Genomic DNA, 57671 nt, shown 5'->3' with positions numbered 1-57671 from the left:
GCCGATGCTGATGCGCTGTTTCTGACCGCCAGAAAGCTCTCTCGGATGGCGCGCCGCAAAGGACTCGTCCAGTCCGACATTTTCAAGCATTTCTTTCACTAGCTGCCTGCGCTCTGCGCGGTCTCTGATGCCGCGCAGGCGCAACGGTTCTTCCAGAATCCATCCGATCGTCCGCGCCGGGTTAAGCGATCCCGCCGGATCTTGAAATACCATCTGCGGACGGACACCGTCACGCACCTTCACCTCACCCGTATAATTGTCGTGAAGTCCCAGGATCGTCTTGCTGAGCGTCGATTTGCCGCAGCCGCTCTCGCCCACGATCCCCACAATCTCTCCCTCTCTTGCCGACAGGTTCAGATCGTGAATTACGTGTTTTTTTCCTTTTTTGCGGAACAGACCGCCACGCACATCGTAAAATACGTTCAAATCCGTCAGGCGCAGGATCTCCCCGCCGGAGCTTTCCCCTTTTTCTCCCTCCGGAATCGACGCCACCAGATGGCGCGTATATTCATGCTTCGGATGCAGAAGGACGTCTTCCGTCTGCCCTTCTTCCACGATCTCGCCCTTATAAACCACGATCACACGGCTGCAGAGCGCACGCACAACATTCAGATCATGGGAAATAAAGAGAATCGACGTTCCCTTGGTCCGGTGGATATTCCGCAGAAGCTCCAGGATCTGTGCCTGAACGACACAGTCTAACGCTGTCGTCGGCTCATCCGCAATCAGAAGACTCGGAGAATTGATCATCGCCTGCGCGATCATCACACGCTGGCGCATGCCGCCAGAAAGTTCATGCGGGTATTTACCGCACAGCCCCTCCGGGTCCGGCAGACCGACTTCTGAGAGTGCCTGCACGACCCGTTCATGGATCTCAGCATTTCCGAGTTTCGTATGGATCCGCAGGCTTTCCCCGACCTGCCGTTCGATTTTCAATACCGGATTTAAGGAGGTCATCGGCTCCTGAAAGACCATCGCCATTTTGCTGCCGCATAGCTGTCTCCGCTTTTCCGGTTTCATGGTCACCAGATCTTCTCCCTGAAAACAGAGCGATCCGGAGGCAATCTCGGCGTCCTTCGGAAGCAGCCCCATCAGTGCCAGCGCACTCATGGATTTTCCTGACCCTGACTCGCCGACTACTCCGACGATCTCTCCTTTTCCGATCGAAAAGCTGATGCCCTTGACTGCCTCAAAGGTCGAATTTCCTTCTGGAAAACGGATCGACAGATTTTTTATCTCAACCAATGGTTCCATCTTTTCGCCTCCTTACTGCTGCATCGAGCGCAGTCCCTCGCTCACCATGCTGAATCCCAGAATAATCAGGATGATCGTCACGCCCGGTCCGATCGCGTACCACGGCGCATTGAACAGGTACGACTGCGCTTCGTAAAGCATTCTCCCGAGACTCGGCTCCGGCGGCTGGATTCCCAGTCCCAGATAACTCATACTCGCCTCAGCCAGCACCGCATTGTTAAATCCGATCGCCGCCGCCGTCAAAAGGCTGACCGCCGCATTCGGCAGAATATGGGCGAAAATAATCCGGATATGCCCTGCGCCAAGGATCCGCGCACTCTTGACAAAATCCAGTTCCCGGCACCGTATCACCTCACTACGGACGATCCGGGCAAAACTCGGGATAAAAAGGATTCCCAGCGCCAGAATGATGTTGTAGCTTCCCGGCTTCGTCAGGCTGATGAAGATAAGCGCCAGAAGAATGCTCGGAAACGATAAAAGGATATCATTGAAACGCATGATCAGGTTATCGAAAAAGCCGCCGAAATAGCCGGTCAGCGCACCGACGATCGTGCCAAACACACACCCGATCAGAACCGTGCAGACTGCCACAAAAAAAGTGCTGCCGCTTCCCGCCATCACACGGCTCAAAATATCGCGCCCGAAGTTATCCGTTCCCAGCGGGTGTGCTGCACACGGCGCCAGATTGACTGCCATGGAGTCCATCGTCGTTGTCCCATACGGCGTCCAGAACTGTCCGATCAGGGCAACTGCCAGAAAGAACAGCGTGATCGCGCCCCCTATCATCAGATTATAATTCTTTCGTTTCATTCGTCTTCCCTCTATTCTTCCGCCGTCCGGACTCTCGGATCCAAAACCTGATAAATCATATCAACCGCAAAATTGATAAGTACGACCACCGATGTGATGTACAGCACGATCGCCTGCACAACCGGATAATCGCGGTTGGAGATCGAGCTGATCAGAAGTCTTCCGATTCCCGGCACGCTGAACACCTGCTCCGCCACGATGCTGCCGGCAAGGATCTCCGCGATTACCATCGCAAAGAACGTCACAACCGGAATCATCGCATTTTTCAGCACATGCCCGTACAATACCGCCGTTTCCGTATTGCCGCGGCTGTAGGCAGTCCGCACGTATTCCCGGTTCATCTCGGTCAGAATCGAGCTTCGCAGGAATTTCACCACCATCGCAATCTTCGGCAGCGCCACCGCGAGCGCCGGAAATAAAAGGTACTGTGCAGACTTTCCAAAATTTTCCGACGGTTCGATAAATTTACCCGGCTGGAACATATGAAGAATCAGTCCAAACACGTAGGTCAGGATCATGCCGAGAAAAAATGACGGCACCGCCATCAGAATCTGCGTCAGGCAGTTCGTCAGCGTATCGACCCATTTTCCGGCAAACCGGGCACTCAGGATTCCGAGTGGAACTGAAATCACCGTGATGATGAGCAGGGAAATGACTGCCAGAAGCACCGTGACCGGAAGCCGCTGTGCCAGAAGGGAGCGGACTGAGGTTCCCTCATACCGGTAGGACTCCCCGAAATCCCCCTGCATCGCATTGGTCACCCATCTTCCATACCGCTCCAGAAGTGGATCATTTAATCCCATCTCATCCCGCGCCCGCTCTAACTGCTCTTCCGTCGCGTCCTTTCCCAGCCTGGAAAGTGCCGCATCGCCCGGAATCACAGAAAAAGCGGTAAACGTCAGGAAGGATATGACCAACAATGTGATAATGAGAGTTATCAGTTTTTTTATAAAGAATTTCATAATTCCCTCCTGCGTTTACCGCTTCTTATTCTGTTGTTATTTCCTGGTTACTGTTCACGGGCAGGCACTTTTGGAACCGAAAGTGCCGTAAGAAAACGTGGTAGCAACAGGAATTTGCTGGATTGTAACTGTATATTTTACTGCTCTACCTGATATAACAGGGACATATCCTCTGCTGCCGTCGGGTAGAAGGTGTAGCCGCCAAACTTCTTGCTGACTGCTACGAGGTTCGCCGGATCTTCGATGTAAACGGCTGCCGCATCCTCTGCCAGGATCATCTGCGCCTTCTTGTAGTTTTCTACTTTTACATCGTCATCAACGGTTGTGTATGCTGTATTAAATACATCGTCGTACTCAGTGTTGGAGTAATGCATGAAGTTCTTCGCATCGTCTGTCACATATTTCTTGAGCCAGTCGCTTGGTGCCAGCGTTCCGTCAAAACCGATGACGGTCGCCTGGAAATTGCCTCCCTTGTATACATCCTGCAGCCAAGTGCTCCACTCAACCTGATTTAAGGTCACGTTGACGCCGACCTGGGACAGCTCGTCTGCGATGATCTGCGCGCTGTCTACGTGCTGGCTGTATGAGCTCGGAACAGTAATTTCCAGATCAAAGCCATCTGCGTATCCGGCATCTGCCAGAAGCTCTTTTGCCTTCTCCGGATCATAGCTGTATACAGTCTCTGCTTCCGGCTCATAGTATTTCGACATTGCCGGGATCATATGGGAGCCGATGATGTGGCTCTTTCCGCCGAAAATAAAGTTGTTGATCGCATCGCGGTCTACCGCATAGCAGAGTGCCTGACGCACCTCTGTCTTGGAAAGCGGCTCGTAAGCGCTGTTTAAGTACATCGCATGGACGAGGTTCATGCTTCCCTGTACGATGTTGTAATCTTCATCGCCCAACGTCTCCGCTTGTGCGGCGGTTAAATATTTCAGAATGTCGATGGTGCCAGCCTGCAGCTCTACAAATGCGGTGTCCACATCGGCAATAAATTTAAATTCCACGCTGTCCAGGCTCGGAACGCCCTCCTGCCAGTAGCCGTCATATTTTTCCAGCTCCAGGTTCTGACCCGGTGTGTAGGAAACATATTTGAATGGACCGGTACCGATCGGATTGCCTGCCGGGTCCTCGTTGGACTTCGGAATGATGGCAATCGTCATCATCGGAAGAAACTCTGAATAACTTTCTTTCAGGTTTACAACCAGTGTCTTGTCATCCTGCACCTCTACACTATCTACAAGCGAAGAAAAAGCGGAGGATTCACCCTGAATCTCCGCATAACGATCGATGGAATATTTGACATCTTCGATGGTAACCGGTGTGCCGTCATGGAATGTGACGCCATCTCTCAATGTGAAAGTATAAGTCTTTGCATCATCGGAAATGGTATAATCGCTGGCAACAGCCGGAATAAATCCGCCATCGGAAGTAGGCTTTACAAGCCCTTCGTACAAATTGAAAACCACGTCTCTAGTTCCTGCGTCCGTATCTACATGGGGGTCAAGACTAGCCAGGTCCTGCGTCATGCCATACACAACGCTGCCGCCTGGTACTGGTGTTCCTTCTGAAAGAGTATTACTGGTCTCTGCTTCGCTGGACTCGCCAGCTGCTTCTGAGGTGCCTTCTGCTGTCTTGCTGCCTCCGCATGCACAGAGTGAAGCAGATAACAAAAGTGCCATTACGCCTGAAAGAAGCTGTTTCTTTTTCATATCTTTGTCCTCTCGAATTCGTAATAATCTCTCATTATTAAATTGTCCTAGCCATTATAGCAGATTTTCATAGAAAATCAACTTTTCCAGCATAATTTAGGACTTTCTCACTATCTTTTAGAATGTTTTTTGTTAAAATTCACGAATTGATCCGGCTCGAAGCTGTCAAAAATAAAAACATCAAACTGTTTCCGGTGCCGGTTTAATTCGCCCTGGTTTTTGATCGTCCACGCCGCCATCTTACATTTGTAGAAATAGCGCAGCATTTCCACCGGAAGCGTGTTGCTGAACTGGCAGTTGTACGCAATGAAATCCGGTCTGCAAAATCCGTTCAGCATACAGTATGTAAGCATCTCCCGCACAATGACCGGCGTTTTCAAGCCCTCGCCGCGGTGATTGGTCGCAAGCTGCCCGCGCAAAACATTCGGACGATGGTGCTTAAACCAGCCGAGTGCCAGCGGACTGAACGATTCGATGCAGTACTCACCCGGATAACGATCTAAAAGCGCCGCGCATTTCTCACACAGCTCCCGGTGGACAATCTCTGCTTTCAGTTCGATGATAAGCGGGGTACGCCCATCCGCCAGCTCAAGCACTTCCTCAAAGGCCGGTATCGTCTGGGATGAACCAAACAAACGATAGCTTTGCAGCTCTTCAAAGGTACAGTCGCGTATCTTCCGGTCAACGCCCGCCGCCCGCTTCAGATCCCAGTCGTGAAATACGACCGGAACCCCGTCTTTCGTCAGCTGTACATCCAGCTCAATCCCATATCCCATCTGGATCGCGTGTTCAAACGCCGGGAGCGAATTTTCCGGACATTCACTCCGGTTGTCATGAAATCCCCGGTGAGCGATGTATTGCCGCTCAAATGCCTGCATTCTCGCCTTCCGCCCCGTCTCCGGCAGCATACTGCAGTAAAACAGAGATAAGAGCGATAACGTCACCATCCCTGGAATTACGATTGTCATATGTAAATAGCCTCTTTTCTTTCGTCACACAACGGCTCTGCGCCGTCATACTAATCTTCTATCTCCCAATGCACCTGACTTCCGCCATTTCCTTTTTTTACCACCAGCTTGTGTCCCATCTCCTCTTTCAGCTCCGTCACATGGGAAATGATGCCGATCAGGCGTTTTCCTCCGGACAGCTCCTGCAGCACCTGAACCGCCCGCGTCCGTGATTCCTCATCCAGAGAACCAAACCCCTCATCAATGAACATAGCATCCACCTTCACGCTGCCTGCCGCATTCTGGATGACATCCGCCATGCCGAGCGCCATCGCAAGCGCCGCCAGAAAGGATTCTCCACCAGACAATGTTTTGACGTCCCGGACCCGGTCGGTCACAAAGCTGTAGACATCCAGGTCAAGTCCCACTTCTCCCTGTTTTCCCAGATCGGCCAGACCGCGGCATTGAAGTTCAAAGGTTCCTTTCGTCATCCGGCGCAGGCGGCGGTTGGCTGCCTGTATCATCTGGCGGAAATACTGGCGCTGTACATACGTCTGGAAATCGATCCGCGCCGCGCCGCTCAGTTTTCCGTCCGCCGTCTGGTAAAGCTCGCTGATCTGCTGTTTTTCCCGGTCAAGCTGCTCCCGTTCCTGCAGATACCCCCGAAGTGCCGCATATGCATCCTCGTTGCGCGTCCGCACCGACATATGTTCCCGGTGAAGCCGCGACCAGCGCGTTTTTTCCTCTTCCCAGTGCCGGATCGCCTGCTGGATTTTTTCTTCCGGTTCTGTTTCTGAATCTGCTTCAAAACGTTCCTGGAGCGAAGATAAGCTTCCCTCCAGCTCCCGGCATTTTTCCCGGCACTCCTGTGCTTTCTTATCAGCCGCTGTCACCGCCTCTGCAAGTGTTTCCAGCTCCCGGCTGCGCTTCTCAAGCTCCACCTGGAGTGTCCGGCTGTCTTTCCACTCCAGCCGCTTCGAGAGTTCCTCCAGCTCATTACGTCTCGTCTGGCTCTCGATCGCCACCTGCTGCACCTCACTTCTTTTAAGCTCCAGCGCAGCTTCCAGCTTCTTCTGTTCGGCTCCGTTCGCCTCCCGTTTCTGCCGGATCGTTTCTTCCATGGCAATCCGGTCTGTATAAGTGGTTTCCGCCTGCCTGCATCGCCGGATTTCCTGTGCCATCTGCCGTAGCTCCTTCTCCAGAGCATCCACATCCGACTGGGCTGCCGGGCTGTCCTGATTTTGGCCGTACAGTTTTCCCTGGATCTCTATCCGCCGTCTGCTCTCATGTTCCAGCGAGATCTGCGCCTCCTGGCACGCCTCAGCGGCTGTCCTCTGCTTCTGATCGGCATCATCCCGCCCGGCACGCAGCGCTTCCACCTGTTCCTCCCGGATCGGCTCTGTCTCCAGACGGCAGGGAGCCGGGTGTTCCAGCGAGCCACAGACCGGGCACGGTTTTCCTTCCTGCAGCTCTGCCGCCAGAAGTCCCGCCTGCATCGCCAGAAAGCGGCAGGACGCGTCCTGATACAACTGATCTGACTGCTGGTACGCCCGCGCGGCTGCCTGAAATTTTTCCTGGCGTTTTTCCAGTGACTTTCTCCATGTCCGCTCCGCTTCACAGCATTTCCCTAACTCCTGCAAAACCGACTGGCGCCGTTCCATCTGCTCCCGCCGTCCCCGGCATTCTGCCAGGGCAGCGCGCGCCTCTACCGCCTCCCGCTCCTGGTTTCGAAGTATTTCTTCCTGTGTACGGCACGTTTCCAGCTGATTCTGCATTTTTTTCAGGTTTTGGGTCAGAGCCGTCCGTTGATGTTCCAAGGTTTCATATGCCTGCCGTTTTTTCTCCTGTTCCGCATAGAGCGGAAGCGCATCCTGCATCCGCCGGATCTGAACCTCCAGCTCCGGTTTCCGGCTCTCATAGGCTGCGGCAGCTTCCCGGCGCTTCTCCGCCATCTCCCGTCCCAGTGCTTCCAAACGGCTCTTTTCTTCCAGAACCCGTTTTTCCTTTTTCACAAGTTCCAGATGGTGCTGTCCGGAGGCAAGCTTCTGGATTGCATTCTCCTCCAGTCTCCCCGCCTCTTCCTCGAGCCTCCGGCTTTCCTCCGACAACTGATGTAGAAATGTAAGCAGTTCCGCTCCATTTGTCCGGTACCGCTCTTTCAAAGACTGCCATCTTTCTTCCCACTCCGAAGCTGCCGCCTCCTCCGTCCGTGGAACCGTCACCTGTCGGATGACCTCCTCGCACCGGGTCTTGTTATCCTCCAGCTTTCCATACAGCGTCCGATCTGCCTCCCGCAGCTTCTGCTGGATTCTACCGTAAATCCCGGTATGGAAAATACGCGAAAATATCTCTTTTCTTTCTTTGGAGGATGCATGGAGCAAACGGATGTATTCGCCCTGTGCGATCATCGCGATCTGCGAAAACTGATCGCGGTCTACGCCCACGATCGTCCGGATCTTCTCATCGATCTCACGGATCCGACCGGACACCTCACTTCCATCCGGCAAAAGCAGAGACGCTTTCGGCGCCACACTCGTCGCCGTGTACGCGCCGTCCTTATTTTTCCGCTTGCTGAGGCGCGTGTATGCCGGGCTGCGGCGGATCGTATAATCCTGCCCCTTGTCCTCAAACGTCAGTTCCACCCAGGTCTCCGCGTTCTCCGGTGCATACTGGCTGCGAAGCATTGCTCCCTCTCTCCCGGCGCCGCTCGCCGCCCCGTAGAGCGCAAACGAGAGTGCGTCAAAGATCGTCGTTTTGCCTGCCCCCGTATCGCCCGTGATCAGGAACAATCCCGTCCCCGCCCGTTCGAAATCAATCTGCGTCACGCCCCCATAAGAGCCAAACGCCGACATTGTAAGCAGCTTCGGTTTCATACGCGTTCCTCCTCCTCTGCCTCTTCCACCATGCGCGCCAGAATCGTCTCCTGTTCCTCCGTCATCGGGCAGTGGCGCACCGCCTCATAAAAAGAGGCAAATGCCTGAAACGGCGTCACCGCCCCTGTTTCCTCCGGTTCTTCCTCCAGTCGTTTCCGCGTCCTCTCATTGTCCACCCGGATCTCCAAAATATGCGCAAATAACTCCTCCAGGCGTTCCCGGAAATCGTACATTTCTTTTTCGTCCGTCAGGACCACGCTCACATACGCGTCCGCGCGTCCGCTTCCATCCGGCATCTTTTCCATCGTATCTGAAAGCAGCTTGAGTTCTTCCAGTGTCCCCCGCACGCGCTTTACATCGGGATGGCAGAGAATCGGCAGACGGCGGATCTGCGGCTCACTTCCTTTTTCTCCCAGTTCCACCACCGTGATTGCCTTCTGATGGTGCTCTTCACTGATCGAATATTTGTACGGCGTCCCACAATAGCGAAACCGCTCCTGCCCTACCTTCTGTGCCCCGTGGATATGCCCTAACGCCGCATATTCAAACGGTTCCAGCACCGACGCATCGATCGCATCCAATCCTCCGGAGGTCAGCACCGCCGTCTCCGAATCGCAGGTTTCCGGATTCTGACCGTTCCAGACAAAAAACTGGTGCGCCAGAACCACATTGCGCTCCTGCTTCCGGATCGTCTCCCGCGCCAGGAGTTTCTGGAATGCATCGGTATAACCATTGGTGTCAAACAAATGGCGCACATGACCCGGACGGATAAACGGTACCAGATAAAAATGAACCGGTCCCCACTCATCTGTAAGTGTGACCTGCTTTAAATACTCCGTCCGATCTGCCGGCGGCAGCGCCGCGATATGGATCCGGTGGCGTGCCAGAAACGATGCGCCATACGCCAGCCGCTCCGGTGAATCGTGATTTCCCGCAATGATCAGGATCTCCGTCCCCGGACAGCGCCCGGATAGCTCGGTCAGAAACCAGTCAAAAAGCGTATACGCTTCCCCCGCCGGGACCGATTTATCATAAATATCCCCGCATATCAGAATCGCATCCGGCTTCTCTTCCTCCGCATATTTAAGTATCTGCAAAAACGCATTCTTCTGGCTCTCGCGCAGGCTATAGCCATTTAACATTTTCCCGATATGCAGATCAGAAAGATGAAATAGTTTCACGCAGGCACACCTCCTTTTTCTTTGATCCACTGTTTTTTTGATTTCCAATTTTTTCCGCTTAAACATATAGGCATTTTCCGGACATATATGGCAAAAAGCGCCGACACATCGAACCACTTCCCGTGCCAGCGCCTTTTTTGGTTACTGTGAACAGTTACCTTTTTCTGTTTTGTTCTTCACTCTTAATCCAGCTGGATCAATGCCATAAAGACCAGATCTTCATCTCCGGTATTGGCAATGCCATGACCACAGCCATCCGGCGTGAAGGTCTTATCACCGACGGTAACCGGACGTTTCGTTCCATTGTCATCGTACTCGCCCTGTCCCTTGATGATATAATACGTCTCACTCTCGCCGTGGTGCTCATGATAGCCCAGGGAACATCCCGGTGCGATCGTTACCTCGGCAAACATCTTACATTTTGCATTTAACTCATTGTCATCCAGAATGTATTTTACAACTACCTGTCCTTTGCCGCCGTTCGCATTTTCCTTAACAACTGTCTTCATGCTGCTTCCTCCTCATCCTGTGCCATTCTTTCAGATTCGTTCGACACTATTTTTCTATGGAGTATTATAAGCGATTTTTTTCTCAACTTCAAGATCTCTACTTAAGCGCAATCCGCATTTGTTGCAGTTCAGAAAATTCCTACTTGCTAAGCGCAATCCGCATTTCTAACTCGCTGTACGGAATTGTTACCTCCGGGAATCCTTCCGCATACGATGCAATCTCATACGGCGCATAATAGAAAACCACGCCCGTCTCGCTCAGATAAAACGGCGATTCGTAGCTGATGCCGTCTGCCACCGTATGTTCCAGATCCTCCGGTGATTCAAAGGCAAAATTTGTCTTTTCCGCCAGCTCCCGGAATGCCGCACCAACCTTCGCCTGCAGCTCCTCCACCGGATTCTCAACCACATCGCTCAAAGACAGGCGTGCCCCCGTTTCCCGGTCAAAGACAAAATACTGGCGGAACGGCGTTCCGTGTGCGCCGCCCGTATATTCGTATCCATCCGCACGGACGCAGACATAATGATCATCCAGATACGTAATCGCGTCATCTCCGTCGATCGTAAGCGCCATCGAATAGATCGGCTGCGCCGCATCCGCCTCCTGCGGAAGTACCTCTTCCTCCGATCCGTCCGTTTCCGCTGTATCTATGCTCATCTCCGTATCAAGATTCATGGAATCCGTCCGCGCCGCCGACAGAACCGACGCCTGCAGCTCCTGCATCGTCTGGTTCATCGCCTCGACCGCATCGCCCTCTCCGTCAAATACCAGCCGTTCTGCGTACACACTTCCCAGCTCCCGGCTTCCATCCGCACTCTTTAACGTCTCCGACTGCGCCTCGACATGCCCCAGCTCCCGGATCGGAGACTGGAACAGAACCGGCTCTAACAACGTCACTTCCCCGCCTGCCGCATCATCCAGCGTTTTTTCGCCCAGATAAACGCCGTAATCCTTAAACTGCTGGCAGTATGCCTGATTTCCCGTCACATAAAAATTACCATACATAGAAAAATCATTCGTCATGCCCGGCTCTTCCTCGACCGTAAAAAGCGCATTCTGCGCCTCGGCGGCATTTGCCGCTGCATCTGCCTTAGCATCCGCCGCAATCCGCTTAAACGAATACTTTCCCGTGCTGATCTGGGACGCCTGATTTTCCATCAGGTACAAATATCCGTCCTGATACTGCACCAGGCTGATATTTTCCGCCGTCTCATATAAAAGCGTCCGTTTCTCCGGGTCAGAGACCTCATAGCGGTAACACTGCGTATTTCCATTGCCATCCCGAAGCAGGGCAAAAAATGCGTCCTTCGCAAACAGCACCGACGATGTATTCGTAATATCCGAAATCTCCCTCGGATGGCTGCCGTCCACATCCGCAATCACCAGGCAGGTTTCATTCTGCACCGGCATATACCCAAACTGTTCCGTATAATATGGAAGAATCCCATTAAACAGCTCGCTGCAGCCTGCCGGAATCTCCCCGTAGATCGTGTCTGACGGTGACAACTCTCCCGCTGTTTTGCCATTCTCATCGAGCGTATAAATGACATTCATGTTATAACCCTTGACATACAGGCGGTTCTTTGACGCATAGAGCACCGACGGCTGATCCGTCAGATCCGCTAAATGCTCTTCCACACCGCTCTCCAAATCCAGCCGGTACAGCCCATAAAGCTCCGTGCCCTGTGTGCTGCCACTCTCCGCCTGTATCCGGTCAAAATACAGCCCGCCTCCGTAGACCCAGAAGGTGCTGTTTTCATCTCCTGTGTCAAACTGGCAGAGCGTCTTCATCTCGCCTGTCTCCTTCGAAAGGGAACGGATCTCCGTGCGGTATTTGAGGTACAGCATGCCATTCTCCTCCAGCACCCGATCCGCCGCTCCGAGCGCCGTGCTGACCGCGCCCTCCGTTTCCTCTGCCGCCTGTGTCTGCGCTGTTGTCTCAGCCGCCGGTGATTTTTGGCACGCTGACAGGGCTGCCGAAGCAGCAATCAAAAACATCGAGGCCGCCAGCACTGCCCTATACCCTGTCTTTTTCTGAACCTTTTTTCTCTGGTTCTGCTCTGTTCTTCCCTGATTCTGTTTCATTTCTTCCCGTTTCCACTCTTTCTGAGCCATCCGTCCAAACTCCCCACACTTTTTCTATTTTTCATCGGACCTGCGTCCGCTTTTTCTTCTGAATACAGGCGGAAATGGTGAATCCATCCCCGCCTGTCATACAGTGTACCCTGTTTTTTTTGCAATGTCAAAAGGTGTTCCAATATATTAAGTTATATTAATGAAACTGTAAGATTACAGTGCGCGGGTCTTTGACACCTGCATACCAGCTTTATGAGGCAATCGGCATTCCTACTGCAAATTATCCGGTCCGAATCCCATCGGTAGAAGCTCCGCCAGTGTATAGACCTTATATTCCTTCACCGAACGTGCCAGAATGATCTGAAACGCATCCTCATGGCAGAATTCCTTCATCACCTGACGACACACGCCACAGGGCGCACACCAGTCAAATTCCGAAGCTCCTTCCGGACCTCCCACAACTGCAATCGCTGTGAAGCTGCGTTCACCCTCACTGACTGCCTTAAAAAAGGCAGTGCGTTCCGCGCAGTTTGTCGGTGTATAGGCCGCATTTTCAATATTGCAGCCACGGTAAATCCCGCCTTTTTCAGTCAGCAGAGCCGCCCCCACCTGAAAATGAGAATAGGGTGTATAGGCCATTTTCCGTGCTGCGAATGCTTCCTCGATGAGTGTTTCTATCCTCTCATTATTCATTCTTCGCATCCTCCTGAATCAAGATACGGATGGCTTCCACTGCTGTCCGGATCGCTGCCTCTGTATCATGGGCCTGTTCATTGGACAGACCTTTTTTCGCCCGCTCCTGATTAGCCAGAACCAGGAAGCAGGCACCTACACGCACCCGAAGGAAGCTGCCTGCGATAAACAGTGCTGCTGACTCCATCTCCGATGCCAGGCATCCCATCCGAAGCCACGCCTGCCACTTATTTTCAAGCTCGTAGCTGACCGGCATCACCTCCGGCTCATGCTGTCCAAAGAAGGAATCCTTCGACTGTACAACGCCCGCATGACAGCGGAACTTCAGATTCTTCGCTGCACGGATCATGGCATTCATAACATCCACATGGGGAACAGCCGGGTACTCAATGGGAGCGTACTCTCTGCTGGTTCCTTCCATGCGGATAGCTCCGCTTGCAACTACGATATCTCCGCCCAGTACATCCTCCTGCATACCGCCACAGGTGCCCACACGCAGAAAAGTATGGGCTCCGCACTTGGATAACTCCTCGATAGCGATAGCCGCTGACGGACCACCGATGCCGGTTGACGTCACACTGACTTTTACCCCATCGATGGTTCCCGTATATGTGGTATATTCACGATTATCCGCAACTAACACCGGATTTTCAAAATGTTCTGCTATCTTCTTGCATCGCTTGGGGTCCCCCGGCATGATGACATATCCGCCGATATCCTCCGGACCGATTCCTGTGTGGTACTGTTTTCCCGTTCCTTCTGTATAATCAACCATATAATCGCCGCCTTTCTGTTTTTAACTTCAAGTCCAATGTCATCTATTTTATCTGATCCAGAATAGAAGTTCCGATGGTCCCCTCCGGCATCTTAACACCAAAATTGTCCGCAATAGTCGCACCGATGACGGCAAAGGTGTCACTGGTGTCAAGCTTCCCACTTTCCGTATTCGATGGTGAATACGCAATAAACGGGACCTGCTCTCTCGTATGATCCGTTCCCTTGTAGGTTGGATCATTTCCATGATCCGCCGTCAGAATCAGCAGATCGTCCTCACGGAGCAGCGGCAGAAGCTCTCCCAGCTTTTTATCAAATTTTTCGATCTCTTCCCCGTATCCCACTGGATTTCTGCGATGTCCCCACAACGCATCAAAATCTACCAGATTGGTAAAGCAAAGTCCCTTGAAATCCCGCTTTGCGATATCGATGGTCTGCTGCATGCCATGCACGCTGCTATCGGAATGATTGCTTTCTGTTATCCCTTCTCCCACAAAGATATCGTTAATCTTTCCAACAGAAATCACATCATATCCGGCATCCTTCAGTGCATTCAGCGCCGTCGGTCCGGTGGGTTTCAAAGCATAATCATGGCGGTTACTTGTCCGTTTGAATTCGCCGCGTTTTTTACCCACATAGGGTCTTGCGATAACACGGCCAACTCTCCACTCATCCCGCATAGTCAGTTCTCTGGCAATCTCACAGTAATGATACAAGGTCTCAAGTCCCATGGTTTCCTCATTGCCACAGATCTGAAGCACCGAATCCGCCGATGTGTAGACAATCAGCTTTCCTTCATTCACTTCCTGTTCACCCAGCTCCTCCAGAATCTCCGTTCCGCTGGCTGCCTTATTGCCGATTATCTTTCTGCCGCAGCGCTTTTCCAGTTCGTCAATCAGTTCCTTGGGAAAGCCATGCTCTGTAAATGTGATAAATGGCTTATCTGTCCGAATGCCCATCATCTCCCAATGACCGGTCATGGTATCCTTACCATTGCTCGCCTCATTCATCGCCATGAAATATCCTTCCGGATGTTCTGCCGGCTTAACCTGCTTAAGGGCCTTGAGATTGGCAAGTCCCAATCTCTGCAGATTCGGAATATCCAGATGTTCCACTGTTTCTGAGATGTGCCCCAGCGTATCCGCACCGGTATCATCAAATCTGGCTGAATCCGCCATGGGCCCGATTCCAAGGGAATCCAGTACAATTACAAATACACGATTAAAACGCATATCACTCACCCTTTCTACTAATTTTTGCTATATTTGATAGTTTACTTTTTTACACTCTCACACAGTCACGGGTGATTTCAGCAAGGGAAGATACTCCGCACATAGCCATGGTATCTGCAAGCTCACTTCCGATCTTCTGAATATAAGCTTCGACCCCTTCTCGGCCTCCGCCATAGACAGCTGTGACGAAAGGTCTGGCTATGATAACCGCATCTGCCCCCAGTGCCAATGCCTTAAATACATCGGTACCGGAACGGATTCCGCCATCCACGAAGATTTTCATGGAACCGTCCACTGCCTTTGCTATTTTTTCCAGAACCTCTGCCGTTGCCGGACACTGGTCCAGGACTCTTCCTCCATGGTTAGATACCACGATAGCTGCTGCACCGGCCTCTTTAGCCTTCAAAGCTCCTTTTACCGTCATAATTCCTTTTACAATAAAAGGTACTCCTGCTGCCTTCACGATCTCACGAAGTTCCTCCACTGATTTACTTCCGGCCGGCGGATTGAAATTTTTCAAAAATGGAAGACCTGCCGCATCGATATCCATGGCAGCCGCGAAAGCACCTGCATCCTTGACAAGCGCCATCTTTTCACGAATCATCGCCACATTCCATGGCTTCACTGTAGGAATTCCCAGTCCCCCTGCCTTTTTGATGGCTTCCGTGGCTGCCACCATCACATTGCTGTCCATTCCGTCTCCTGTAAAAGCAGCAATTCCAAACTCTGCGCAGGAAGAAACTAATATATCATTGTAAGAAACATCATTCAGTGAATCGCCGTAATGCATATTCACGGCTCCCACCGGACCTGCAAAAAACGGATACTGAAAATTCTTTCCAAACAACGAAAGAGAGGTATCGATGGGACGTTTCTCCACCAGTGTATCCATCTGGACACGGATTTCCTTCCATTTGTCATAATTCCGAATCGCCGTATCTCCGATTCCTTTGGCTCCCGGACCCGGCATCTGATTTTTGCAGGCTCTTCCGTTGCATTCCGGACAAGCCTTGCAATAATTTCCCATTTTTCCTCTTGCCAGTTCTAAACATTCTGCATAATTCATTAATCTGGTTACCTCCCTGTCACTTTTTTCTCAAATCCATGCACCCAATTTCCCCTTAAAAACAAAAACAGGAAAATCACGGAGCTGATGCTCCAGGTCAGTGGGTATGCCCAGAATATGACCCGGATATCCGGAATCAGACGCACTGCCAGTGTGATGTAGCTGACACGGAACAGACACCATACACAGAGCAGAACGATCATGGGCACGGCAGCATTGCCGGAACCCCGGAGTACAGCCGCGATACAGTGAGTAAATGCCAATAAACAATAAAACAACGCAATGGTTCTGGACTGCATCACCCCATAATGTATCACATCCGGATCACGGTTGAATGCTGCAATCAGCACCGGTGCCGCCGTATATATGGTGATACCAATCAGTTCTGCAATGAAGATGGAGCAGAGGATACCGAACTTCGCACCTTTCTTTGCTCTGTCATACTGCTTTGCCCCAAGATTCTGTCCCACAAAGGTAGTTATCGCCATAGTAAAGCAGGTCACCGGCAGGAAGGCAAAACCTTCTACCTTAGAATAAGCTCCGCAGCCTGCCATGGCCATTTTACCGAATGCATTGATGTTGGACTGTACAAACACGTTGGCTATGGCAATGACTGAGTTCTGGAAACCGGAAGGTACACCATTCTGAATAATCTGCCTCAGCATATGTCTGTCAAAACGAATCTTCCTAAGCTCCAGCCGGTAATCTTCCTTCACCCGCATCAGATGCACCATACAGAGAATCGCGCTGACAAACTGAGATATAGCCGTTGCCAGGGCTGCCGATCCCACTCCCATGCCAAGTCCTGCAATAAAGAAGATATCCAGCACCACATTCACACAGGAGGAAATAATCAGATAGATCAGCGGATGGCGGCCGTCCCCCACCGACTGCAGGATTCCCACGAAAATATTGTACATGACTACACCCAGAGAACCTGCAAAATAGGTTTGAAAATATACAATCGATTCCGGAAGTACATCTGCCGGTGTTCCCATCAGTACCAGAATCTTCGGTGCCAGATACATTCCCGCAGCCGTCAGTGTGATTCCGGCCACCAGACCGAAGGCTGTGGTTGTATGAATCGCTCTCTGGAGATAATCCTTGTTTTTCGCCCCATAATACCTGGCAATTACCACACCGGCTCCCATGGCAATACCGTTAATAAAACCTACCATCAGGAAAATCAGGTTTCCCGACGAACTGACTGCTGCCAGCGCATTGCTGCCAAGATAATTACCTACAATCAGGGAATCCGCTGTATTATACAGCTGCTGAAACAGATTCCCCAGAAACAATGGTATGGCAAATAAAATAATCTTCTTAGAGATACTTCCCTCTGTCATCCTCGTTTTGCTTTCAGCCCCCATAAAACCCCCAAAATGAATCCTATTTATGCACACAGTCGATGACTATTCATCGCCCCTCTGCACGCATATGTTCTCGATCTCATTATAGCCGACTGCCAGCAAATTCTCAATACTTCTTGCGCTGAGTGTGCAGCCCATTGGCTGTGATTAACAGTGCTAATCGGAACACATCGTTTTTATGTTTCTTTATATTTTTGCTGTCAACCTGATCTCCATTCAACTTGCGTTCTTTTAAATCCAGCCACGCTTTCGCCTTAAATAGTATCAGGCAAGTCGGACTTAATACCGGAATGCCATCAACCATCTTTTGTCCGGTTTTTAGCAATTCATAATACGCTTCATTTAAAAGGATTGCCGACAAACTAGATATTTCATCATCTATCAGAAGCGGGGTGAGAACTGCATCATCTTCCAATATAATGAAATCCGGATTTCTGGAAAATATCTCTATCATATTAAGCAAAATTTCCACTCGATGAGTGGAAATTCTACAATACCTAAACTACTTCTTGAATTTATATTTTCCTTTTCCATGACCGGATACTGATTCAATAATGTCTGCCTTTACCAAATTGGAAAGAAGTTTTGAAGCACCTGAACCTTTCAGCTCAAGAAGCTCCATAACTGCACTTCTTCCAAACACCTCATCAAAGCCAAACTTTTCAAAAAGTCTATGGATATGAATCGTCGTTTTTGCCGAGAAATCACTACTTTTTTCGAAAAGTAAACTTTCAATATCCACTTTTTTGTCTCGAATGTCCACTTTTCCACTCTCAACATCCACTTTTTTGTCCCCAATGTCCACTTTTTCTTCGTTCAAAAGTTCACTTATATGAAGATTTCGATTATGAAGCTCATTTTTCTCGTTCAAAAGCAAATTTCTGAGAAATGCTTCCAAATACTCTGTTGTTTCGTGAATGCCTTTTTGCAGGTTCGTATAGTTTGCACGCACAAGTGCATTTCTGAAATACCAGGCATTTTCTGCAAAAATATCATTGGTTGCAGAGAACCCAAGCGTCCTTAAATATTTGATGAAGAACACTGCCGTTGTTCTCGTGTTGCCTTCCCCAAAGATATGAATTTGCCATAATCTTGAAATGAATACCGCAAGATGATGGATAATCTCGTCCATTGAAAGTCCTTTATAACTATAATCCTTCTCCTGCGAAAAATCATATTCAAGTGTGGCTTTCAATTCAGATGCACTACCGTACATAACAGTTGCCCCATCAAGAACCCATTCTTTCTTTGTAATGTTGTAATCTCTAATCTTTCCGGCGTGTTTATAAATGCCCTGAAAGAGTTTGCGGTGAATAGAGATATACTCATTCGGAGAAAATGAGAACGCTGTTTCAGAAAGAATTTCAGCAATACGGAACGAAACCTTATCTGCTTCTTCGGTACGCTCATCATCCGACAAATGCACTGGTCTTTCTTCATAGTAGCTATCAATAAGACTTTGTGCTTCTTTCATCGTGATTTTGCCTTCAATATTCTGAATGGCGGTATCAATCAGATATTTAGATGGTTTGAGTCCGTCCACCGCCTGAAGTCCGATTGCTGTACTCCAAGCATAACTTTTATAAGCTTTATCCGGTTCAGACTCCCTCAAATATTCCTTAAACGGGTCTTTTTCCATATCCACTACCTCGCTTCATAGTCTTATAATTCTATCTTCTGTAAGATTGAAAGTGCTATCTAAAAGAGTAAGTTGTTGATTATCATTTTTAACAAAAGACATATGGATCACCTCACAAAATCTTACCTATATTTTACCAGAAAATCCAATGTTTTTATATATCGTGTTAAATTTTTAAGGTACAAATTTATATCAAAGGGACTTATTTCACAGCCCCTAATTTTTTCTAATTCAAATTTCTTATATGATATATCAAAATAATACCCGAATCGAATTTTTTGACATTCACCGCACTGAATTACCTGATTCTCTACAAGAGCCCCGAGGCAGCCACCCGATATTTTTTATCCGGTGGCTGCCTCGTTCCAATCATTCTTATCCGAAACACTACCAAAACAATTCTTTCTGTACTTTATATTCCAAAAACATTGTTTTTCTAATCTTTATGATTATCGCTCTAAAATCGTATACTTCTTCTCCAGGCGAACCGGATGCATACTCTCTTTCGTCCGCCTGAGATTTTCAAGTCCCATATCGTCCTCCCGGTTTACAAATTCCGCCTCCGGATAAACGTGCGTTAAAAATTCTTTTTCCAGGTAATTATAAAGTCCGCGTAACTCCAGATTCGCCTTTTCCACATGGGTAACAGTCATATTTCTCTCCTGACTCATCGTTCCCATTGAAAATGCTTCCAGAGTTCCTCCTATCCGGACTCCCGCCATCGTGATCCCCGCCTCACGTCCAAAACGGATTGTCTCAAAGATCCCCTGCTCTTCGCTGTCCAGCCGGTTCAGATCATCGTCGCTCTCCTTATTCTTAGACCAGCGTTCCAGAAACGTCCGTATCTCGCCCTCATCCTCCGGATTCAGGATCACAAACTCTGCCGTTTCCCCGTAATCCCGACGGAATCGCGAAATCCGGTTTTTCATTTTTGAATATTTTCTTCCGGGAAGAACACGCATTTCTTCCCCGGAATAAATATAGTCAAAGCTGTCCCGATCCTCCAGCACCTCATAGCGCTCCGGATCCGGACGAATCGCTCCAAGCGCCGCCTCATCCACCAGATACATATGCATTTTCACACCGATTGCTGTGAAATATGCCTGCAGACGGTCAAAGTTTTCCCGCATATGCCCCAGACCGCAGACCGGGACCATCGTCGCCTGCTCATCATAATCGATCTTCTGAAGCCACACAAGCCCCTTTTCGTCCGCATAGTATTTTGTCTCATAATAAGGTCTCCAGAGCAGATGATAGGCAAAATGGGATTCTGCACAGTCCGTCGGGCGCAGCGAAAAATACGGCTGCAGACCAATCAGCTTCTCCGGTGTCAATGGTTCAAATTTTATCATGCGTTGCTCTCCTCCCCTGAATCTACTTTCTCACCAAAGAGGAAGAAAAGTACAGCTGCGGCAAAACCACTTCGACGCAAACGGTCAAACTTCGACCTAATTGGTATCTGGGGATCAAAAAAATGCCGCCTTACGCGACATTTTTCTGAATCCGAATCTTATATTTAATTTATAATCACACCTCCAGCTTCCGCTTCTTTGCCAGCTTCTTCATCTCCTCCGCATTCTGCCGCACGGTCTCGGTGATCTCCGCGCCGCCCAGAAGTCTCGCAAGCTCGTCCACCATCGCCTCGCGGTCTAAGGCGCGGATGGAGGTTGCCGTCCGTCCATCGGACGCAGATTTGCGGATCTCGAAGTGCTGGTCCGCCATCGCCGCGATCTGCGGCAGGTGCGTGATGCAGATGACCTGACGGCATTTGGAGAGGATCCGCAGCTTCTCCGATACCATCTGTGCCGTCCGACCGCTGATACCGGTGTCAATCTCGTCAAAAATCAACGTTGGAACCTGATCGGTCTCCGCCAGCACCGTCTTGATTGCCAGCATGATACGCGACAACTCACCGCCGGATGCCACCATACCGAGCGGCCGGATCGGCTCACCCGGATTCGTTGAAATCAGGAATTCCGGCTCGTCGATGCCGCCCGCTGTGAAACGATCCAGCCGCCTAAACTCCATCTCAAACTGCACATCAAGGAAATTCAACTCCCGAAGCCCATCCGCGATCTTCTCCACCAGCTCCCCGGCAAACTGCTTACGCGCTGCTGACAATGCCTCGGAATGTTCTTTCAGTACTGCTTCTGCCTGTTCCAGTTCTTTTTCCGCCTGTTCCCGAAGTTCATCATAATTCTCCAGTTCCTGCAGTCGCGCTTTCCTTTCTTCCAACGCCTGAAGTACCTCCGGGATCGTCTTCCCATACTTGTTTTCCAGGCTCCGGATCAGGTCAAGCCGCTCCTGTGTCTCCCGAAATGCCGCTTCGTCAAAGGTCATATCGTCCATATATCCGGCGATCTCCCTGGAAAGATCCGAAAGAAGGGAATCTACATCGCACAGCTCGTCACGGATCCCCTTCAATCCCTCGTCAAATGCCATCGCACCATCGATCTCACGGAACGCCCGCGACACCGCATCGCCGGACACCGCGTCATATGCCTGTGAAAGACTCTCAGCGATCCGTCTGGCATTGGAAAACCGCTTAAAATCGGCTGCCACCTTTTCCTCTTCGCCATCCTTTAACGCGGCATTTTCAATCTCCTCGATCTCAAACCGGCAGAAATCCATCTCCCGCAGTCTCGTCTCCTGATCGGATGCAAATGCGGCACATTTCTGTTTTAACTGCATATACAAGCGATAGGCAGCTTCCGTATTCTGTTTGAATGGGAGAAGTTTCTCCCCGCCATACGCATCGAGGATTTCCAGATGTTTTGACGCATTCACCAGCGACTGGTGTTCATGCTGTCCGTGCAGATCGATCAGAAGACCCGTGATCTCCCGCAGCCTTGCAGCCGTTACCGTCTCGTCGTTGATGCGACTGATGCTCCGGGTCGGTGTGATTTTCTTAGAAATGATTAAAATTCCCTCTTCATCAGGGTAAACATCGTGTTCCTTCAGCTGCTCGCGCTTTCTCTCATCATCGATGGAGAAAACCAATTCAATGTAGGCGCTGTCGCAGCCCCGGCGGATCATCTCTTTCGGTGCTTTTCCGCCCAGCGCGATCTGGACCGAACCGATGATGATCGATTTTCCGGCTCCCGTCTCACCGGTCAGAATGTTGAGTCCGTCCCCGAACTCCACCTCCGCCGAATCGATCAGAGCCAGATTTTTCACTCGTAAATGATAAAGCATCCGCTTTCCGTTCCTCCTTATCAGCGGTTCCCGCAAAAAATGCGTGAACCCACCTTCCCTCATCCCGCAATCAGCTTGCGGATCTTGTCCATCAGCACGATCGTATCGTCCACCGTACGGACTGCACACATGACCGTATCGTCCCCGGCGATGCAGCCGACAATCTCTGAAAAATGGATGGCGTCGAGCGCTGCCGCGACTGCCATCGCCATGCCTGACACCGTCTTGATGACAAGGATGTTCTGCGCCATATCCATGGAAACGAAGCTATCGTGCAGAATACGGGTATATTTATCATTGAACGCCGTCTGAGGATGGAAAACCGCATATTTCTGTCCGCCGTTTTCTGTCTGGATCTTAGACAGCTTTAACTCCCGGATATCCCTGGAAACCGTTGCCTGCGTGACATTGTATCCCTCTTTATTCAGATATTCCGCCAGCTCTTCCTGCGTTTCAATCTCATATTTTCCAATCAATTCCACAATCTTGCTGTGACGTTCCATTTTCATGGCTCTGACTCCTTTTATATCTGTTTCATTTTGTTCCGTATATTTTCCAAAAATGGCACCTGTTTGAGCTGTATCAATGTCGTCTCGATCTCTGATTTTGCTATCTCGATTGTATCACCCGGCTCAATATCAACCACCGTATCGCCGTCAAAGCTCAGCGAAACCTTCGTCCGCCCGGTCGTCTGAATCCGCAGACTCAAATGGCTATCCGGCGGCAGAACGATGCTGCGCGAATTGAGTGAATGCGGGCAGAGAGGCGTCAATACCATCAGATCCGCCTCCGGCGCCACGATCGGACCGCCCGCTGACAGGTTGTATGCCGTCGAACCGGTCGGGGTCGCAACCACCATGCCGTCCGCCGAATACTCGTTAAACAGCTGTCCATTGACAGCCAGCTCAAACCGGAACGCATCGATTCCCATACGGTTCAGGACGATATCATTCAACGCGATATCCTCCATGACGACCTTCCCGCCGGAAATCACGCACCCCTTGAGCATCATCCGGCTTTCCAGACGGTAGTGATCTTCCATCAGATCCCGCATGGCAGGCAGAATGTCCTCCTCATGCCCGATCTGCGTCAGATACCCCAGATGCCCCATATTGATGCCAAACAGTGGAATCTTCCGTCCCGCCAGATCACGCGCCGCCTGAATCAACGTTCCATCACCGCCCAGACAGATCACACAGTCTGTGTCCTCCGGCACCGTCCGGCGATCGGTATAGCGGTATGCCGCAGCCACTTCTGCGTCCCTGCGAAGTCCATCATGGCGATCCAGACGGATGCAGCGGCAGCCCTGTTCTGCAAAAAAGCTGCAAATCAGATCGGCTGCCTCCTCTACACGCGGCTTTTCGCGGTTTACAATCAGATAGAAATTTCTCATGTTTTGTCTAACTCCCTGTGAGCTTCCTCAACAACCTGTTCCGGTGAAACCGGACACTCTTTTTCCGCTTTTGCAAGTGCTTCCTCACCAGTCACAGTTTCCTCCGATGCCTGCTCCGGTTTATGCAGGTACAGGAGGTACTCGATATTTCCCTCCGGTCCCTTGATCGGGGAAAATTCCAGATTCCGGATCTCAAAACCGATCTCTGCCGCATATGCCATCACCATCTGAATGACCTCCAGATGCGTGCTCTTCTCGCGGACAACGCCCTTCTTTCCGACTTTCTCACGTCCCGCCTCAAACTGCGGCTTGATCAATGCAACCACCTCGCCGCCCGGGCTTAAAATCTCCTTGACCGGACCTAAAACCTTCGTCAGGGAAATAAAGGAAACGTCGATCGAAGAGAAATCTACCGGCTCGCCGATATCCTCCGGTGTCACATAACGGATGTTTGTCTTCTCCATGCAGACCACACGCGGATCATTGCGAAGTTTCCACGCCAGCTGTCCATGTCCTACATCGACCGAAAACACCTTGACCGCGCCATTCTGCAGCATACAGTCGGTAAATCCGCCTGTGGACGCGCCGACATCCATACAGACCTTTTGATCCAGCGTCACTCCGAAATGCGTCATCGCCTTCTCCAGTTTCAGACCTCCGCGGCTCACATATTTTAAGGTAGATCCACGTACCTCGATCTTCGCATTTTCATCGAAGGTCGTACCCGCCTTGTCTTCTTTCTGATCTTCTACATATACAATCCCGGACATGATGATCGCTTTCGCCTTCTCACGGGATTCTGCCAGACCTCTCTTGACGAGAAGTACATCTAACCGTTCTTTCATTCTATGTTCTTCCTTCCGCTGCTGCCACTCTTTTGTTTCCCATCATGCTTCCGCGTCAGTCTGCAGCACACCTTCACGTTTCAGCTGCGCCAGAATCGAATCACTGTCAATTCCCAGCTCATTCCGAAGCACCGACACATTTCCGTGTTCGACGTAGGCATCCGGCAGCGCTATATTAACTACCTTGATCTGCGGATAATGCTTCTGTACATAATCCGTCACCCGCTCGCCGTAACCGCCGCGCAGGACATTTTCCTCCAGTGTCACGATCGTATGGTGCGTTCCTGCCAGATGGTCGATCACGTCGGTATCCATCGGTTTCACAAACCGCCCGTTGACTAGCGTACACGGCTGCCCGGCACTCTTTAATTTCTCCCGGATATGCTCTGCCGTGCTGACCATACTTCCGACTGCCAGAAGCGCCGTCCCGCTCTCCTCATACAACATCTCGCTGACGCCATACTCAACCGGTGCCAGAAATTCCTTCAAGCCCCGGTACGCCTCGCCCCTCGGATAACGGATCGCAATCGGTCCATCGTAGGAGATGGCAAACTGCAGCATCTTTTCCAGTTCCCAGCGGTTCTTCGGCGCCATCACGCTCATATTCGGCACAGAGGAGAGAAATGTCAAATCAAAAATACCCTGATGCGTCTCCCCATCGCTTCCGACCAGTCCCGCGCGATCCACGCAGAACACAACCGGAAGATTCTGGATACAGACATCGTGAATGACCTGATCATATGCCCTCTGTAAAAAGGACGAATACACCGCCACCACCGGTTTCAGACCGGCTGCCGCCATACCCGCCGCCGAGGTAACCGCGTGTTCCTCCGCGATTCCCACATCGAAAAAGCGGTCCGGATATTCTTTCGAGAACCGTTTGAGCCCCGTTCCATCCGGCATCGCCGCTGTCACCGCCACGATCTTCGGATTTTCCGCTGCCAGACGGCAGATTTCTCTGGAAAATACATCTGTATAGCCCGGATGTTCCTTTTTCCGGAGCGGTTTTCCCGTTTCAATATCAAATGGTTCAACTCCGTGAAATGCCGACGGATTCTTCTCCGCCGGACGGTATCCCTTGCCCTTTTTCGTAATCACATGGATCAGCACCGCGCGGTTGATCTTTTTCGCCTCGCTGAAAATACGGATCAACCCCTTAATATCATGTCCATCCACCGGTCCCAGATACGTGATTCCCATATTTTCAAACCACATGCCCGGAATCAGAAGCTGCTTGATGCTGTTCTTTGTCCGGAGCAGCGTGCCGACCAGATCCGAACCGATCATCGGGATCCGCGATAACGTGCCCGCCACATTCTTCTTCAACAGATTGTAGCCCTCATCTGCACGAAGATTATTCAGATACCGCGACATACCTCCGACATTTTCCGAAATGGACATATTATTATCATTTAAAACAATAATAAAATTCGTCTTGAGCCGTCCCGCATTGTTGAGCGCCTCATATGCCATGCCGCCGGTCAGCGCGCCGTCCCCGATGACGGAAACGATCGAATAATCCTCGCCCAGCAGATCGCGCCCCTGCGCCATCCCCAGCCCCGCCGAGATCGAAGTCGAACTGTGTCCCGTGTCGAACGCATCAAACGGGCTTTCCTTCCGCTTCGGGAAACCGCTCAAGCCCCCATACTGGCGCAGCCCATCAAAATTATCCTTCCGCCCGCTTAAAATCTTGTGCGTATAGGACTGGTGCCCTACATCCCAAATAATCTTATCCTTCGGAAGATTCAGCGCGCAGAACATTGCAATCGTCAGTTCCACCACGCCTAAATTGGACGCCAAATGACCGCCTGTCCGGCTTGTCGTCTCGATCAGAAACTCGCGGATTTCCGCCGCCAGCTCCTTGCGTTCTTCCTCGCTCAACCGTTTTACATCCTCCGGTCCTTTTATCGTATCTAATACCATTCTTTCATCCCCCAAACCGTTTTCCACATCCGCTGTCGTCCCCGGTCTTCGATTGGATTTTTTATTTTTCACGGCTGACCAGCATCTCGATCAGCTCTTCGAGGAATTCATTCTTTCCAGGCAGGGAATAGAGGATATCAACCGCCGTCTCCGAAAGCTGTTTGACATCATGCTTCGATTTCTCGATTCCCTCCAATGTCACATAAGTGGTTTTATTGTTTTTCTCATCGCTCAGAACCGGTTTTCCAAGCACCTCCTGGCTGCTGGTAACGTCGAGAATATCATCCTGGATCTGGAACGCCAGACCGATCGCCGCCGCCATACGCTCTACTGTCCCGCACTCAGCTTCGCTCGCGCCCGCCATCACGGCTCCGATCACCATCGACGCCTCCAAAAGTGCTCCCGTCTTTAAACGGTAGATAAAATCCAGCTTATCCTTCGGAATCGGCTGATTCGTCAGTTCCACATCCACCGTCTGACCGCCGATCATGCCGTAAATACCCGTTTTTTCGGATAAAATCTGGATACAACGTCCCACCTTTGCCGCATCCGGCGTCATCGCAAATGCCTTTGCCGCCGTCTCGATCGCGTAGATCAGAAGGGCATCTCCCGCCAGAACTGCCATATCATACCCATATGCAACCCAGGTCGTCTTTTTGCCACGGCGGTACTCGTCATTGTCCATACATGGAAGATCGTCATGAATCAGGGAAGATGTATGAATCATCTCGATCGCCGCCATCAGCGGCTCAATCTCTTTTCCCTGACCGCCAAACAGACGGTATACCTCACGCATCAGAATCGGACGAAGGCGTTTGCCGCCTGCCTTCACACTGTAATTCATCGCTTCAAAGATCGTTTTCTGATGCCCTTCCTCTGCCGGAAGATAAGAATATACAATCTCTTCCGCTTCCTTGACTGCCTGTGCCAGCCGTTCCTTTGCATTTTCCATCTCTGTCACGCCTCCGTCTCCTCGCCGTTTACGACCATAATCTGTTTTTCAACCTTATCTATCTTTTCACTGCAGGCGCGGACCAGACGCATTCCCGCCTCATACGACGCAAACGATTCTTCCAGCGTGCTGCGGCTGTCCTCCAGCGTCCGCATAATGCCATCCAGACGGTCAAACATTTCCTCGATCGAAAGTTCTTCCTTATTTTCTTCCATCGATCCTGCCTCCTGTTTTATCTAATATACTCTCGGAATCTTTCCTGAAAGAAAACGTGTTCTCAAATCTCTCTGTTATGATTCACACGCAACACAATGAACCACTTTTTTACCCAGGCAGGTTTTCCTGATAAACCTCCCGGATCTCCGCCTCCACGCGTCCATCCGGCAGACGGACGGTCAGCGTATCCCCAGCTTGCAATCCTGTCACTGTCTCCACACGTTTTCCATCTGTATCCGTCACGAACCCATATCCGCCGCTTATCTTTTTTAACGGGGATAGACCATCCATCCGGCTGCACACCAGTTCCAGACGATGGCGCAGATCGGACATCTTTTTCTCCATCTGGCGCGCCATCTTAACTCTCGCATCTTCCAGATACTGCCGTCTCTCATTTAACTGGCTCTGCGGACTGTGAAGCTGCAGGCGCAGACGAAACCGCTCCAGACGATAGGCATACTGCTCCGCCTTCTGCTCCATCCGCTTCGTCATCTGCTGTGCCGCCGCTATGCACTGCTGCTCAAACAGGTGGTAATCAAAAACCGCCAGTTCTGCCGCCGCCGAAGGAGTCGGGGCACGCAGATCCGCCACATAGTCCGCGATCGTAACGTCTGTCTCATGCCCGACCGCCGAGATTACCGGCGTCCGGCACGCAAAAATCGCCCGCGCCACACTCTCCTCATTGAACGCCCACAGATCCTCAATCGAACCTCCTCCGCGCCCGACGATCAGCACATCCAGATGCAGCGCATCCAGGGTCTGGATCGCCCGCACGATACTCGGCGCTGCCCCTGCTCCCTGCACCAATGCCGGGCAGAGGACAAGCTGCACGTAAGGGTTCCGCCGTCCCGAGATATTGATAATATCCCGGATTGCTGCGCCGGTGCTAGCCGTCACGATACCGACCGTTTTTGCATACTTTGGGATCGGCGTTTTATATTCCGGGGAAAACATCCCCATTTCTTCTAATTCATTTCTCAGTTTTTCAAAGCGCCGGAATAAATCGCCCGTGCCGTCCAGCGTGATCTCGCTGGCATAGAGCTGGTATCTTCCATCCCGCTCATACACTTCGATACTGCCCTTGACGACCACCTGCTGTCCTTCTTCCAGACGGAACGTAAGTCCCTTCCGCCTACTGGCAAACATAACTGCCTGCATCGCTCCCAGATCGTCTTTCAAGGTAAAATAAATATGACCGGACGTATGATATTTGCAGTTAGAAACCTCGCCCTTGACCGAAATCCGGTTCAGGGCAAAGTCCTGTGCGAACATATTCTTAATGTATGCATTAACCTGCGAAACCGAATATACGCCAGCCATCGCTTATACCAGCTTCGCTAAAATGCCGTTGATAAATGCCGGTGAATCATCGCCGCCGAACTTCTTCGCCAGCTCGACCGCCTCATTGATCGCTACCTTCTCCGGTACATCGTCATCGTGCTTGATCTCGTATAATGCCAGGCGCAGGATCGTCAGTTCCACCTTGCCCATACGGCGGGTAGTCCATCCCTGTGCAACCCCATCGATTGCCTTGTCAAGCTCCGGAAGCACATCCAGAATCTTCTCAACCTTGCTCTTTACGTATCCGCCGTCAAAGGTGTCTAACATCGGATTATGGATGATATCGCCGATTCCGCTCGGAACATCGTCCTCCTCTTTCGGCTCTGTAAAATATACATCCACCTGCTCCTGCATCTCATCCGTCGGGTAAAAATCCGCACAGAAAAGCAGCTTAAAGCAATGTTCTCTCAGTTCTCTTCTGGTCATACTAATCCTCCTGTTACCTGTTTCTATCCGTCTGATACGCCCGATTTGCTGCCTCGGTATCGCAAATATCCCTTTCGTAATCCGCTGCAATCGTTTTCTGAATATCCACAGTCTTTCCTGCATAATTGTTATATTTCTACTATTCTAATGTATCATTATACCGTATCCCCGGTTTTTTCACAAGAGTTTGAGAAAAAGAATCCGCCAAAGTTACTGTTCACGGGTAGGCACTTTTGGAACCGAAAGTGCCGTAAGAAAACGTGGTGGCAACAGGAATTTGCCGTATTTAAATGCGAAGCCACGGCAAATTCCGTTACTGGGCACGTATGCGTGAACAGTAACCCGCCAAAAAAGCGGCATCCCTGCTGAAGCAGAAACGCCGCTTTTATATCGTTTACAATCTTATCGATTGCTTATGCTATCCAATTTTTATTCATCCACGCTGTAGTTCGGAGCCTCTTTTGTGATGTGGATATCATGCGGATGGCTCTCTTTTAAGGATGCTGCGGAAATCTTGATGAAACGTCCGGTCTCCTGAAGAGTCGGAATATCCGATGCGCCGCAGTAACCCATACCAGCACGCAGACCGCCGAGCATCTGGAATACGGTATCTTCTACCATTCCCTTGTATGCAACACGTCCTTCTACACCCTCCGGAACGAGTTTCTTCGCATCGCTCTGGAAGTAACGATCCTTGCTGCCGTTCTCCATCGCTGCGATGGAACCCATGCCGCGGTATACTTTGTATTTTCTTCCCTGGTACAGCTCAAAAGTTCCCGGGCTCTCATCGCATCCTGCAAACATGGAACCCATCATGCAGACGCTGCCGCCTGCTGCGATCGCCTTCGTCAGATCGCCAGAATACTTGATACCGCCGTCTGCGATGATCGGAATGCCGTACTCTTTGGCAACTGCGTAGCAGTCCATAACAGCGGTGATCTGCGGAACGCCGATACCTGCTACGACACGGGTCGTACAGATGGAACCCGGTCCGATACCAACCTTGACCGCGTCAACGCCTGCCTCGATGAGAGCTTTTGTTGCCTCTCCGGTCGCTACGTTACCTGCTATTACCTGCAGATCCGGATATGCTTCCTTGATCATTCTGACACAGTGAAGAACATTCTCAGAATGTCCATGTGCAGAGTCGAGAACAACTACGTCTACTTTTGCTTTCACCAGGGCTTCCACACGATCCAGCACGTTTGCAGTGATACCTACTGCCGCACCGCAGAGCAGACGTCCCTGTGCATCCTTTGCAGAGAACGGATACTTGATCTGTTTCTCAATATCCTTGATAGTAATAAGACCCTTGAGGTTAAAATCCTTGTCCACGATCGGAAGCTTCTCGACACGTGCCTTGGCAAGAATCTTCTTTGCCTCCGTCAGGGTAATGCCCTCCGGAGCGGTAACCAGATGCTCAGAAGTCATGCACTCTTTAATCTTCTTGGAGAAATCTTCCTCGAACTTGAGGTCACGGTTTGTGATAATACCAACCAATTTTCTTCCCTCTGTGATCGGAACACCGGAAATCCGGAACTTGCCCATCAGCTCATCCGCATCCTTTAATGTATGCTCTGGGGATAAATAAAACGGGTCAGTGATTACACCATTCTCAGAACGTTTTACTTTATCGACCTCCTCAGCCTGCGCCTCGATCGACATGTTCTTGTGAATAATACCAATTCCACCCTGTCTTGCCATTGCAATCGCCATGCGGTGCTCTGTAACCGTATCCATGCCGGCACTCATCAGGGGGATGTTCAGCTGAATCTTCTTGGTCAGATGTGTCGTCAGGTTTACCTGATTCGGAATAACCTCAGAATAGGACGGCACAAGCAGGACATCATCAAATGTAATGCCATCGCCAATAATCTTACCCATTATATTACCCTCACTTTCGTAAATTTTAAACACTGGACATTGAAAACTGTCTGATGTTAATAATTGATTTTAGCAAGTTTTTTGAAATATGTCAACCGGAGAATAAAGGGGTTGACGATAGAATTTACTTACGCTATTTAATTAGTGTGTCTTATAAATAATGTCAATCAGATAAGTATTAATAATGCAGTCATCCTTAGCCTCATTTCCCTGCCAATTTTTTCACCCAAAAAAGAAGGACTGCCACACCTTCGCATAGCAGTCCTTCTCTCCCCTGGCAGCTGCCTGTCAGAGATTCTTTCTATAAATTACCATTTTTATTTTCTACATTCGATACTGCATCTCTGATGTAACATCTTCCGTCATTTTCCGGCTCTCTTACTTACATCATGCCGCCCATGCCAGCGCCTGCTGCCGGACCTGCCGGTGCATCTTCTTTGATGTTGGCAACTGCGGACTCGGTTGTAAGCAGGGTAGATGCAACGCTGGTTGCGTTCTGCAGGGCACTTCTGGTTACCTTTGCCGGATCCAAGATGCCTGCTTCTACCATATCTACGTATTCCTCATTGTAAGCATCGTAACCTACGCCTACTGGGGACTCTTTTACCTTGTTGATGATAACAGAGCCTTCCAGACCTGCGTTTGCTGCGATGTGGAACAGCGGAGCTTCCAGAGCTTTCAGGACGATACGGCCGCCGGTCTTCTCGTCGCCTTCCAGTCCGTCTACTACCTTCTGAACTTCTGCTGCTGCGTGAACATATGCAGATCCGCCGCCTGCGATGATGCCTTCCTCAACAGCTGCCTTTGCTGCGGACAGGGCATCTTCCATACGCATCTTAGCTTCCTTCATCTCAGCCTCGGTCGCTGCACCAACACGGATAACAGCTACGCCGCCAGCCATCTTAGCCAGTCTCTCCTGCAGTTTCTCACGGTCAAAATCAGAAGTGGTTTCCTCAATCTGAGCCTTAATCTGAGCCACACGGTCTGCGATGGCTTTCTTATCGCCGCAGCCATCTACGATGATGGTGTTCTCTTTCTGAACCTTAACGGATTTCGCACGACCAAGCTGATCCATGGTGGTATCCTTTAATTCAAGTCCCAGTTCCTCGGAAATAACAGTACCGCCGGTCAGGATTGCGATATCCTTTAACATTTCTTTTCTTCTATCGCCGTAACCCGGAGCCTTCACACCAACAACGGTGAAAGTACCTCTCAGCTTATTGACAATCAGGGTGGTCAGCGCCTCGCCCTCAATGTCCTCAGCGATGATGAGCAGCTTGGAACCAGACTGTACCAGCTGTTCCAGCAGCGGCAGAATCTCCTGAATGTTGGAGATCTTCTTATCGGTAATTAAGATGTACGGATCGTCCAGAACGGCTTCCATCTTCTCCATATCAGTTGCCATGTATGCAGATACATAGCCACGGTCAAACTGCATGCCTTCTACCAGATCAAGCTCGGTCTTCATAGTCTTGGACTCTTCAATGGTAATAACACCGTCTTTGGAAACCTTCTCCATCGCGTCTGCTACCATCTGGCCTACTTCCTCATCAGCGGAAGAGATAGCAGCGACTCTTGCGATATCTGCCTGGCTCTTAACGTCCTTCTTCATGCCTTTGATTGCCTCTACGGCTGCATCTGTGGCCTTCTTCATACCCTTTCTCATGATGATCGGGTTAGCACCTGCTGCCAGGTTCTTCATACCTTCGTTGATCATCGCCTGGGCCAGAACGGTTGCGGTTGTAGTACCATCACCAGCTGCATCGTTGGTCTTGGTTGCTACTTCCTTCACCAGCTGTGCGCCCATGTTCTCAAACGGGTCTGCCAGCTCGATCTCCTTCGCAATGGTCACACCATCGTTGGTAATGAGCGGAGCGCCGAAGGATTTATCCAGAACTACGTTTCTGCCTTTCGGTCCTAATGTAACTCTTACGGTATCTGCTAACTGATTTACGCCCGCTTCCAGGGCTTTTCTGGCTTCTACGCCATATTTAATTTCCTTTGCCATGGTTATCAACCTCCATAATTTTCTTGAATAAACGTTCCGATCAGCATCTGTCTTCCAGACATCCTGCCCATCGATTAACCGATAACAGCCAGAATATCATTCTGTTTTACAATGACATATTTCTCATTGTCCAGCTCAACTTCTGTGCCTGAGTATTTCGAATAGATAACTTTATCGCCAACCTTTACCTGCATCGTGATTTCTTTTCCATCTACCACTCCGCCAGGACCAACCGCGATTACCTCTGCCTGCTGCGGTTTCTCTTTTGCCTGACCCGGAAGAACGATACCTGATTTGGTCGTCTCCTCTGCAACTAACTGCTTTAATACAACTCTGTCAAATAATGGTGTTAACTTCATTATTGGCTCCTCCTTATCCATCCAAATTTATTCCATCTGATTGCTTTTCTTTCGTAATCAGATATGTATCTTCTTCTTACGAAGTATGTTATAACACGTTCTGTTAGCACCGTCAAGTGTTGAGTGCTAAAATTTTAGTAAATTTTACGGGGAGAACTGAAATATTCCATTTCTCCCCGTTCTATTAATTGCTCTCCTCAAATGCCTTAATCGCCGCAACCGTTTTCTCATAACACTCTTTTACCGATGCAAAATCTGCCTCATATCCGGTCAGTTCTCTGCCTCTCAGTTTTTCGGTCAGCGCTGCGCTTACCTCATAGAAGGCATCAAAGCCCAGGTTCAGACAGATTCCTTTCAGGGTATGTGCCGCGCGGAATGCTTTCTCCGCATCCTTTTCTTTTAATCCATCCTCCAGATCCTGAAAGCTGGAATCGCTCAGAAACTTGATGGCAAATTTTTCCACCAGCGCCACACCTCCAAAGCGTTTCTGAACTCCTTCAAAATCCCCGCCCATTTCTTTGTAGCATTCCTGAATTGTCATGACAGCCTCCTGTTATTTCTCTTCCTCAGTTTTCATACGGCTCAGCTCCTCGCCCGCAGTTCCATACTCTTTTTCAATCGCCTGCGTCACCGCGCCGAAAAACTTCTTCTGTGAATTGTCATAATGTTCAAATTTCTTATTTTTTCGCTCCGGATCACTCATCTCACTCCGGTATGCTGCCTCCTGCAGCTCCTTTTTAATAGGATCCTGAATCTCACACAGGCACTCAAGCAGGAGCGGGTTAAATGTACCACACTCTCCGTTGCAGATCATCTGCACCGCCTCCTCATGAGAATAAGCCTTTTTATAGACGCGCTCACTTGTCAGCGCATCATACACATCCGCCAGCGCCACCACCTGCGCTGAGATCGGGATCTCCTCCCCTTTTAGACCATCTGGATATCCTTTTCCATCATAGCGCTCATGGTGCCAACGGCAGATCTGGTACGCCACTTTCATCAGCGGCTCATCCTCATACATCTGAAGATTCGCAAGCATGTCCGCACCGATCACTGTATGTTTTTCCATGATCTTACGCTCCTCCGGCGTCAGACGACCCGGTTTATTCAAAATCTTCTCGTCAATTCCGATCTTTCCGATGTCATGCAGGGATGATGCCGTGCTGATCAGCATCCGGTTCGACCAGGACAAGGGATATTTGTCCGTCTTCTTGACGAGCTGTTCCAGAATCATCGTCGTCAATATATTAATATTGAGTACGTGCATACCGCTCTCGCCATTTCGAAATTCCACGATCTCGCTCAGAACACTGATCAGCATCCGGCTATTCTTCTCTTTCTCAAAAACCTGGTTCGTCACCATTGCCACCAGGCGGCGCTGTTTCGCATACAATTTGATCGTATTTAAGACACGCCGGTGTACAACCTCCATATCGAACGGGCGCTTGATATAATCAGAAACTCCCCACTCATACGCCTGCTTGATGACCTCGCCCGAATCTTCGCCCGAAATCATGATAACCGGAATATCCCCGATCAGGTTGTTGCGGTTCATGTATTCCAGAACCCCGAAGCCGTTCATCCCCGGCATGACGATATCGAGAAGAATCAGGGAAATCTTCGTCTCATAACGGTTCAGCATGTCGAGACATGCTGAACCATTTTCTGCCTCCAGAATCTCGAATTCGCCTTTCAGCATTTCTGAGAGAATCATACGGTTCATCTCCGAATCGTCCACGATCAAAATGCGGTAACGACTCGCATTGCGCCGCCCGGCTACCACGATCTCCTCCGGTGTCCACTGTCCATCTTTCTCAGTCACAATCATGTTCTTGGAGGTCTTCGCCTGATACATAAATTCGTCCGCCCGGCACATCGCCTTCCCGACTGTCTCCCCGTTCGTCAGCGTACCGCCGATGCTGACTGACAATTTCAGTTGCGGATATCCTTCAACACTCATGTTGCAGATCAGATCCTGTATCCGATGCAGCTTCTCAACAAATGCCTCCAGACTGATGCCCGGCATCACAAGCAGGAATTCATCCCCGCCATAACGCACCAAGCGGTCCGTCTTACGGATACAGCTTATAATCGCCGCCGACACCGTCACCAGCACTTTATCGCCCGCCACATGCCCATATATATCATTGTAGGTCTTAAAATCATCCAGATCGAGCATCGCGATACCGGCATCCATCCGCTGCTCTTTTAACTGATCTTCAAAATATCTCCGGCTGTAGCTCCTCGTCAGTGCATCCGCATACAGCTCGCGCCTGTAGTGTGCAAATTTCTTAACGAGTGCTTCTCTTCCCTCTGCGTCAAGAAGTGTCTCATCATCCAGACAGGAAATCATCTCCACCACACAGGGAACTCCATCCACCTCCAGATACTTCGCGATGACCTGATACATCTTCAGACCGATAAATTCAAGCTTCATGCACTGTCCCTTCATCGCAAGCGCGCGCTGTGCCGCACAATTCTCACAATTCTTTCCTTTTTCCCAGAACGAATAGCATTTGCAGTCCTCGGATCGGAGTTCCCCGTTCCTCACGTCCATCTTATGGAGTAGATCTTTATCTAAAATACGTACAACCGTAAATATCCTTTCCATCTGTGCAATCATTTGTTCCAATTCCTGCGCCGTCATCTTTGTATTCAAATTCATCATTTTATTTTTATCACCACCTAGCAAATATATAATTTTATTCTACATGATTTCCGGTATGACAACAAGCATTTTTCTCATGCTTCCTGTACATAATTACCGCCCCTGTGTTACTGTTCACGCATACGTACCCCGTAACACGTGATTCACACACTTCCCGTTGTTCACAAAAGATTCCCTTTATTTTTTAGGCGTTTCGTATTACAATAAGGATATCGAATCGTATAGAGAGGAGTATCAACCATGGCAAAAAAACATTTTGGTAAATTACTGACACTGGCAGCTATCGTCGGCGCTGCAGCAGCTGGTGTTTCTTACGTCTTACAGTATAAATCATTCCACAAGGAACTGGATGAGGATTTCCACGACTTTGAAGATGATTTCGATGATTTTGACGATGCCGGCGATAAAGAAGCTTCCAAGGCTTCTGATACAGCTGCCTCCGAACGCAGCTATGTTTCCTTAAATCCGGAGAAAAAGGAAGCTCCGGCTGAGACTCCAGAGGAAACTTCTGAACATTCTGAGGAAAGCGAAAAAGCTCCGGCTGATGCAGATGTCTCTTCCGAAGAACCAGTCAAAACAGAAACCGTCCGCGCAGATGCTCCGGTTTCCGAGGACGGAGAATCTTCTTCCGAGAAAGAAGATTCCGACGCAACCCCGGATGACAGCACAACCGTGACGGTTGAGGAAATCACAGAATAACACAGGAGGATTCTTTGCATGATACAAAGTCTTCTCCGCGCGATGGAACTTCTGGAACTTTTAAAAGAAGCCAACCACAAATATTCCATCGCAGAACTTTCCGAATCAACCGGGCTTCCGCCCAGCACAATCCACCGGATTTTGCAGACATTTTGTGAAAAAAAATACGTGATCCGCGATGAACACGCGCACACCTACCAGCTTGGTCCCGCCCTCATCTCTCTCGGTCGGGCGGCGGCTGACAATGTGCGGATTCAGGATGCGGCGCTTCCGATTCTCAAGAACCTCTCCTACTGTACCCGTGAGGATTCCTATCTGATCATCCAGGTTGGCGACAAGGGACTGGTACTTGACAAAACGGACGGTCCGAACCACCTCAAGGTCGTCGAAGAATTTGGCTATGAGATGGATCTGCACTGCGGTGCGATCCGCAAGGCGCTTCTGGCTTTCCAGAGCGACGAATACATCCGCCGCTATCTGGACACACGCTTAAACCGTCCTGAGGCATTCCCAAAGGCGGATCCCGCAGAATTGGCAGAAGAACTCCGCACCATCCGTGAAAAGGGCATTGCCGTTTCCCACGGCGAATACGTCCCGGATGCAGTCGGGATCGGTGCTCCCATTTACGGTATTGACGGACGCATTTCCGCTTCGGTCGGAATCATCGCACCGTATTCCCGTATTGAAGATGACACACATCTTCTGCACCTGCAGGATCAGGTCCGCCACAGTGCGGCAGAATTATCCTATTATATGGGACATACATTTAAGCAGGAGAAATAAAGGAGATTTCACTTTATGATTAATAAACGCTTATTTTTAGCAGGCTTAACAACCGGTCTTCTCTCCCTCTCCGTCGCTTTCCCGGCGATGGCAGGAAGCTGGAAAAATGGAGCTGGTGACAATGCTGCCCGCTGGTGGTACGACAACGGTGACAACACCTGGGCGGCAAATGGCTGGCGCTGGATCGACGGCAACCAGGACGGCGTCAGCGAATGCTACTATTTCGACGCCGAAGGCTGGCTTCTAACCTCCACCACGACACCGGACGGCTACACTGTAAACGCAGACGGCGCCTGGACGGTAAACGGCATCGCTCAGAGCCGCCAGACCGCGGCTTCCAATGAATTCGATAACGAAAGCTGGGACGATTTCCAGAACAGCTCCTCCAAAAAGACGAAAAAAACAGCCACCAGCTCCAGCAGGACGCCAGATTCCGGAAGCTCTGACTCCAGCACCGGCTCATCCGAAGATTCTTCCAGCGATGATAGCAGCAATTCCAACGGAAGCTCCGGCAGCCACAGCAATTCCGGAAGCTCCGGTCCGTCCAAAGAAACCTCTTCTACTTCCGGAGACAAAAAGCCGGATGCTCCAAAGAAGAACTCCAAACAGGAACCAGGCAGCGGCTACCGCCAGGGGTCTGTGACGGATGAGCAAATTGCAAATAATAGTTCTTCTGACTCCACTAAGGAATAAATAAATGTATGCCGCAAGGCGCACCAAACAAACGCCCCCGCAAGAAAATCTCCTGCGGGGGCGTTTCTATCTCATCATTCAGTTTCCCAAACGAATCTTCTATTATTTCTGAAGTGCAAGAACGTCAGCGAATGCCTGAATAGCAGTGCTTGCCTGACCGAAGTCTCTCATCTGCTGGTCGATACCCAGTTTGATGTGCGGAACGCCTGCATCGTTCAGAGCTTTCTTCAGGTATGGATACTCCATCTCCTCCGGATCACAGAACTGCTGCATAAACAGTACCAGACCCTGAGCGCCGCTCTCTTTAACCATGTTAGCTACGAACTCACCACGACGGTTCTTGTCAGATTCCGGATCGTACAGAAGTACTTCGTAATCGATGTTAGCGAACTGTTTAGCCAGTGCTCTAACCGGATCCAGCTCGTCTTCCGGAGCGTCTACACGGAAGGAACGTGTCTCATGTGCTACATCATCTGCAGCGATAGCGATGTTGTTCTCTTCGAAGATAGAAAGCAGCTTCGGATTATCACAGATAATACCGGAGGTAACAACCTTGGTTCCCTTCCAGTCACAGACAGGAAGTTTAGCCAGCTCTGCGTTCAGCTCGTTCAGCTTTGCAGTGTATTCCGGCTTCTCCATGAAGTAGAATGCCTTCAGAACTGCGGAACGTTTGGTTGGTGTGATAACATCACAGTGCTCGTTAGCCAGTTTTACGAACTCACGGCGAGCTGCACGGCTCTTGTTGTATACAACGATAGCATCCTGGATGTCAGAATCAGTAATCTTTCTTCCAGCGATCTCTTCCAGATCAGCTTTTACATGGTTGTACTGATCGATACAGAACTGAAGACCAAACTCTTCGAAACGGTTCTGCGGATGAGCTAAGAAGATAACTTTCATCTTGTCGCCCATAGCTACACGGAAGTTCTGGCTCATCGGACGAAGAGTATCACAGATAGTAGGTGTGATAATACCGTCTAACTGATCCATAGTTCCATCCAGCAGCATCTCCAGAGCTAACTGAGCGATGGTGCAGTAGAAAGTAGCGCAGTACTCTTTTGCACGGCTGATGGTCTTAGTGTTGGAACCCCACATACCCATCGGAACGATACCAGCGGCATATACAAGCTCTTCCGGAGCGTAGTAAGGAAGAACACCAACTACTTTTTTGCCCTGAGCTTTATATTCAGCAAGCTGCTGCTTCGGAGTTGCAGCTTTTACCTTAAATTCTTCTAATAATGCGTTAACACTCATGGTTATTTAGCCTCCTTTGCCTGCTTATTTGCTTCCATTGCCTCAACCAGACCCTCTACACGAGTCTCGTACTGAGCAGCATTGAAGTTACGCGGGTCAGCCTGATCGCCGTCGAAACCAGCACACGGGATACCCAGGTCAGCAGTAAAGCGACGCTGCATCTCAGCCATGTAACCACTCCACGGTTTACAGCTTCTGTTGTAGTGAACCAGAACGCCATCTACCTTGTTATCACGGCAGATGCCTTCACGCCAGTCAACACCCTGCTCGATGCAGACAGAGTTCGGAGCTTTGTAGTAAGCACGAGCCATCTCATCGATGTTGTTGTAAACGAAACCAAATGCCGGAGCATATACAACGGCAGTAACGTTTACACCGTGGGTCTTCAGCGGTTTGAACAGAGCCGGCAGTTTCGGCCAGCACGGAATACCCTCGAACATAACACGGTATTTCTCCGGGAACGGAGTTGTGGTCTCACCCTTCTTAACTGTCTCTTCCAGGTCTTTTGCAAGTAATTCAAAAGCATCACCAGCAGCTACAGTAGCACGTGCAGTTACAACGTCTGCCATGTGGTTGAACAGGTCAAATCCACTGTATGGAGCCGGTTTGTACTGCAGGAAATCACAGACTTTCAGCCAAGCCTTAGCGGTACGGTTAGCGTTTGCACAAGCCTGCTCGAACTTCTTCTCGTCGAACTTCTTGCCTGTCAGCTCTTCCAGCTGTTTGATCGCTTTGTCGAACTGAGCGCGAACGTATTTAACATTCTCATCATGAACTTCTACTGTATTGTTGTACGGGATATCGATCATGATCAGCGGAATGTTACACATACGAGCGATGTTCTCATACCATTTTGTCATACAGTTACAGATGTTGTTGCAGCAAAGAACGAAATCCGGCTGCGGAATACGCATCTGACGAATCGGAGAAATAGCCTCAAGACGTTTCTCTTTTTCCGGACCATCCGGGAGTTTTTCAATCTCAAGCAGGTTGTCCAGCTGCAGATACGGAGTCTGAGTCTTCGGATCCTTCTTCGGTTTTCCGTCTTCACCCATCACTACGTTGCCGTCAGCATCTTTTAATGGTTTACCTGTGCTCGGATCGATGATGTATTCACCAGTCTCCGGATCATACTTACGGGATACACGTACACCAGCTGCATATGCAAGGCTGATACGAGCGTAACCGCAGATATCGTTGTCATATCCAAGATCCTCAGCTGCCTGGCACATCAGCTCACCGTAACGGTTAGCTGCGATACCAGCTGCCTGGTTCTCCGGATACATAACGTGTAAATCAAATGCTGCTGCAAGCTCACACGGGAATTTGGAAGAAGACCATCCAACTAACTCGCCTCTTGCTTTGGCCTCACGCGCCTCTTTGTGTACGTCATCTACGACTTTACGAAGCGCAAGAACACCAGGACTAACTTGTTTTGCCATAATAATTATCCTCCATTCTTAAAAATTAACTTAGTTACTTCTGACGGCTGGCTACCTGATATGCCATCAGGGCTGCGCCAAGCGCGCCGTTATACTGTGTCAGCGGGGATGTACAAATCTTTACGCCAAGCTCAGCCTCAAGCGCATCTACTACGCCCTGGTTCTGAGCCACACCGCCTGTCATAACGACATCCGGCACTACACCGATTCGGTGGGCAAGACCCGTGACACGATGAGCCACTGAACGATGAATACCGGCAATGATATCACATTTATCCGTTCCCATCGACAACTGGCTTATAACCTCACTCTCTGCAAAAACCGTACAGGTGGAACTGATTCCTACCTGCTTCTTGGACATAGCGCCAAGACGGCCTAGATCACTTACCTCAACTTCGAGAACGCGAGCCATAACATCCAGGAATCTTCCGGTTCCGGCTGCACACTTATCGTTCATCTGGAAGTTTGTCATGACACCGTCCTCAACGCGAAGAACCTTCACGTCCTGACCGCCGATGTCAATTACGGTATGAACCTTCGGGAAAAGGAAATAAGCGCCCTTTGCATGACATGACAGCTCACTCATCTGCTTATCGGCAATTCCGTCCATCAGAGATGTACGTCCATAACCGGTAGCCAGTGTGAATGCCATATCTTCTTTCTTGAGGCCTGCATCTTCCAGAACTGCCTCGATGGCACGGCTTGGACCGCTGGTACCTGCTCCAACGTCAATCAGAGACTTACCTACGATCTCCTTGCCATCCTTCAGGATGATACATTTGGAAGCTGTAGAGCCTACGTCGATACCTAAAGTGAAAATTTCGCTCATGATGTATCTTTTTCCTTTCAATACTGACTTTCTATGCCTGATTTTTGTTTCAACGATGTTTTGGCAGATCCGTGCTATCACATCGTCTCCACCCATCATAATACCACAAAATCAACTAAAAGTCGCTGTAAAATCTTGAAAATGTTATAAAATAATTCTTAACAAAACTATTACTTATTACTTATCTGCCTGAGTATACCAATAAATCGAGCAAAGGTTCCAGTTCCTTTGCCCGATTTATCTGCAAGCATCCGGCAAAACGGTTCATTTACAGTCATACAGACAAGCCGCTTCGCCAGAGCCTCACACTATTCACACTATCAATTTGTTACTTATCACTATTTACACTATCACTGTCAGCCGCGTACTTACGCGCCTTCTCTTTTTAAAATGTTATCTTAGCGGCACCTATCACAATGCCGTTTTAATTTGATAATTATTTACCGTAGTTGATGAACTCACGAGTAGATCTCGGAGCCAGCATCTGATGCATCGGGCAGATAGCCTGAGCATTCTGATAATAAGCCTCGGTAAATGCCTGGATGTACGGACGAAGATCGGTCAGATCTACGATCTCATCAACCATACCCTGTTTTGTACAATATTTCGGACGAGATTTGTCTGTGTACATCTGGATCATAGCGTTCATCTTGTCGATGATCGGCTGAAGCGGCTCGCCAGCTTTTTTAGCTTTAACAAGCTTTCTGGAGTACATAGCGTTTGCAGCGGTCTCACCCGGCATTACGTAGTACTCGCAAGCACCTGTACCGATAGAGAATACGTTGGTGTTGTTGCCCTGCGGACCACCCAGAACGTAGTGAGCAGCAGCACTTGCCTTACGAAGAGTAACCTCCAGAGACGGAAGCTTAGCATTCTCGATAGAGTAGATCAGGGACTGACCTAAACCAAGCAGCTCTGCCTTCTCAGCGTCATCGCCTACATCGATACCTGTGGTATCCTGCAGCCAGATAACCGGTGTCTTATCACGAGCACACAGAGTAACGAACTCGTTCATCTTAATCAGACCCTGACGGTACAGCTTACCACCGATACCTACAGAACCCTGTTTGTACTCCGGATAGTTCATGAGTAAGCCCTGTACGTTAGCGATAACACCAACCAGAAGGCCGTTAACTTTTGCAAGACCAGCAACGATCTCCGGACCGTAGCCTTTCTTGTACTCGAAGAACTCACTGTTATCGAACAGACGGCCGATTACATCGTAGATGTCGTACGGACGTTTCTGGTTCATCGGGATGATGCTGTACAGATCCTCAGCCGGAAGCTGCGGAGCCTTCGGGCTGTCAACACGGAAGAACTCCAGGTTGAAGCACGGAAGGTAGTTGATGTACTTCTTGATTCCCTCAATAACGCCTAAATCATCCTCGTAAACTTCACGGAAGAATCCTGTCTCATCATAGTGGATCGGCACGGAACCCGGAGCCGGAACGTGATGTTTGCTGTTCTCGATCTGAGCGTTAACGATCTGCTCTGCTGCTTCCTCATCGATGTAACCCTTCGGGTTCATACCGGAAAGGATACCAGCGCCACCAACTGCCATGTTCGCATCTTTATGAGCGATCAGGATAGTCGGGGAAATGCTGTGGTAACCACCACCTGCCGGGTTGGTTCCGTAGATACCTACGATAACCGGAACACCAAGCTGGTTTAACTCAGCGTTGCGGAAGAACGGTGTACCACCACCACGACGGTTCGGGTATACTTTGTCCTGATTCGGGAACTCAACGCCTGAGCAGTTTAACAGGTATACTAACGGCAGATGCAGCATCTTAGCGGTATCTGCAGCACGGAGCAGGTTATCTGCCTGTCCCGGAACCCAAGCACCAGCCATCTTCTTGTTATCAGAAGCGATGATGTAAACCCATTTGCCATTTACACGGCCAAGACCATTCAGAACGTTAGTTGTCTGGAAACGGTTGTCTTCCGGATTGTAAAGGCTGTTTAACGGGCACCATGTACCTGGATCGATCAGGGCGTTGATACGCTGTGTAGCAGAAAGCTGTCCACGTGCGTTTAACTTCTCTTCGGTTGTGATACCAGCATCAAGAGCCTGCTTAATGGACTCATGGATGTCGTTCTCAACAGCCTTCAGTTCCTGCTCGTTTTCCGGATTCGGATTAACCAGAGCTTTACCAACGGTAGGCATATTCTGGAAATATCCTGGCATTGAATACATATTCATGTCTTCTTTTCTCCTTATAAAATAAAAAATAAAAATGGTTATAAATGAATTGCTTGCGGGACAGTTCGTCTCCTGTCCCGCCTGCAATCAGTAACTAATTAATCGACAGAAATGATATCTGTCTTGATTCCCTATGGAAGGCTAATTACTTAGTCTCCTTCGGAACTTTGATGAATGCCTGACCTGGGTCGATCTCTTCACGAATAACGCGGATGATCTCCGGATCCGGACCTTCCATCAGCTGAGCTCTGGAGGTATCGATCTCGAAACCAGTGTTCTCCTGAACCATTTCCGGAGAGGAGAATGGATAGTAGTAAGCCAGGTACATTCTCTTGGTCTCTTCGTCGAATTTCATGATACCAAGATCGGTAACTACCATCTGCGGTCCACGGTTGCCCGGAAGACCTGCTCTCTCACGTCCGCCAGGGCCGTCCATCCAGCCACAGCTTGTGATGTAGTCAACATGCTCCATGAATCTTCTCTTCTGATGCTGCATCATGATGATGGTGTTGCAGAAGGTAGCGATTCCGTTTGCACCGCCAGAACCGGTGAAACGTGTGGTAGGTTTAACATAATCACCCTTACCAAAGATACAGGTAGAGTTAACGTTTCCGTACGGGTCGATCTGAGCGCCACCGATGAATGCGATCATACGATCAGCATCATGTAACCACTCATTAGCCTCGAAACCTACGAAACGAACGTTTGGCCACTGTACTGCACAGTGAGCCATGAAACGGTTGTCACCTACAGAACGCGGAACCTCAATCGGAGAACAATCCATAAGACCACTCTCTACGATCGGATGGCAGCTCGGGCAAACAACACGTTTTGCCAGGGATGCACCGATTAACGGAAGACCGGTACCAACGATAACGATCTGATTTTCTTTAATATTTTTTGCGATGGCGTAAGCCTGCATTTCCTGCTTTGTATACTTTGTATAATCAGCCATTTTAGATTTTTCCTCCCTCAATTAATGTCTGGTAGAATAGCCAAGATGCGGCTCATTCTTAAGGTTCATGAGGCGAGCGCCGCCCAGTACGTTGAGCAGATCATCCTGATCCTTGCATCCATATACATACTTCTGAAGGTAATCCTTGAAGGTCTCCGGAATCTTGGTGCCGTCAGCAGCATCTTTTGCAGCCTGTGCAGCAACTTCTGCAGCTTTTGCAAGCTTCTCATCTTCCGGCTTAGCAGCAGCAGCCTTAGCAGCTTTGTCTGCAGCCTTCTGAAGCTGTGCCTTAGCATCCTCAGCGTCAAGGTACTTGGAAGCCTTGTCGTACTCTTTCAAGCCCTTATCATCATCATCATAATAGCCGTAGCACTGTGCCGGCCAAGCACCGTACGGTGCACGAACAACGGCGTCTACACACTCACCAAAGATTCTTGTCTTGGTTGGGTCACGACGGATATACTCATCACTTACGATCTCCTCGCAGGTAACGATACAACGTTTTGCAGCTACAGCGATATCTACGTCATGGAACTCATCACCATCGATGATACAGGTTCCATCCGGAGATGCCTGCTGAACATGGATGATAGCGCAGTCAAGCTTCGGAACCGGAACAGCCAGCAGCTTCTCGCCTGGCTCAAGCGGGTTCTCGATCTCTACGCATTTCAGGTTGTCAACACCTTCCATGGTTCTTCTCTTCTCTTCGCTGATACCCCAGAACTTAACAAGTCCGGAGCCCTGCATCATACGTACCGGCAGGTACGGAAGACCCAGAGATGCAGCATGAAGCTGAAGCATCAGAACGTCCTGAGAATAATCCTCATATGTAAGCTCACCCTTCTCGATAGCTGCACGGAAACGACGAGCTACGTTGGTGTAACCAGAGTTTGCAGTATAGCAGTTGATGTAGGCTCTCACACGGCCCTCACCGATTAACGCATCCCAGTCACCACCTGCCGGGCCAGACCAGCCTACAAAACCAGTTTTACCCTGACGAAGGATCTCGTAAACTGCTGCATACGGTTTACGGTTTGTTGTAAATCCGCCGAGACAAAGTACATCGTTGTCACATACATACTTTTCTACGGCATCGTGTAAAGACATTACTTTATTAGCCACAATAAAGCCTCCTTTAAAAAAATTTTCTATAACTACCTATATAAATAAGTAAAAACGGGATCTGGTACTTCCGGCGCTGCGGTCTTTCGCAGGCCAGATGCAGCCAGATCCCGGCTGCAACAGCCAAAAATCAATATTCGATTAACCGAAAATCAGCATGAAGAAACCTGCTGCTACGGCAGAACCGATAACACCTGCTACGTTTGGTCCCATAGCGTGCATCAGAAGGAAGTTGGTCGGATTCTCTTTTGCACCAACTGTCTGAGAAACGCGGGCAGCCATCGGTACAGCAGATACACCAGCGGAACCGATTAACGGGTTGATCTTGCCGCCGGTTACAGCGCACAGCACCTTACCAAGGAGAACACCTCCGATGGTAGCGAATGCGAATGCAAGAAGACCCATGCAAACGATAGCGATGGTCTGAACACGCAGGAAGATCTCGCCGTTTGCGGTCGCACCTACGGTAGTACCAAGCATGATAGTTACGATGTTGCACAGTGCGTTCTGAGCTGTATCAGAAAGACGCTCTGTAACACCAGATTCACGAAGCAGGTTACCAAGCATCAGCATACCAAGCAGCGGAGCTACGGACGGAAGAAGCAGGGAGCAGAACAGTACTACGAATACCGGGAATACGATCTTCTCAACCTTGCTTACCTTACGGAGCTGCTTCATAACGATGGAACGCTCTTTCTTAGTGGTAAGAAGCTTCATGATCGGCGGCTGAATCAGCGGAATCAGCGCCATGTAGGAGTAAGCGGCAACGGCGATCGGAGCAACCAGATCCGGTGCCAGGTTGTTAGCTACATAGATAGCGGTCGGACCGTCTGCACCACCGATGATACCGATAGCAGCTGCCTCACCTACTGTAAACAGACCAGTTGCGTTAGCCAGCATGAATGCAATGTAGATACCGAACTGAGCAGCTGCACCAAGCAGAAGGCTCACCGGGTTTGCAATCAGCGGACCAAAGTCTGTCATGGCACCTACTGCCATGAAGATCAGACACGGGAACAAACTGGACTTAACACCGCCGTAGATGATACGCAGAACACCTGCGGTATACCACGGCTCGCTTTCCTTCATCAGGTCAGCCAACGGCAGGTTTGCCAGGAACATACCAAATGCAATCGGAAGCAGAAGAAGCGGCTCGAACTGCTTTTTAATTGCCAGGTATAATAATACAAAAGCAATGAGAATCATTACACAGCTTCTCCAGGTCAATGCTGCGAAACCCGACTGTGCAAGAAGCTCTTTTAATATTTCAAAAAAGTTCATTACCTAACCTCCTAGTTCAGAGCAACCAGAGCAGCTCCTGTATCAACAGAATCGCCAGCCTTAACAAGGATCTTGCTGACTGTACCGTCTGCCGGAGCAACGATCTCAGTCTCCATTTTCATGGCTTCCATAATAACTACTACTTCGCCAAATTTAACTGCCTGTCCTTCAGATACCTTGATGTTCAGGATTTTACCTGGCATTGGAGCTTCTACGGTAGTTGCGCCCGCCGGAGCTGCTGCCTTCGGAGCCGGAGCTGCTGCCGGTGCCGGAGCTGGAGCCGGTGCTGCTGCAACTGGAGCCGGTGCTGCCGGTCTCTGTACCGGTGCGGATGCCGGAAGAACCGGAGCTGCCGGAGCTGCTACACCATTACGATCCAGAGATTTGTAAGCTTCTAATTTTTCTACTTCAACTTCGTATTTCTTTCCATTGATCGTAGCAACATATTTCATAATTCTTTACGTCCTTTCGAATGTTTATCATTACTGTTCACACATGTGTGCCCAGTAATGGGATTTTGCCGATGCTTTGTATTCCAAATCGGCAAAATCTGTTGCCTGAACTGTATCATACAGAATTTTCAGTTCCGAAAATTCCTTTTTGTAAACAGTTGCTATTTATCATAGTATCGTCTATTAGTTCAGGGTAACCAGTGCTGCACCTGTGTCAACGGCGTCGCCTGCTTTGACAAGAATCTGTGCTACTGTACCGTCTGCCGGAGCAACGATTTCAGTTTCCATCTTCATAGCTTCCATCACGATGACGGTCTCACCAAACTTAACTGCCTGTCCTGCAGATACTTTGATGTTCAGGATTTTACCTGGCATCGGAGCCTCTACGGTAGTTGCACCTGCTGCCGGTGCTGCCGCCGGAGCTGCTGCTGGTGCAGGAGCCGGTGCTGCTGGTGCAGGCGCCGGTGCTGCCGGTGCTGCTACTGGAGCCGGTGCTGCTGCCGGAGCCTCGCCGTAACGCGGCATTGGCTCGTATGCATCGATTCTTTCAAGTTCTACTTCGTACTGTTTTCCATTGAGGGTAGCCGTATACTTCATAACTGCTCTAACCTTCCTTTCGATTTCCTTTCATTCCTGTTTCTCATTACTTAACTTCTGTCACGCTCAAGATCTTAAACTTGTCTGTCGGCAATCCGAGGTCATCCCCGATCGTTGCCATCAGCACGGCAAGTAATTCCTTATCAGCTTCATCCGACACAGCCGGTGCTGCTTTCTGTGCTGCGGCCGGGGCCTTAGCACCATCAGAAACAACGGAGCGGAGAATCTTGGAAATTACCATAATTGCCAGAGCCAGACAGATCAGAGCTAGGAAAACTACCGAAAGACCCAGCAGAGAAACGATAACTGACTGCCCGAAAGGCATAGTTGGTTCAGTCCACATTGTGCATTGCACCTCCTTATTTATTTTAGGTTCTGCTTTCTTTGTGAAAAATTATACTTATAAAATTCCACCAGTAAGATTCCGTATTGTGGAATGCATTCCATTTTTGAAAGCAATTTATAAGGGGCTTTTCCCCTTAACTGTAACAAGTGAAGCCACAGATTGACATGATCAGCTCACTTTACTTAAATTATAACAGTAACCCCCCTGATTGTCAACCAAGCCTTTCATAAATTATGCACAAAAAGCAGGGTGTTTTATTAGCAAAAACAACCTGCTTTTTATAGGTTATTACTACATTTTTCTACATTTTTCTTAATAACCCCCGGAAGAATCGCCAAGATCTCTCAAGCATTTTGCTCATATTCTAAAATGTATTCTGAAAGTCCCGTTCTCTCCTTTTTTCATCAGAACAAAGCCGCTTTTTTCTGTATTTTTTTATACATTTTCAAGAGTTGTTCTCGATTTATTTCGGAAGCTTGAAAGAGCTCTTCAGCGAAACAATCCGGTTGAAAACCGGTTTGCCCGGCTCGCTGTCGCGGCAGTCCACGCAGAAGTATCCATTGCGGACGAACTGAAAGCTCTCAAATGCTTTTGCCTCTTTCAGACCCGGCTCTAAGTAACACTCTTTCAGAACGCGCAGGGAATTCGGATTTAAGTTCAGCGTTCCATCTGCATTGAGTTTGCCCTTTTCTTCGTCTACCAGGTTCTCATAGAGACGTACTTCTGCTTTCAGTGCAGTCTGTGCTGCTACCCAGTGAATCGTACCTTTTACCTTTCTTGCATTGAAGCCGGAACCACTCTTCGTCTCTGGATCGTAGGTACAGTGAACAACCGTTACATTACCGTCTGCATCTTTCTCGAATCCGGTGCAGGTAACAAAGTACGCGTTCATCAGGCGGACCTCATTGCCCGGGAAGAGACGGAAGTATTTCTTCGGTGGTTCTTCCATAAAGTCCTCGCGTTCGATGTAAAGTTCTCTGCCAAATGGAATCTTTCTGGAACCAAGTCCCTCGTTCTCCATATTGTTTGGTGCATCCAGCTCCTCGATCTGTCCTTCCGGATAGTTGTCGATAACAAGCTTGACCGGGTCAAGAATTGCCATCACACGGGACTTCTTTAATTTCAGATCCTCGCGCAGGCAGTACTCTAACATTGCACTGTCGATGGAATTGTCTGCTTTGGAGACACCTGCCAGCTCTACAAAGCGGCGGATGGATTCCGGCGTGTAACCTCTGCGGCGCAGCGCTGCGATGGTTACCAGACGCGGGTCATCCCAGCCATCTACAATCTTATCCTCTACCAGTTTCTTGATATAACGTTTTCCGGTAATGACGTTGGTCAGATACATCTTCGCAAACTCAATCTGGCGCGGCGGGTTCTCAAACTCGCACTCTCTTACGACCCAGTCATAGAGCGGTCTGTGATCCTCAAATTCCAGCGTACAAATCGAATGCGTGATGTGCTCAATCGCATCCTCAATCGGATGAGCGAAATCGTACATCGGATAAATGCACCATTTGTCCCCGGTGTTGTGATGATGCATATGGGCTACACGATAAATAACCGGATCACGCATATTGATGTTCGGGGATGCCATATCAATTTTCGCACGCAGTACCTTTTCGCCATCCGCATATTTGCCTTCTTTCATCTCCTCAAAGAGCTGTAAGTTCTCCTCGATGCTGCGGTTGCGGTATGGGCTTTCCTTACCAGGATTGTTAAAATCACCGCGGTACTCGCGGATCTGATCAGCTGTCAGATCGCAGACGAATGCTTTTCCCTTTTTAATAAGAAGAACTGCACACTCATACATCTGCTGGAAATAGTTGGATGCAAAAAACAGGCGGTCCTCAAAATCAGCGCCCAGCCATTTTACATCCTCGATGATCGACTCAACAAACTCTGTCTTCTCCTTCGTCGGGTTGGTGTCATCAAAACGGAGATTGAATTTTCCGTTGTATTCTTTTGCCAGTCCAGAGTTCAGAATAATCGATTTAGCGTGTCCAATATGAAGATATCCGTTCGGTTCCGGAGGAAATCTCGTCTGGACATGATCGTAAACGCCCTCTGCCAGATCTTTGTCAATCTCGCGCTCGATAAAGTTCTTGGAGACAGTCTCTTCCTTCTCCTCTCCCTCTGCCAATGGTTTTTTATTTTCTTCCATATACATTCCCTCCGTTGTTTCTTTTCGTAAATTGATACTGTTGTTTGAGTCAAATCAAACAGTTTTATTTTTTATCATATCACATTTTGGAGTTTTCGAAAAGGGGATATTTGCCCACAAAAAAGGAAGCGCCGCGGGAGGACACTTCCTTTTCTGATTTTCAATTTTTAAGCATCTTTATTATGGCAATTTAAGATGTCCTGCGTTCGCAGGTAATTGTACTTCTTCTTATTATATATGTGTTTTTATGCGATTTTACTTATGCGTTTGCAAGAGCCTCGCCCAGTGCCTCGCACTCAGCACCTGCTGCCTCGTCCGGCGTTGCGTTGCAGATTACCGGCTCGCAAGCCATGGTTACGCCCAGAGTCATGCAGTCGCTCTCCCAGGTACGCATCCACTCGCCGTCGCCCCATCCGTAAGAACCGAATAATGCAATCTTTTTGCCAGAGAGAACCGGGCTAACCTCGTCGAACATCGGCTGGAACTCAGACTCCTCTAACTGTTCAGCCCCCATAGACGGGCAGCCAAATGCGATTCTGTCATACTCGCCAGCTTTGTCAGCGCCAAACTCTGCGGAAGTAAATAAATCAGCCTCGCCACCCGCTTTCTTAACGCCCTCTGCTACGTAATTTGCCATAGCCTCTGTGTTTCCCGTTCCGCTCCAGTATACAATTGCTACCTTGCTCATTTTTATTTCCTCCTTGTGAATAATTTACTTACTTAGATTTATTATGCGGCTTTTACAAGCTGAATAATCGGTGTCCCCTGACGGTATTTCTCCCGGCACACTTCCGTGCATTCCCGGTATGAATCAAACCGCCGTTTTGCTTCCTGCGGGTCGCCATACGTCTTCCAGTAACCGCTGCAGGTATAATTTTTTCCCTGATTTTCAATGAATCCAACAACATCCTCAAGCGGATACCCCAGGAAAATGCCAATCTCATGTGGAAAATCATGTTCCAGACAAAGCCGGTTGGAAAGCTGCTTCAAAAAGCCATCGACCGTCTTCTGCATCTGGTAACCAGACTTTTTTAAAAAGTGCTGTACAGATATTTTACCCAGAATAAAGCGAAGCCATTCCTCGCGGTACACCAGAATCAGAAACGCGCCCGTCCGGCTGCACTCTTTAAGCGCCCGCACCTGAAGCCCCGACAGTTCCAGTTCCCGGTTCCAGAAATCAAGCGCTTCCAGGAGTTTATCACGGTTCTGCGGCTGATAGCGGAACAAGTTCGACGGTTTGATGCCACGAAGAGTCGGCGCACACACCTCTACGAATACTTCTTCAAACAACCGTTCCATCTTTCTGCCTCCTGACTGCTTCTCTTAGTTAGCTATATCTACCTTTAGTTAGATGTGGCTAACTATCTTTTAAAAAATAAAAGGCTTTTTCCGCCTTCTATTTTCCTTTTCGTAGGTTAGTCTCATCTAACTTCAATGAGACTATATCATGAATCACTTACCACGTCAAGCAAATTTTGTTCATTTTTGCTTACTGAGTTTTTTTATCAGTAACATCATTTTCTATCTTTTGGGACGATAAATAATCTCATTCACCGCATACACCGTCACAAATGCCTTCGGATCTGTTTTTAATATATACGGCATGAGCTGTGCATATTCGTTTTTATCTACGATCGTGATAATTTCCGTCTTCGGCTCATTGTCAAACGCGCCGAATCCCTGATAGATCGTCGCGCCGCTGTGAAGCGTATGCAGGATAAACTGGCGTATCTCTTCTTCTTTTTCCGAGATAATGCAAACTCTCTTTTTCAGATTCAGACCGAAAATAAAATGATCCAGCACAATTCCGTTTAAGTATGTGCCCAGAATGCCCAGCACCACCAGTTTTTTATCGCTAAAAAACACGGATGAGAGCGCCACACACATGCCTGGAAGCGCCATCGCCTTTCCCAGCTCCATATGGAAATATTTGTTTAAGAGCTTTGCCACGATGTCCAGACCGCCCGACGAGGCATTCATCCAGAACAAAAGAGCCAGACCAATGCTGACAACAAAGATATAGCAGACCGTATCCATCATCGCATCCTGGTTGAGCGACACGAAATCCGGGAAAACCTGCTCAAACACCCACAGAAAAACCGGCAGAATCAGTGACGTATACACCGTCTTGACGCCGAACTCGCGTCCGATAAAGAGAAAGCCCACCACCAGAAGCGCCGCATTTAAAATAAAGGTCAGCACTGAAATCGGCAGCGGTATCACATTTCCCAAAAGCATCGCCAGACCGGAAATACTTCCCACCGATACACCGCTCGGAATCAGAAAGAAATAGACGGCTGCCGCCACGACAAAGGTCGCCGCTGTGATCATTGTGTACTCCCCGATTACGCGCATGGACTTTTTTGCCATAACTTAAAACCTCCTCATATTACAATTTCGCGCGAGCGCGCATCATTGGCACGTTAGCGCCTTTTTGTGTAATAGAGACTTCCAAGGGATTTCCCATTACACAAAAAGACACATCGCGTCTGCAATGTGTCTTCGTAATGAGGCATCGGGGATTCGAACCCCGGACAACTTGATTAAAAGTCAAGTGCTCTACCGACTGAGCTAATACCCCATATTTAACTGGGCTAGTTGGATTCGGACCAACGAATGCAGGAGTCAAAGTCCTGTGCCTTACCGCTTGGCGATAGCCCATCAGCAAAAGATCCTTTTAAAAGGAAGGTGGATATAGGGATTCGAACCCTAGGCCTCCAGAGCCACAATCTGGCGCGCTAACCAACTGCGCTATATCCACCATAGGAATCTGTCGAAACAGATTCGACGAGCCTGAAGGGATTCGAACCCCCGACCCACGGCTTAGAAGGCCGTTGCTCTATCCAGCTGAGCTACAGACTCATATTCATTTTGCGATTCTGACCGTTTTATCCGGCACTGTAACCATTCCCGCACCTGACCTCTCAGCCAACTGCTTATCTGTCTCATCGACAGCAAAGATAGTATATAACATTTGAAAAAGAATGTCAACAGGAAATTTCATATTTTTTAAAATAATTTCAAAAATTCATTTCTTTTGACTTTCCCCCTATTTTTCCACCTCTTCCTGCTCGTATGACAGGAAGTCCGCCAGAAATCCCTTTTCCCGCAGCGCTGCCTCGATCTCGTCAAGAATCTCCTCCTGATCGGCAGCCACGTGATGGAAATGATAGCCCGATGTCACGTTTAAAAGCGGCGTGGATCGCCCAGTCCGGATATTTTCCACAAATGCCTCAACATCGCGGCGGCTGCGGATATTTAACGGCGCCGATACCTTTCCATAGATGCGGTGGTTGACCATGACATCCAGCACCTCGCCGCCCAGATCAACAATCGTATTCAGCTCTTCGCGCGTCTGCTCGGTCGTATGGCACATTTTAAAGAGGCGTTCCGTCTGGTGCGGCACCTCCAGCACATAACCGCGGGCAGTCGCAAGGACAGGGTGTCCCTCGGTACGCAAAAGCGCGATATCCTGCACCACCACCTGACGGCTCACGCCGACTGCCCGCCCCAGCGCCCCGCCGGAAAGCGGTGTGGATGACTGTCCCAGCATTTCCAGTATTTTCTTTCTCCGCTGTACTCCTGTCATCGTTGTTTCCATCCTGTTTTCCCTGTCCTTTCTTAGTTTTTAAATTTTTATAATGCCCGCAGATGTTTGAGGCTCAGATCCAGAATTGGTGCCGAGTGCGTCAGCGCGCCGCTGGACACATAATCTACGCCTAATTTCGTGATCGTTGCGATATTTTCCTTCGTCATATTTCCGGAACACTCCGTCTCGGCGCGTCCGTCGATGATGCGGATCGCCTCCGCCATCTCGTCCGGGGTCATATTGTCCAGCATGATAATATCAGCGCCCGCTTCCACTGCCTCGCGCACCATATCGAGATTTTCCGTCTCCACCTCGATCTTGCGGACAAATGGGGCATATTCCTTCGCCGCCTCAACCGCCGCCTTAACTCCGCCGGCTGCGTCGATATGGTTATCCTTGAGCATCACACCGTCCGATAAGTTGTAACGGTGGTTGCTGCCGCCGCCAACCTTGACTGCATATTTTTCAAATATACGCATACACGGGGTCGTCTTGCGCGTATCTAAAAGCGTCGTCTTCGTTCCTTCTAAAAGCTTCGCCACCTGGTTCGTATAGGTCGCAATGCCGCTCATCCGCTGTAAATAGTTGAGCGCCGTCCGCTCGCCAGAAAGAAGCACCCGGATGTCGCCGGTAATCACACCTAAAAACTGCCCTTTTGTGACGGTATCCCCGTCTTTTACCTCAAATTTTGTCTCGGTCGTCTCGTCAAGAAGTTTAAACACGCGCTCAAACACCTGTAAACCGGCGATAATACCGTCCGCCTTGGCTAAGAGCTGTACTTCGCCCCTGCGGTATTCCGGCATGACCGCGTTCGTCGAAACGTCCTCACTGTTAATATCTTCCTTTAATGCCATGCGGATATACTCATCCGCAACAAGCTGCATCGTAATTGGATTCATACTCTTCGTCCTCCCGTCCGGCAATCTTGCCTGCCGCTCTCTCTGCAAATACAAGGCTTTCCAGCAGACTGTTGCTGGCAAGCCGGTTTTTTCCGTGTACGCCGTTGCAGCTCGTCTCACCGACCGCATACAGGTGATTCATCGTCGTCTCGGAGAAATGATCGACATAGATACCGCCCATGAAATAATGCTGCGCCGGTACGACCGGAGCCGGTTCCTTCGTGATATCGTAGCCCTCTTTTAAGCACTCCTCATAAATGTGCGGAAAATGCCCCCGGATCGTCTCCTCCGGAACTGCCTCAAACGACAGCCATACATGATCGCTGCCCTCTTTTTCCATCTCCTTCTCGATCGCCTGCGTCACCACATCACGCGGCAGAAGCTCATCGACAAAGCGCTCGCCCTTTCCATTTAACAGAACCGCGCCCTCGCCCCGGGTCGATTCCGAAATCAGAAAGCTACGTCCCGGCTTCTTGCTGTACAGGCTGGTCGGATGAATCTGGACATAATCGAGATGTTCCAGACGCACGCCGTGTTTCTTTGCTACATCCAGCCCATCACCTGTCAGGCTCGGGAAGTTCGTCGAATGCTTGTAAAGCCCGCCGATACCTCCAGTCGCCAGAACCGTGTCTTTCGCATGAATCTTTAAAATATCGCCGTCTGCATTCTTTGCCAGAATACCGGTGCAGATGCCCTTTTCTACCAAAATATCCGTCATAACAGTATATTCCCGGATTTCTACATTCGGAAGTTCTTTTACACGCGTCTGCAGGGTCGTCGTGATCTCTTTTCCCGTGATGTCCTCATGGAAACAGATACGCGGCTGCGAATGCGCGCCCTCCTTTGTATATTTTAAACTGCCATCTGGATTTTTGTCAAACCCTACGCCTAATTTCAGCAGATTATTTATCACATCCCGGCTGGAGCGGATCATGATATCCACACTCTCCTTGCGGTTCTCGTAGTGTCCCGCGCGCATCGTGTCCTCAAAATACGCATCATAATCTGTCTCATCCCGCAGCACGCAGATACCTCCCTGCGCCAGCATGGAATCACAGCTCTCTATATCTTCCTTGCAAATCATTAAGATCCGGTCTTCCGACGGCAGATTTAAAGCGGTGTACAGACCGCCTACGCCACACCCGACGATGACCACATCATAATTTTCCTCCCGGACCATTTTGTTGCCTTCCTTTCTATACCATACGTTTGCACTTATCTTTTTATCCTGCAGATAGTTCAGCCTTCAAATCGCAAAATACTATCTGCCACTCTATGCTCCTATCGCAAACAGAGTTCTCTTTCAATCCAAAACTTCATTTGTGCATCCGCACCAGTATAGCACATATTATTTCATGCGACAAGACATATGTAATGATATTTTGGGCGATTCTGCAAAAAACATATTACTATTCACGCATACGTGCCCAGTAACCAAAAAACTCCAGTTTCATTGACAGTCCACCATAAATCCATTAAAATACCTACTATAATAAGGTATTTCGCCGAATTAAATTTAAACATATGAAGAGAAGGTATTTTCATGAAAATCAATCACGTACACGCAGTCTATTTCAGCCCGACCGGCAACGCGAAAAAGGTTATCATCACGCTGGCGCAGGCGATCGCGGATACACTCGGTGTCCCGATGGATTCCTATGATTTCACGCTGCCGGAAAGCCGCGAAAAAGTTCATACATACGGGGCAGACGATCTGCTCGTCATCGGCACCCCGGTCTACGCGGGACGCATCCCGAACAAGATGCTCCCATTTGTACAGACCCATTTTGAGGGAAATGGCGCGCTCGCCATTCCGGTGGCTGTCTTCGGAAACCGCAACTTCGACAATGGGCTCATCGAGCTTCGCAATGAATTAGAGGCGCACGGTTTCCACACCATTGCAGGTGCCGGTATCCCGACCGAGCACGTATTCAGCGACAAGCTGGCAACCGGACGTCCAGATGCAGATGATCTCGCACAGATCCATGCATTCGGCATCAAAGCAGCCGAAAAGATCGCTTCCCTGACCGAAATCCCGGATCCGATTGCCGTGC

Annotated in this window: 52 protein-coding genes and 4 tRNA genes (2 of these 56 cut by a window edge); 4 read left to right on the top strand and 52 right to left on the bottom strand. The window is 49.6% G+C overall.

Annotation, left to right across the window (positions count from 1 at the left end):
* From DXD12_RS00740 to DXD12_RS00585, 31 genes are all read right to left on the bottom strand, one after another.
* A protein-coding gene (locus tag DXD12_RS00740; protein WP_118628660.1) for an ABC transporter ATP-binding protein crosses the window boundary here: on the bottom strand, positions 1-1254 show its 5' portion. The gene continues 576 nt to the left of window position 1, outside the view; only the first 1254 of its 1830 coding nucleotides appear in the window; the start codon lies at positions 1252-1254; its stop codon lies off the left edge, out of view.
* 12 nt (positions 1255-1266) lie between these two features.
* On the bottom strand, positions 1267-2064 hold the full coding sequence (locus tag DXD12_RS00735; protein ID WP_107000170.1) for an ABC transporter permease: 798 nt from the start codon (positions 2062-2064) through the stop codon (positions 1267-1269).
* 11 nt (positions 2065-2075) lie between these two features.
* Entirely contained in the window at positions 2076-3026 is a 951-nt protein-coding gene (locus tag DXD12_RS00730) for an ABC transporter permease (RefSeq protein ID WP_117796410.1), read from the bottom strand.
* A 137-nt stretch (positions 3027-3163) separates the two neighbouring features.
* Positions 3164-4738, bottom strand: coding sequence for an ABC transporter substrate-binding protein (locus DXD12_RS00725; protein ID WP_118472064.1), 1575 nt, complete (start codon positions 4736-4738; stop codon positions 3164-3166).
* 110 nt (positions 4739-4848) lie between these two features.
* Positions 4849-5706 (bottom strand): glycerophosphodiester phosphodiesterase family protein, encoded by an 858-nt coding sequence (locus DXD12_RS00720; protein ID WP_118636995.1) that lies wholly within the window; start codon positions 5704-5706, stop codon positions 4849-4851.
* 50 nt (positions 5707-5756) lie between these two features.
* The gene (locus tag DXD12_RS00715) at positions 5757-8558 is read right to left on the bottom strand and encodes an SMC family ATPase (RefSeq protein ID WP_118636993.1); all 2802 of its coding nucleotides are present in this window, start codon (positions 8556-8558) and stop codon (positions 5757-5759) included.
* On the bottom strand, positions 8555-9739 hold the full coding sequence (locus DXD12_RS00710; RefSeq protein WP_118636991.1) for an exonuclease SbcCD subunit D: 1185 nt from the start codon (positions 9737-9739) through the stop codon (positions 8555-8557). The genes DXD12_RS00715 and DXD12_RS00710 overlap by 4 nt, the downstream gene beginning before the upstream one ends.
* 182 nt (positions 9740-9921) lie before the next feature.
* The gene (locus DXD12_RS00705; RefSeq protein WP_107000176.1) at positions 9922-10248 is read right to left on the bottom strand and encodes a cupin domain-containing protein; all 327 of its coding nucleotides are present in this window, start codon (positions 10246-10248) and stop codon (positions 9922-9924) included.
* A 139-nt stretch (positions 10249-10387) separates the two neighbouring features.
* Complete coding sequence (locus DXD12_RS00700; protein ID WP_118636989.1) at positions 10388-12364, bottom strand: RsiV family protein; 1977 nt, start codon at positions 12362-12364, stop codon at positions 10388-10390.
* Between the two features lie 231 nt (positions 12365-12595).
* Positions 12596-13018, bottom strand: a complete 423-nt coding sequence (cdd, locus tag DXD12_RS00695; RefSeq protein WP_118293287.1) for a cytidine deaminase — start codon at positions 13016-13018, stop codon at positions 12596-12598.
* Entirely contained in the window at positions 13011-13793 is a 783-nt protein-coding gene (udp, locus tag DXD12_RS00690; protein WP_022359925.1) for a uridine phosphorylase, read from the bottom strand. Before udp ends, cdd begins: the two co-directional genes overlap by 8 nt.
* A gap of 43 nt (positions 13794-13836) precedes the next feature.
* Positions 13837-15024, bottom strand: coding sequence for a phosphopentomutase (locus tag DXD12_RS00685; protein ID WP_118636987.1), 1188 nt, complete (start codon positions 15022-15024; stop codon positions 13837-13839).
* Positions 15025-15073: 49 nt separating this feature from the next.
* On the bottom strand, positions 15074-16090 hold the full coding sequence (locus DXD12_RS00680) for an alpha-hydroxy-acid oxidizing protein (protein WP_118636985.1): 1017 nt from the start codon (positions 16088-16090) through the stop codon (positions 15074-15076).
* Between the two features lie 8 nt (positions 16091-16098).
* Complete coding sequence (locus tag DXD12_RS00675) at positions 16099-17460, bottom strand: MATE family efflux transporter (protein ID WP_118636983.1); 1362 nt, start codon at positions 17458-17460, stop codon at positions 16099-16101.
* A gap of 106 nt (positions 17461-17566) precedes the next feature.
* Positions 17567-17914 (bottom strand): hypothetical protein, encoded by a 348-nt coding sequence (locus DXD12_RS00670; protein ID WP_118481804.1) that lies wholly within the window; start codon positions 17912-17914, stop codon positions 17567-17569.
* 48 nt (positions 17915-17962) lie between these two features.
* Positions 17963-19099 (bottom strand): Fic family protein, encoded by a 1137-nt coding sequence (locus DXD12_RS00665; protein ID WP_118636981.1) that lies wholly within the window; start codon positions 19097-19099, stop codon positions 17963-17965.
* A gap of 449 nt (positions 19100-19548) precedes the next feature.
* Positions 19549-20451 (bottom strand): phosphatidylglycerol lysyltransferase domain-containing protein, encoded by a 903-nt coding sequence (locus DXD12_RS00655; protein ID WP_118636979.1) that lies wholly within the window; start codon positions 20449-20451, stop codon positions 19549-19551.
* A 175-nt stretch (positions 20452-20626) separates the two neighbouring features.
* Positions 20627-22294 (bottom strand): DNA repair protein RecN, encoded by a 1668-nt coding sequence (gene recN, locus DXD12_RS00650; RefSeq protein ID WP_118636977.1) that lies wholly within the window; start codon positions 22292-22294, stop codon positions 20627-20629.
* Positions 22295-22353: 59 nt separating this feature from the next.
* Positions 22354-22803, bottom strand: a complete 450-nt coding sequence (argR, locus tag DXD12_RS00645; RefSeq protein ID WP_022359930.1) for an arginine repressor — start codon at positions 22801-22803, stop codon at positions 22354-22356.
* Positions 22804-22817: 14 nt separating this feature from the next.
* Positions 22818-23687, bottom strand: coding sequence for an NAD(+)/NADH kinase (locus DXD12_RS00640; RefSeq protein WP_118636975.1), 870 nt, complete (start codon positions 23685-23687; stop codon positions 22818-22820).
* On the bottom strand, positions 23684-24532 hold the full coding sequence (locus DXD12_RS00635) for a TlyA family RNA methyltransferase (protein ID WP_107000291.1): 849 nt from the start codon (positions 24530-24532) through the stop codon (positions 23684-23686). Before DXD12_RS00635 ends, DXD12_RS00640 begins: the two co-directional genes overlap by 4 nt.
* A 42-nt stretch (positions 24533-24574) precedes the next feature.
* A complete protein-coding gene (dxs, locus tag DXD12_RS00630; protein ID WP_107000292.1) occupies positions 24575-26455 on the bottom strand; it encodes a 1-deoxy-D-xylulose-5-phosphate synthase in 1881 nt (626 codons plus the stop codon).
* A 61-nt stretch (positions 26456-26516) separates the two neighbouring features.
* Positions 26517-27407, bottom strand: a complete 891-nt coding sequence (locus tag DXD12_RS00625; protein ID WP_117796477.1) for a polyprenyl synthetase family protein — start codon at positions 27405-27407, stop codon at positions 26517-26519.
* 5 nt (positions 27408-27412) lie between these two features.
* Complete coding sequence (gene xseB / locus DXD12_RS00620; RefSeq protein ID WP_107000293.1) at positions 27413-27622, bottom strand: exodeoxyribonuclease VII small subunit; 210 nt, start codon at positions 27620-27622, stop codon at positions 27413-27415.
* 109 nt (positions 27623-27731) lie between these two features.
* A complete protein-coding gene (xseA, locus tag DXD12_RS00615; RefSeq protein WP_118636973.1) occupies positions 27732-28943 on the bottom strand; it encodes an exodeoxyribonuclease VII large subunit in 1212 nt (403 codons plus the stop codon).
* A 3-nt stretch (positions 28944-28946) separates the two neighbouring features.
* Positions 28947-29390, bottom strand: coding sequence for a transcription antitermination factor NusB (gene nusB, locus DXD12_RS00610; RefSeq protein ID WP_107000295.1), 444 nt, complete (start codon positions 29388-29390; stop codon positions 28947-28949).
* A 429-nt stretch (positions 29391-29819) separates the two neighbouring features.
* Positions 29820-31274, bottom strand: coding sequence for an IMP dehydrogenase (gene guaB / locus DXD12_RS00605; protein WP_022359938.1), 1455 nt, complete (start codon positions 31272-31274; stop codon positions 29820-29822).
* 382 nt (positions 31275-31656) lie between these two features.
* Positions 31657-33282, bottom strand: a complete 1626-nt coding sequence (groL, locus tag DXD12_RS00600; RefSeq protein ID WP_022359939.1) for a chaperonin GroEL — start codon at positions 33280-33282, stop codon at positions 31657-31659.
* 74 nt (positions 33283-33356) lie between these two features.
* A complete protein-coding gene (locus tag DXD12_RS00595) occupies positions 33357-33641 on the bottom strand; it encodes a co-chaperone GroES (RefSeq protein ID WP_022359940.1) in 285 nt (94 codons plus the stop codon).
* A 184-nt stretch (positions 33642-33825) separates the two neighbouring features.
* Positions 33826-34182, bottom strand: coding sequence for an Hpt domain-containing protein (locus DXD12_RS00590; RefSeq protein WP_107000297.1), 357 nt, complete (start codon positions 34180-34182; stop codon positions 33826-33828).
* Positions 34183-34194: 12 nt separating this feature from the next.
* A complete protein-coding gene (locus tag DXD12_RS00585) occupies positions 34195-36309 on the bottom strand; it encodes a diguanylate cyclase (RefSeq protein ID WP_333490942.1) in 2115 nt (704 codons plus the stop codon).
* 240 nt (positions 36310-36549) lie between these two features.
* On the opposite strand from DXD12_RS00585, the gene DXD12_RS00580 reads away from it, so the two are divergent.
* From DXD12_RS00580 to DXD12_RS00570, 3 genes are read left to right on the top strand one after another with little or no spacing between them, the layout of a single operon-like run.
* Complete coding sequence (locus tag DXD12_RS00580; protein WP_118636971.1) at positions 36550-37008, top strand: hypothetical protein; 459 nt, start codon at positions 36550-36552, stop codon at positions 37006-37008.
* An 18-nt stretch (positions 37009-37026) separates the two neighbouring features.
* Positions 37027-37791 carry an IclR family transcriptional regulator gene (locus DXD12_RS00575; RefSeq protein ID WP_117796391.1) on the top strand — a complete coding sequence of 255 codons (765 nt, stop codon included), beginning with the start codon at positions 37027-37029 and terminating at the stop codon, positions 37789-37791.
* A 15-nt stretch (positions 37792-37806) separates the two neighbouring features.
* The gene (locus tag DXD12_RS00570; protein ID WP_118467961.1) at positions 37807-38484 is read left to right on the top strand and encodes a choline-binding protein; all 678 of its coding nucleotides are present in this window, start codon (positions 37807-37809) and stop codon (positions 38482-38484) included.
* Positions 38485-38586: 102 nt separating this feature from the next.
* On the opposite strand, the gene hgdB is transcribed toward DXD12_RS00570, so the two are convergent.
* The 21 genes from hgdB to DXD12_RS00465 form a co-directional block, all read right to left on the bottom strand.
* The gene (gene hgdB / locus DXD12_RS00565; RefSeq protein WP_107000301.1) at positions 38587-39738 is read right to left on the bottom strand and encodes a (R)-2-hydroxyglutaryl-CoA dehydratase subunit beta; all 1152 of its coding nucleotides are present in this window, start codon (positions 39736-39738) and stop codon (positions 38587-38589) included.
* A 2-nt stretch (positions 39739-39740) separates the two neighbouring features.
* Positions 39741-41180: a (R)-2-hydroxyglutaryl-CoA dehydratase subunit alpha gene (hgdA, locus tag DXD12_RS00560; RefSeq protein WP_107000302.1), complete on the bottom strand. Its 1440-nt coding sequence runs from the start codon at positions 41178-41180 to the stop codon at positions 39741-39743.
* A 34-nt stretch (positions 41181-41214) separates the two neighbouring features.
* Complete coding sequence (gene hgdC / locus DXD12_RS00555; RefSeq protein ID WP_107000303.1) at positions 41215-42009, bottom strand: (R)-2-hydroxyglutaryl-CoA dehydratase activase HgdC; 795 nt, start codon at positions 42007-42009, stop codon at positions 41215-41217.
* Positions 42010-42445: 436 nt separating this feature from the next.
* Positions 42446-44212: a carboxyl transferase domain-containing protein gene (locus DXD12_RS00550; protein WP_107000304.1), complete on the bottom strand. Its 1767-nt coding sequence runs from the start codon at positions 44210-44212 to the stop codon at positions 42446-42448.
* Positions 44213-44357: 145 nt separating this feature from the next.
* Positions 44358-45167, bottom strand: coding sequence for a glutaconate CoA-transferase subunit B (gene gctB / locus DXD12_RS00545; protein ID WP_107000305.1), 810 nt, complete (start codon positions 45165-45167; stop codon positions 44358-44360).
* Between the two features lie 21 nt (positions 45168-45188).
* Entirely contained in the window at positions 45189-46289 is a 1101-nt protein-coding gene (locus DXD12_RS00540) for a CoA-transferase (protein WP_022359951.1), read from the bottom strand.
* A 141-nt stretch (positions 46290-46430) separates the two neighbouring features.
* A complete protein-coding gene (locus DXD12_RS00535; RefSeq protein WP_117796388.1) occupies positions 46431-47570 on the bottom strand; it encodes a sodium ion-translocating decarboxylase subunit beta in 1140 nt (379 codons plus the stop codon).
* Positions 47571-47581: 11 nt separating this feature from the next.
* The gene (locus DXD12_RS00530) at positions 47582-48022 is read right to left on the bottom strand and encodes a biotin/lipoyl-containing protein (RefSeq protein ID WP_118636969.1); all 441 of its coding nucleotides are present in this window, start codon (positions 48020-48022) and stop codon (positions 47582-47584) included.
* Positions 48023-48205: 183 nt separating this feature from the next.
* Positions 48206-48619 carry an acetyl-CoA carboxylase biotin carboxyl carrier protein subunit gene (locus DXD12_RS00525; RefSeq protein WP_118636967.1) on the bottom strand — a complete coding sequence of 138 codons (414 nt, stop codon included), beginning with the start codon at positions 48617-48619 and terminating at the stop codon, positions 48206-48208.
* Between the two features lie 46 nt (positions 48620-48665).
* Positions 48666-48962, bottom strand: coding sequence for an OadG family protein (locus tag DXD12_RS00520; protein WP_022359955.1), 297 nt, complete (start codon positions 48960-48962; stop codon positions 48666-48668).
* A gap of 466 nt (positions 48963-49428) precedes the next feature.
* A complete protein-coding gene (locus tag DXD12_RS00515) occupies positions 49429-51129 on the bottom strand; it encodes a glutamine--tRNA ligase/YqeY domain fusion protein (protein ID WP_118636965.1) in 1701 nt (566 codons plus the stop codon).
* A 259-nt stretch (positions 51130-51388) separates the two neighbouring features.
* A complete protein-coding gene (locus tag DXD12_RS00510) occupies positions 51389-51817 on the bottom strand; it encodes a flavodoxin (protein WP_022359957.1) in 429 nt (142 codons plus the stop codon).
* Between the two features lie 41 nt (positions 51818-51858).
* Complete coding sequence (locus DXD12_RS00505; RefSeq protein WP_118293823.1) at positions 51859-52428, bottom strand: DUF3793 family protein; 570 nt, start codon at positions 52426-52428, stop codon at positions 51859-51861.
* A 222-nt stretch (positions 52429-52650) separates the two neighbouring features.
* Positions 52651-53499 carry a YitT family protein gene (locus tag DXD12_RS00500; RefSeq protein WP_118293824.1) on the bottom strand — a complete coding sequence of 283 codons (849 nt, stop codon included), beginning with the start codon at positions 53497-53499 and terminating at the stop codon, positions 52651-52653.
* A 138-nt stretch (positions 53500-53637) separates the two neighbouring features.
* Positions 53638-53710 (bottom strand) — tRNA-Lys (locus DXD12_RS00495).
* Positions 53711-53718: 8 nt separating this feature from the next.
* Positions 53719-53790, bottom strand: a tRNA-Gln gene (locus tag DXD12_RS00490).
* A 26-nt stretch (positions 53791-53816) separates the two neighbouring features.
* Positions 53817-53890 (bottom strand) — tRNA-His (locus tag DXD12_RS00485).
* A 27-nt stretch (positions 53891-53917) separates the two neighbouring features.
* A tRNA-Arg gene (locus tag DXD12_RS00480) sits at positions 53918-53991 on the bottom strand.
* Between the two features lie 187 nt (positions 53992-54178).
* Positions 54179-54718, bottom strand: a complete 540-nt coding sequence (locus DXD12_RS00475; RefSeq protein ID WP_333489813.1) for a transcription repressor NadR — start codon at positions 54716-54718, stop codon at positions 54179-54181.
* Positions 54719-54765: 47 nt separating this feature from the next.
* The gene (nadC, locus tag DXD12_RS00470; protein ID WP_117796383.1) at positions 54766-55617 is read right to left on the bottom strand and encodes a carboxylating nicotinate-nucleotide diphosphorylase; all 852 of its coding nucleotides are present in this window, start codon (positions 55615-55617) and stop codon (positions 54766-54768) included.
* Positions 55583-56797 carry an L-aspartate oxidase gene (locus DXD12_RS00465; RefSeq protein ID WP_117796382.1) on the bottom strand — a complete coding sequence of 405 codons (1215 nt, stop codon included), beginning with the start codon at positions 56795-56797 and terminating at the stop codon, positions 55583-55585. The genes nadC and DXD12_RS00465 overlap by 35 nt, the downstream gene beginning before the upstream one ends.
* 363 nt (positions 56798-57160) lie before the next feature.
* Here DXD12_RS00465 and DXD12_RS00460 point away from each other — a divergent pair, with 363 nt between their 5' ends.
* Positions 57161-57671, top strand: the 5' portion of a protein-coding gene (locus tag DXD12_RS00460; protein ID WP_118293933.1) for an EFR1 family ferrodoxin. Its footprint extends 314 nt past the window's final position; 511 of the gene's 825 nt are visible here — the first part of the coding sequence; the start codon lies at positions 57161-57163; the stop codon falls past the right edge of the window.

Origin of the sequence: Clostridium sp. TF11-13AC, from assembly GCF_003481065.1 — a bacterium.
Taxonomy (GTDB): domain Bacteria; phylum Bacillota; class Clostridia; order Lachnospirales; family Lachnospiraceae; genus Otoolea; species Otoolea fessa.
Note: the sequence above shows the minus strand (reverse complement) of the source record. Positions and strands in the feature narration are given on the sequence as shown.

Bases quoted from the DNA above. Each gene is read 5' to 3' on its own strand.
- guaB (WP_022359938.1), bottom strand. From the start codon at position 31,274: ATGGGTAAGATTATTGGCGATGGCATTACATTTGATGATGTCCTGCTT.
- DXD12_RS00685 (WP_118636987.1), bottom strand. From the start codon at position 15,024: ATGCGTTTTAATCGTGTATTTGTAATTGTACTGGATTCCCTTGGAATC.
- dxs (WP_107000292.1), bottom strand. From the start codon at position 26,455: ATGGTATTAGATACGATAAAAGGACCGGAGGATGTAAAACGGTTGAGC.
- argR (WP_022359930.1), bottom strand. From the start codon at position 22,803: ATGAAAATGGAACGTCACAGCAAGATTGTGGAATTGATTGGAAAATAT.
- xseB (WP_107000293.1), bottom strand. From the start codon at position 27,622: ATGGAAGAAAATAAGGAAGAACTTTCGATCGAGGAAATGTTTGACCGT.
- DXD12_RS00625 (WP_117796477.1), bottom strand. From the start codon at position 27,407: ATGGAAAATGCAAAGGAACGGCTGGCACAGGCAGTCAAGGAAGCGGAA.
- DXD12_RS00720 (WP_118636995.1), bottom strand. From the start codon at position 5,706: ATGACAATCGTAATTCCAGGGATGGTGACGTTATCGCTCTTATCTCTG.
- DXD12_RS00510 (WP_022359957.1), bottom strand. From the start codon at position 51,817: ATGAGCAAGGTAGCAATTGTATACTGGAGCGGAACGGGAAACACAGAG.
- nusB (WP_107000295.1), bottom strand. From the start codon at position 29,390: ATGACCAGAAGAGAACTGAGAGAACATTGCTTTAAGCTGCTTTTCTGT.
- DXD12_RS00575 (WP_117796391.1), top strand. From the start codon at position 37,027: ATGATACAAAGTCTTCTCCGCGCGATGGAACTTCTGGAACTTTTAAAA.
- udp (WP_022359925.1), bottom strand. From the start codon at position 13,793: ATGGTTGATTATACAGAAGGAACGGGAAAACAGTACCACACAGGAATC.
- DXD12_RS00550 (WP_107000304.1), bottom strand. From the start codon at position 44,212: ATGAATATGTATTCAATGCCAGGATATTTCCAGAATATGCCTACCGTT.
- DXD12_RS00715 (WP_118636993.1), bottom strand. From the start codon at position 8,558: ATGAAACCGAAGCTGCTTACAATGTCGGCGTTTGGCTCTTATGGGGGC.
- xseA (WP_118636973.1), bottom strand. From the start codon at position 28,943: ATGGCTGGCGTATATTCGGTTTCGCAGGTTAATGCATACATTAAGAAT.
- DXD12_RS00520 (WP_022359955.1), bottom strand. From the start codon at position 48,962: ATGTGGACTGAACCAACTATGCCTTTCGGGCAGTCAGTTATCGTTTCT.
- DXD12_RS00505 (WP_118293823.1), bottom strand. From the start codon at position 52,428: ATGGAACGGTTGTTTGAAGAAGTATTCGTAGAGGTGTGTGCGCCGACT.
- DXD12_RS00515 (WP_118636965.1), bottom strand. From the start codon at position 51,129: ATGGAAGAAAATAAAAAACCATTGGCAGAGGGAGAGGAGAAGGAAGAG.
- hgdA (WP_107000302.1), bottom strand. From the start codon at position 41,180: ATGGCAAAACAAGTTAGTCCTGGTGTTCTTGCGCTTCGTAAAGTCGTA.
- DXD12_RS00670 (WP_118481804.1), bottom strand. From the start codon at position 17,914: ATGATAGAGATATTTTCCAGAAATCCGGATTTCATTATATTGGAAGAT.
- DXD12_RS00700 (WP_118636989.1), bottom strand. From the start codon at position 12,364: ATGGCTCAGAAAGAGTGGAAACGGGAAGAAATGAAACAGAATCAGGGA.
- DXD12_RS00590 (WP_107000297.1), bottom strand. From the start codon at position 34,182: ATGACAATTCAGGAATGCTACAAAGAAATGGGCGGGGATTTTGAAGGA.
- DXD12_RS00525 (WP_118636967.1), bottom strand. From the start codon at position 48,619: ATGAAGTATACGGCTACCCTCAATGGAAAACAGTACGAAGTAGAACTT.
- cdd (WP_118293287.1), bottom strand. From the start codon at position 13,018: ATGAATAATGAGAGGATAGAAACACTCATCGAGGAAGCATTCGCAGCA.
- gctB (WP_107000305.1), bottom strand. From the start codon at position 45,167: ATGGCTGATTATACAAAGTATACAAAGCAGGAAATGCAGGCTTACGCC.
- DXD12_RS00705 (WP_107000176.1), bottom strand. From the start codon at position 10,248: ATGAAGACAGTTGTTAAGGAAAATGCGAACGGCGGCAAAGGACAGGTA.
- DXD12_RS00665 (WP_118636981.1), bottom strand. From the start codon at position 19,099: ATGGAAAAAGACCCGTTTAAGGAATATTTGAGGGAGTCTGAACCGGAT.
- DXD12_RS00570 (WP_118467961.1), top strand. From the start codon at position 37,807: ATGATTAATAAACGCTTATTTTTAGCAGGCTTAACAACCGGTCTTCTC.
- groL (WP_022359939.1), bottom strand. From the start codon at position 33,282: ATGGCAAAGGAAATTAAATATGGCGTAGAAGCCAGAAAAGCCCTGGAA.
- hgdB (WP_107000301.1), bottom strand. From the start codon at position 39,738: ATGAGTGTTAACGCATTATTAGAAGAATTTAAGGTAAAAGCTGCAACT.
- DXD12_RS00465 (WP_117796382.1), bottom strand. From the start codon at position 56,797: ATGGTCCGGGAGGAAAATTATGATGTGGTCATCGTCGGGTGTGGCGTA.
- DXD12_RS00475 (WP_333489813.1), bottom strand. From the start codon at position 54,718: ATGACAGGAGTACAGCGGAGAAAGAAAATACTGGAAATGCTGGGACAG.
- DXD12_RS00680 (WP_118636985.1), bottom strand. From the start codon at position 16,090: ATGAATTATGCAGAATGTTTAGAACTGGCAAGAGGAAAAATGGGAAAT.
- DXD12_RS00640 (WP_118636975.1), bottom strand. From the start codon at position 23,687: ATGAGAAATTTCTATCTGATTGTAAACCGCGAAAAGCCGCGTGTAGAG.
- DXD12_RS00635 (WP_107000291.1), bottom strand. From the start codon at position 24,532: ATGAAAGAACGGTTAGATGTACTTCTCGTCAAGAGAGGTCTGGCAGAA.
- DXD12_RS00655 (WP_118636979.1), bottom strand. From the start codon at position 20,451: ATGATAAAATTTGAACCATTGACACCGGAGAAGCTGATTGGTCTGCAG.
- DXD12_RS00730 (WP_117796410.1), bottom strand. From the start codon at position 3,026: ATGAAATTCTTTATAAAAAAACTGATAACTCTCATTATCACATTGTTG.
- DXD12_RS00580 (WP_118636971.1), top strand. From the start codon at position 36,550: ATGGCAAAAAAACATTTTGGTAAATTACTGACACTGGCAGCTATCGTC.
- DXD12_RS00535 (WP_117796388.1), bottom strand. From the start codon at position 47,570: ATGAACTTTTTTGAAATATTAAAAGAGCTTCTTGCACAGTCGGGTTTC.
- DXD12_RS00725 (WP_118472064.1), bottom strand. From the start codon at position 4,738: ATGAAAAAGAAACAGCTTCTTTCAGGCGTAATGGCACTTTTGTTATCT.
- DXD12_RS00675 (WP_118636983.1), bottom strand. From the start codon at position 17,460: ATGGGGGCTGAAAGCAAAACGAGGATGACAGAGGGAAGTATCTCTAAG.
- DXD12_RS00595 (WP_022359940.1), bottom strand. From the start codon at position 33,641: ATGAAGTTAACACCATTATTTGACAGAGTTGTATTAAAGCAGTTAGTT.
- nadC (WP_117796383.1), bottom strand. From the start codon at position 55,617: ATGAATCCAATTACGATGCAGCTTGTTGCGGATGAGTATATCCGCATG.
- DXD12_RS00735 (WP_107000170.1), bottom strand. From the start codon at position 2,064: ATGAAACGAAAGAATTATAATCTGATGATAGGGGGCGCGATCACGCTG.
- hgdC (WP_107000303.1), bottom strand. From the start codon at position 42,009: ATGAGCGAAATTTTCACTTTAGGTATCGACGTAGGCTCTACAGCTTCC.
- DXD12_RS00585 (WP_333490942.1), bottom strand. From the start codon at position 36,309: ATGATGAATTTGAATACAAAGATGACGGCGCAGGAATTGGAACAAATG.
- DXD12_RS00500 (WP_118293824.1), bottom strand. From the start codon at position 53,499: ATGGCAAAAAAGTCCATGCGCGTAATCGGGGAGTACACAATGATCACA.
- recN (WP_118636977.1), bottom strand. From the start codon at position 22,294: ATGCTTTATCATTTACGAGTGAAAAATCTGGCTCTGATCGATTCGGCG.
- DXD12_RS00530 (WP_118636969.1), bottom strand. From the start codon at position 48,022: ATGAAATATGTTGCTACGATCAATGGAAAGAAATACGAAGTTGAAGTA.